Annotated in this window: 44 protein-coding genes, 2 tRNA genes and 2 pseudogenes (1 of these 48 cut by a window edge); 31 read left to right on the plus strand and 17 right to left on the minus strand. The window is 66.9% G+C overall.

From position 1 onward, the window contains the following. From plsX to AC6EUL_RS07980, 8 genes are all read left to right on the plus strand, one after another. A protein-coding gene (gene plsX / locus AC6EUL_RS07945; RefSeq protein WP_056220954.1) for a phosphate acyltransferase PlsX crosses the window boundary here: on the plus strand, positions 1–139 show its final stretch. The gene continues 896 nt to the left of window position 1, outside the view; 139 of the gene's 1,035 nt are visible here — the last part of the coding sequence; its start codon lies beyond the left edge, outside the window; its stop codon occupies positions 137–139. 28 nt (positions 140–167) lie between these two features. Then, entirely contained in the window at positions 168–1,175 is a 1,008-nt protein-coding gene (locus tag AC6EUL_RS07950) for a beta-ketoacyl-ACP synthase III (RefSeq protein WP_499869735.1), read from the plus strand. Positions 1,176–1,291: 116 nt separating this feature from the next. Beyond that, on the plus strand, positions 1,292–1,612 hold the full coding sequence (locus tag AC6EUL_RS07955; RefSeq protein WP_056220962.1) for an integration host factor subunit alpha: 321 nt from the start codon (positions 1,292–1,294) through the stop codon (positions 1,610–1,612). Between the two features lie 7 nt (positions 1,613–1,619). Then, a complete protein-coding gene (locus AC6EUL_RS07960) occupies positions 1,620–2,150 on the plus strand; it encodes a MerR family transcriptional regulator (protein WP_499869738.1) in 531 nt (176 codons plus the stop codon). Positions 2,151–2,283: 133 nt separating this feature from the next. Next, the gene (locus AC6EUL_RS07965) at positions 2,284–2,730 is read left to right on the plus strand and encodes a hypothetical protein (RefSeq protein ID WP_056220968.1); all 447 of its coding nucleotides are present in this window, start codon (positions 2,284–2,286) and stop codon (positions 2,728–2,730) included. A 198-nt stretch (positions 2,731–2,928) separates the two neighbouring features. Then, a complete protein-coding gene (locus tag AC6EUL_RS07970) occupies positions 2,929–4,875 on the plus strand; it encodes a PrkA family serine protein kinase (protein WP_056220971.1) in 1,947 nt (648 codons plus the stop codon). 106 nt (positions 4,876–4,981) lie between these two features. After that, on the plus strand, positions 4,982–6,283 hold the full coding sequence (locus tag AC6EUL_RS07975) for a YeaH/YhbH family protein (RefSeq protein ID WP_499869741.1): 1,302 nt from the start codon (positions 4,982–4,984) through the stop codon (positions 6,281–6,283). 91 nt (positions 6,284–6,374) lie between these two features. After that, positions 6,375–7,946 (plus strand): SpoVR family protein, encoded by a 1,572-nt coding sequence (locus AC6EUL_RS07980; protein WP_499869743.1) that lies wholly within the window; start codon positions 6,375–6,377, stop codon positions 7,944–7,946. A 314-nt stretch (positions 7,947–8,260) separates the two neighbouring features. Here AC6EUL_RS07980 and AC6EUL_RS07985 read toward each other — a convergent pair whose 3' ends face one another. Beyond that, complete coding sequence (locus tag AC6EUL_RS07985) at positions 8,261–8,572, minus strand: ETC complex I subunit (protein ID WP_056350100.1); 312 nt, start codon at positions 8,570–8,572, stop codon at positions 8,261–8,263. Positions 8,573–8,609: 37 nt separating this feature from the next. Next, a tRNA-Pro gene (locus AC6EUL_RS07990) sits at positions 8,610–8,686 on the minus strand. A gap of 225 nt (positions 8,687–8,911) precedes the next feature. Here AC6EUL_RS07990 and AC6EUL_RS07995 point away from each other — a divergent pair. Continuing rightward, complete coding sequence (locus tag AC6EUL_RS07995) at positions 8,912–9,070, plus strand: hypothetical protein (protein WP_499869745.1); 159 nt, start codon at positions 8,912–8,914, stop codon at positions 9,068–9,070. 277 nt (positions 9,071–9,347) lie between these two features. On the opposite strand, the gene AC6EUL_RS08000 is transcribed toward AC6EUL_RS07995, so the two are convergent. Further along, the gene (locus tag AC6EUL_RS08000; RefSeq protein ID WP_499869747.1) at positions 9,348–9,806 is read right to left on the minus strand and encodes an NUDIX domain-containing protein; all 459 of its coding nucleotides are present in this window, start codon (positions 9,804–9,806) and stop codon (positions 9,348–9,350) included. A gap of 250 nt (positions 9,807–10,056) precedes the next feature. On the opposite strand from AC6EUL_RS08000, the gene AC6EUL_RS08005 reads away from it, so the two are divergent. Next, positions 10,057–10,323, plus strand: a complete 267-nt coding sequence (locus tag AC6EUL_RS08005; protein ID WP_499869749.1) for a hypothetical protein — start codon at positions 10,057–10,059, stop codon at positions 10,321–10,323. Positions 10,324–10,553: 230 nt separating this feature from the next. Here AC6EUL_RS08005 and AC6EUL_RS08010 read toward each other — a convergent pair. After that, positions 10,554–11,788 (minus strand): annotated as a pseudogene (locus tag AC6EUL_RS08010) (Y-family DNA polymerase). After that, positions 11,785–12,240 carry a LexA family protein gene (locus AC6EUL_RS08015; protein ID WP_499869751.1) on the minus strand — a complete coding sequence of 152 codons (456 nt, stop codon included), beginning with the start codon at positions 12,238–12,240 and terminating at the stop codon, positions 11,785–11,787. Before AC6EUL_RS08015 ends, AC6EUL_RS08010 begins: the two are co-directional and overlap by 4 nt. A gap of 352 nt (positions 12,241–12,592) precedes the next feature. On the opposite strand from AC6EUL_RS08015, the gene AC6EUL_RS08020 reads away from it, so the two are divergent. Further along, positions 12,593–12,898, plus strand: a complete 306-nt coding sequence (locus AC6EUL_RS08020; protein ID WP_499869753.1) for a DUF6894 family protein — start codon at positions 12,593–12,595, stop codon at positions 12,896–12,898. A 1,607-nt stretch (positions 12,899–14,505) separates the two neighbouring features. On the opposite strand, the gene AC6EUL_RS08025 is transcribed toward AC6EUL_RS08020, so the two are convergent. The 4 genes from AC6EUL_RS08025 to AC6EUL_RS08040 all read right to left on the minus strand — a co-directional run bounded on the left by AC6EUL_RS08025 (position 14,506) and on the right by AC6EUL_RS08040 (position 16,626). Beyond that, entirely contained in the window at positions 14,506–14,880 is a 375-nt protein-coding gene (locus AC6EUL_RS08025; RefSeq protein ID WP_499869755.1) for a hypothetical protein, read from the minus strand. Between the two features lie 281 nt (positions 14,881–15,161). Then, on the minus strand, positions 15,162–15,431 hold the full coding sequence (locus tag AC6EUL_RS08030) for a hypothetical protein (RefSeq protein ID WP_499869757.1): 270 nt from the start codon (positions 15,429–15,431) through the stop codon (positions 15,162–15,164). Between the two features lie 173 nt (positions 15,432–15,604). Beyond that, positions 15,605–15,787 carry a hypothetical protein gene (locus AC6EUL_RS08035; protein ID WP_499869759.1) on the minus strand — a complete coding sequence of 61 codons (183 nt, stop codon included), beginning with the start codon at positions 15,785–15,787 and terminating at the stop codon, positions 15,605–15,607. Positions 15,788–16,173: 386 nt separating this feature from the next. Then, positions 16,174–16,626 carry a cupredoxin domain-containing protein gene (locus tag AC6EUL_RS08040; RefSeq protein ID WP_499869761.1) on the minus strand — a complete coding sequence of 151 codons (453 nt, stop codon included), beginning with the start codon at positions 16,624–16,626 and terminating at the stop codon, positions 16,174–16,176. Between the two features lie 226 nt (positions 16,627–16,852). On the opposite strand from AC6EUL_RS08040, the gene AC6EUL_RS08045 reads away from it, so the two are divergent. The 3 genes from AC6EUL_RS08045 to AC6EUL_RS08055 all read left to right on the plus strand — a co-directional run bounded on the left by AC6EUL_RS08045 (position 16,853) and on the right by AC6EUL_RS08055 (position 18,194). Further along, positions 16,853–17,410 carry a metallophosphoesterase gene (locus tag AC6EUL_RS08045; protein ID WP_499869763.1) on the plus strand — a complete coding sequence of 186 codons (558 nt, stop codon included), beginning with the start codon at positions 16,853–16,855 and terminating at the stop codon, positions 17,408–17,410. 59 nt (positions 17,411–17,469) lie between these two features. Continuing rightward, positions 17,470–17,631: a thermonuclease family protein gene (locus AC6EUL_RS08050; RefSeq protein ID WP_499869765.1), complete on the plus strand. Its 162-nt coding sequence runs from the start codon at positions 17,470–17,472 to the stop codon at positions 17,629–17,631. A 308-nt stretch (positions 17,632–17,939) separates the two neighbouring features. Beyond that, positions 17,940–18,194 carry a sunset domain-containing protein gene (locus tag AC6EUL_RS08055; RefSeq protein ID WP_499869810.1) on the plus strand — a complete coding sequence of 85 codons (255 nt, stop codon included), beginning with the start codon at positions 17,940–17,942 and terminating at the stop codon, positions 18,192–18,194. A gap of 664 nt (positions 18,195–18,858) precedes the next feature. Here AC6EUL_RS08055 and AC6EUL_RS08060 read toward each other — a convergent pair. The 3 genes and pseudogenes from AC6EUL_RS08060 to AC6EUL_RS08070 form a co-directional block, all read right to left on the minus strand. Next, positions 18,859–19,128, minus strand: coding sequence for a DUF6894 family protein (locus tag AC6EUL_RS08060; RefSeq protein WP_499869767.1), 270 nt, complete (start codon positions 19,126–19,128; stop codon positions 18,859–18,861). Positions 19,129–19,742: 614 nt separating this feature from the next. After that, positions 19,743–19,934, minus strand: coding sequence for a hypothetical protein (locus tag AC6EUL_RS08065; protein WP_499869769.1), 192 nt, complete (start codon positions 19,932–19,934; stop codon positions 19,743–19,745). A gap of 74 nt (positions 19,935–20,008) precedes the next feature. After that, positions 20,009–20,380 (minus strand): annotated as a pseudogene (locus tag AC6EUL_RS08070) (integrase core domain-containing protein); the annotation flags it as partial. A 394-nt stretch (positions 20,381–20,774) separates the two neighbouring features. On the opposite strand from AC6EUL_RS08070, the gene AC6EUL_RS08075 reads away from it, so the two are divergent. Both AC6EUL_RS08075 and AC6EUL_RS08080 read left to right on the plus strand, forming a co-directional pair. Then, a complete protein-coding gene (locus AC6EUL_RS08075) occupies positions 20,775–20,924 on the plus strand; it encodes a hypothetical protein (RefSeq protein ID WP_156394287.1) in 150 nt (49 codons plus the stop codon). A gap of 147 nt (positions 20,925–21,071) precedes the next feature. Beyond that, entirely contained in the window at positions 21,072–21,371 is a 300-nt protein-coding gene (locus tag AC6EUL_RS08080) for a hypothetical protein (protein WP_499869771.1), read from the plus strand. Between the two features lie 251 nt (positions 21,372–21,622). On the opposite strand, the gene AC6EUL_RS08085 is transcribed toward AC6EUL_RS08080, so the two are convergent. Together AC6EUL_RS08085 and AC6EUL_RS08090 are read right to left on the minus strand one after the other, a co-directional pair. Next, entirely contained in the window at positions 21,623–21,814 is a 192-nt protein-coding gene (locus AC6EUL_RS08085) for a hypothetical protein (protein WP_499869773.1), read from the minus strand. 40 nt (positions 21,815–21,854) lie between these two features. Next, entirely contained in the window at positions 21,855–22,088 is a 234-nt protein-coding gene (locus tag AC6EUL_RS08090; protein WP_056271609.1) for a hypothetical protein, read from the minus strand. A gap of 184 nt (positions 22,089–22,272) precedes the next feature. Here AC6EUL_RS08090 and AC6EUL_RS08095 point away from each other — a divergent pair, with 184 nt between their 5' ends. Further along, a complete protein-coding gene (locus AC6EUL_RS08095; protein WP_499869775.1) occupies positions 22,273–22,977 on the plus strand; it encodes a glutathione binding-like protein in 705 nt (234 codons plus the stop codon). 77 nt (positions 22,978–23,054) lie between these two features. On the opposite strand, the gene AC6EUL_RS08100 is transcribed toward AC6EUL_RS08095, so the two are convergent. Next, positions 23,055–23,924 carry an MBL fold metallo-hydrolase gene (locus AC6EUL_RS08100; RefSeq protein ID WP_499869777.1) on the minus strand — a complete coding sequence of 290 codons (870 nt, stop codon included), beginning with the start codon at positions 23,922–23,924 and terminating at the stop codon, positions 23,055–23,057. Positions 23,925–24,042: 118 nt separating this feature from the next. Here AC6EUL_RS08100 and AC6EUL_RS08105 point away from each other — a divergent pair, with 118 nt between their 5' ends. The 14 genes from AC6EUL_RS08105 (at position 24,043) to AC6EUL_RS08170 (ending at position 43,457) form a co-directional block, all read left to right on the plus strand. Then, positions 24,043–25,347 carry a glycosyltransferase family 4 protein gene (locus AC6EUL_RS08105; protein ID WP_499869779.1) on the plus strand — a complete coding sequence of 435 codons (1,305 nt, stop codon included), beginning with the start codon at positions 24,043–24,045 and terminating at the stop codon, positions 25,345–25,347. A gap of 61 nt (positions 25,348–25,408) precedes the next feature. Next, entirely contained in the window at positions 25,409–25,732 is a 324-nt protein-coding gene (locus AC6EUL_RS08110; protein ID WP_056221005.1) for a rhodanese-like domain-containing protein, read from the plus strand. Between the two features lie 86 nt (positions 25,733–25,818). Beyond that, the gene (locus AC6EUL_RS08115; protein ID WP_499869782.1) at positions 25,819–26,970 is read left to right on the plus strand and encodes an efflux RND transporter periplasmic adaptor subunit; all 1,152 of its coding nucleotides are present in this window, start codon (positions 25,819–25,821) and stop codon (positions 26,968–26,970) included. A 162-nt stretch (positions 26,971–27,132) separates the two neighbouring features. Beyond that, complete coding sequence (locus AC6EUL_RS08120) at positions 27,133–30,345, plus strand: efflux RND transporter permease subunit (RefSeq protein ID WP_499869784.1); 3,213 nt, start codon at positions 27,133–27,135, stop codon at positions 30,343–30,345. Positions 30,346–30,448: 103 nt separating this feature from the next. Further along, positions 30,449–30,526, plus strand: a tRNA-Pro gene (locus AC6EUL_RS08125). Between the two features lie 601 nt (positions 30,527–31,127). Continuing rightward, the gene (locus tag AC6EUL_RS08130) at positions 31,128–32,411 is read left to right on the plus strand and encodes an efflux RND transporter periplasmic adaptor subunit (protein WP_499869788.1); all 1,284 of its coding nucleotides are present in this window, start codon (positions 31,128–31,130) and stop codon (positions 32,409–32,411) included. Positions 32,412–32,468: 57 nt separating this feature from the next. Continuing rightward, positions 32,469–35,630, plus strand: a complete 3,162-nt coding sequence (locus AC6EUL_RS08135; protein ID WP_499869790.1) for an efflux RND transporter permease subunit — start codon at positions 32,469–32,471, stop codon at positions 35,628–35,630. 101 nt (positions 35,631–35,731) lie between these two features. Further along, on the plus strand, positions 35,732–37,297 hold the full coding sequence (locus tag AC6EUL_RS08140) for an efflux transporter outer membrane subunit (RefSeq protein ID WP_499869792.1): 1,566 nt from the start codon (positions 35,732–35,734) through the stop codon (positions 37,295–37,297). Between the two features lie 225 nt (positions 37,298–37,522). Further along, positions 37,523–40,261, plus strand: coding sequence for a DNA gyrase subunit A (gyrA, locus tag AC6EUL_RS08145; RefSeq protein WP_499869794.1), 2,739 nt, complete (start codon positions 37,523–37,525; stop codon positions 40,259–40,261). A gap of 127 nt (positions 40,262–40,388) precedes the next feature. After that, positions 40,389–40,889 carry a pantetheine-phosphate adenylyltransferase gene (gene coaD / locus AC6EUL_RS08150; protein ID WP_056221017.1) on the plus strand — a complete coding sequence of 167 codons (501 nt, stop codon included), beginning with the start codon at positions 40,389–40,391 and terminating at the stop codon, positions 40,887–40,889. Positions 40,890–40,938: 49 nt separating this feature from the next. Next, positions 40,939–41,484 (plus strand): peptidylprolyl isomerase, encoded by a 546-nt coding sequence (locus AC6EUL_RS08155; protein ID WP_056271802.1) that lies wholly within the window; start codon positions 40,939–40,941, stop codon positions 41,482–41,484. 1 nt (position 41,485) lies between these two features. Further along, complete coding sequence (locus AC6EUL_RS08160; protein WP_499869796.1) at positions 41,486–41,974, plus strand: UCP034077 family protein; 489 nt, start codon at positions 41,486–41,488, stop codon at positions 41,972–41,974. Positions 41,975–41,978: 4 nt separating this feature from the next. After that, the gene (locus AC6EUL_RS08165) at positions 41,979–42,437 is read left to right on the plus strand and encodes a peptidylprolyl isomerase (RefSeq protein ID WP_056221020.1); all 459 of its coding nucleotides are present in this window, start codon (positions 41,979–41,981) and stop codon (positions 42,435–42,437) included. A 117-nt stretch (positions 42,438–42,554) separates the two neighbouring features. Further along, positions 42,555–43,457 (plus strand): EamA family transporter, encoded by a 903-nt coding sequence (locus AC6EUL_RS08170; protein WP_499869798.1) that lies wholly within the window; start codon positions 42,555–42,557, stop codon positions 43,455–43,457. 4 nt (positions 43,458–43,461) lie between these two features. Here AC6EUL_RS08170 and mobA read toward each other — a convergent pair whose 3' ends face one another. Both mobA and AC6EUL_RS08180 read right to left on the minus strand, forming a co-directional pair. Beyond that, positions 43,462–44,082 (minus strand): molybdenum cofactor guanylyltransferase MobA, encoded by a 621-nt coding sequence (gene mobA, locus AC6EUL_RS08175; RefSeq protein WP_499869799.1) that lies wholly within the window; start codon positions 44,080–44,082, stop codon positions 43,462–43,464. A 5-nt stretch (positions 44,083–44,087) separates the two neighbouring features. Continuing rightward, a partial coding sequence (locus tag AC6EUL_RS08180; protein ID WP_499869801.1) for an Mrp/NBP35 family ATP-binding protein occupies positions 44,088–44,934 on the minus strand: 847 nt, incomplete at its 5' end.

A 44,934-nucleotide genomic window follows, 5' to 3' on the forward strand; every position in this document is an offset into this window, starting at 1 on the left:
CGTCATCAAGAGTCACGGCTCCGAGGACGCGCACGGCTTCGCGGCGGCGGTCGACCTCGCCCACGACATGGCCCGGCACGACCTCATGCGTACCATCCGCGACATGCTCGACCTGACGCCGGCCGCGGTCGCGTCATGAGCCGATCCGCGCACAGAAGGACGGCCCCATGACGGTCACGACCGGGACGGCCCATTCCGGAAAGGTCCTGCGCTCCGTCGTGGTCGGCTGCGGCTCCGCCCTGCCGGCCCGATGCGTCACCAACGACGAGCTCAGCCGCACCGTCGACACCTCCGACGACTGGATCGTGCAGCGCACCGGCATCCGCCAGCGCTACCTCGCGGATGCCACCGAGACGACCTCCGTCCTCGGCGCGCGCGCCGCCCGGGCGGCCCTCGACGAGGCGGGCCTCGGCGCCGACGACATCGACCTCATCATCTGCGCCACCTCGACGCCCGACCACACCTTCCCGTCGACCGCCACCGAGATCCAGGCGGCGCTGGGCCTGCGCGGCGGTTTCGCCTTCGACGTCCAGGCCGTCTGCGCCGGCTTCGTCTACGCCGTGACCACCGCGGACAAGTTCCTGAGCACGGGGAGCGCCAAGCGTGCCCTGGTCATCGGGGCCGAGACCTTCTCGCGGATCCTCGACTGGGAGGACCGCACGACCTGCGTGCTCTTCGGCGACGGCGCCGGGGCGGTCGTGCTGGAAGCCCGGGAAGGGGAGGGCAGCAGCGCCGATCGCGGCGTGCTCACCGCGAGCCTGCGCTCGGACGGACGGCACCGCGAAAAACTCTACGTCGATGGCGGCCCGGGCTCCACCGGAACCACCGGCCATCTGCGGATGACGGGCAAGGACGTCTTCCGCTTCGCCGTCGGCTCCGTGACCGACGTCGTCGACGACGCCTTCCGGGCGTCCGGGACCACGGCCGAGGATCTGGCCTGGTTCGTGCCGCACCAGGCCAACCGGCGGATCATCGAGGCGTCGGCCGACAAGCTCGGCATCGCCCGCGAGAAGGTGGTCCTCACCGTCGACCGGCACGGCAACACCTCGGCGGCCTCGATCCCCCTGGCCCTCGACGTCGCCCGCAAGGACGGCCGGATCCAGCCCGGCGACCTCGTGATGATCGAGGCGATCGGCGGCGGATTCACCTGGGGGGCGGCCCTCATCCGCTGGTAGGCGCGACCGGTTTCCGAAACGGGGCCTCACGCACTGTTGACCCCGGCCTGAACGCCGATTAGCGTGCGCAATCATAGAGATACTAAGAAAACTCGAATCGCCTTGGGGAATATCGCATGACGGGAAAGACGGTCACACGCGCCGATTTGAGCGAGGCCGTCTACCAGCAGGTCGGCCTCTCGCGGACCGAGTCCTCCGCCCTGGTCGAAACGGTGCTGTCCGAGATCTGCGCCTGCCTCGCCAGCGGCGAGACGGTGAAGCTGTCCTCGTTCGGGTCCTTCGTGGTGCGCAGCAAGGGCCGTCGGGTCGGGCGCAACCCGAAGACCGGCGTCGAGGTGGCGATCGAGCCCCGCCAGGTCATGGTGTTCAAGCCCTCGAACGTGCTGAAGGCCCGGATCAACGGTCTGAACGGCGCGGCCGAGCACGACGACGCGTAGGCCCGACATGTCCCACGCCGCGCGGATCGAAGACGCAAAATCCGATTCTCGCGACGGGGAGGCGGCCGTGCGTGAGGGTCCCGAGAAGAGCGCGGGCGCCTTCCGCACCATCAAGGAAGCCGCGGACGAGCTCGATGTGCCCCAGCACGTCCTACGTTTCTGGGAAACGCGCTTCACGCAGATCCGCCCGGTCAAGCGGGCCGGCGGCCGGCGCTACTACCGGCCCGACGATCTCGACCTCCTGAAAGGCATCAAACACCTGCTGCACGGGCAGGGCTACACCATCAAGGGCGCCCAGCGGGTTCTGCGGGAACGTGGCCTGCGCTTCGTCCAGTCGGTGGGCCGGGGCGAGGCCGTGGCGGCCGCCCCCTCGCTTCAGGATGCCGAGCACGAGGCGCCCGCGGCCGACCTCGCCCCCGGGGACGGCCTCACCGCCGCGCAGCGGGCTGTCCTGGCGGACGCCCTCGCGGACCTCCGGGCATGCCGTGCCGCCCTGGCGGGCCTGCGCCTGCCTCCCGAACCCATCGGCGACGCCTGAGGGCGGAGCGGTGATCGCGGGGAGGGCGAACGCCCACTCGACGGCCGCGCCTGCGATCCCCACATCCGCTGCAGCCGGGCCGAATCCACCGCGTCCCGCGCGGATCGCCCGGCTTGATCGGAGTTCGTCCCGCATGCTGCTCGCCCGTTCCCTCACCTTCCTGGCCGCCGGCACCCTCCTGGCGGGGCCGGCCCTGGCGCAGACCACGGTCACCCGCAGCGAGACCGCCGCCAGCGGCAAGAGCGTGCGCCTCGCCATCGTGCCGAACCTGAAGAAGGATTGCTCCACCGGCCCGATGCCCGAGATCCGCGTCAGCGGCGCGCCGAAGAACGGCTCGCTGATCACCAAGGTCGGCAAGATCAAGACCCCGGCGAAGTACCGCTGCCCCAGCAAAGAGGCCGCCGTGCAGGCGGTGTTCTACCAGAGCAAGGACGGATTCACCGGCAGCGACGAAGTGACGGTGGACGTCAAGGATTCCGACGGGAACGTCCAGACCCAGAACATCAAAATCACGGTCGGCGCCGCCAAACCCGACGCGACCAAGCCGGATGCGGCGAAGAAGGATTCCACGGACCTTTGAGCCTCCCCCGGGGCCGCGGTGGTCTGCCATCCGCGGCTCCGACACCGAACCCGAATGGCAGGGCCGCCTGGTGCACTGTGGCACGCATCCCACGCCCAAGTTTCGTCGTGAATGCGCTGCGACAAAACTGGGCCTGTCAGTTGCATCCAAGGCGAGACAGGATGAAGCTGTCGCTGTCGTGAGGGGATCGGAAAGCCTATGCCGTCGACGAACGACCTGTTCCAGAGCTTCGCCCGTGGCTACGAGGCGCGTCGCGATACGGAGATGAGCCTCTCCGAGTATCTCGAAGCCTGCCGCGACGAACCGTTGATGTACGCCTCCGCCGCGGAGCGCATCCTCGAGGCGATCGGCAAGCCCGAATTCGTAGACACCGCAAAGGACCCGCGCCTCGGGCGCGTGTTCATGAACCGCACGATCCGGGTCTATCCCGCCTTTGCCGAGTTCTACGGCATGGAGGAGACGATCGAGCGGATCGTCTCGTTCTTCCGCCACGCGGCACAGGGGCTGGAGGAGCGCAAGCAGATCCTCTACCTGCTCGGCCCCGTTGGCGGCGGCAAGTCCTCCCTGGCCGAGCGCCTCAAGGCCCTGATGGAGACGCACCCCATCTACGTGCTGAAGGCCGGCAACGAGGTCTCGCCGGTCTTCGAGAGTCCGCTCGGATTGTTCGACCCCGAAACGATGGGTTCCGAGATCGAGGAGCGTTACGGCATCCCCAAGCGACGACTTACGGGCCTGATGAGCCCCTGGGCCCTCAAGCGACTGGACGAGTTCAACGGCGACGTCTCGAAATTCAAGGTCATCAAGGTCCGCCCCTCGCGCCTGCGCCAGATCGGCATCGCCAAGACCGAGCCCGGCGACGAGAACAACCAGGACATTTCCAGCCTCGTCGGCAAGGTCGACATCCGGCGCCTGGAAACGCTCTCGCAGGCCGATCCCGACGCCTACTCCTACTCCGGCGGCCTCAACCGGGCGAACCAGGGCGTCCTCGAATTCGTCGAGATGTTCAAGGCGCCGATCAAGATGCTGCACCCCCTGCTCACCGCGACGCAGGAGGGCAACTATGTCGGCACGGAAAACATCGGTGCGATCCCGTTCACCGGCGTGATCCTGGCCCACTCGAACGAGTCCGAGTGGCAGACCTTCAAGACCAACAAGAACAACGAAGCCTTCATCGACCGCATCTACGTCATCAAGGTGCCCTACTGCCTCCGGGTGACCGAGGAGCAGCGCATCTACGAGAAGCTGGTCTCGGGCTCCGAACTGTCCGACGCCGCCTGTGCGCCGGGAACCCTGGAGATGCTGGCCCGCTTCTCGGTGCTCTCGCGCCTGCGCGAGCACGCCAATTCCAACGCCTTCTCGAAAATGCGGGTCTACGACGGCGAGTCCCTGCGGGAGGTCGATCCCCGCGCCCGCTCGATGCAGGAGTACAAGGACGCCGCCGGCGTCGACGAGGGCATGGACGGGATCTCGACCCGCTTCGCCTTCAAGGTGATGGCGGCGACCTTCAACCACGACACGACCGAGGTCTCGGCCGATCCGGTCCACCTCATGTACGTGCTGGAGCAGGCCCTGCGGCGCGAGCAGCTGCCTCCCGAAACCGAGAAGCGCTACCTGGAATTCATCAAGACGGAGCTGGCGCCGCGCTACGCGGAATTCATCGGTCACGAGATCCAGAAGGCCTACCTCGAATCCTACCACGATTACGGCCAGAACCTGTTCGACCGTTACATCGACTACGCCGATGCATGGATCGAGGATCAGGACTTCAAGGATTCGGAGACCGGGCAGCTTCTGAACCGCGAACTCCTGAACCAGGAACTGACCAAGATCGAGAAGCCGGCGGGCATCGCCAATCCGAAGGATTTTCGGAACGAGGTGGTGAAGTTCGCGCTTCGCTCGCGGGCCCAGCACGGCGGGCGCAACCCCTCCTGGACCAGCTACGAGAAGCTGCGCGAGGTCATCGAGCGGCGCATGTTCAGCCAGGTCGAGGAGCTCCTGCCGGTCATCTCCTTCGGTTCGAAGAAGGACGGCGAGACGGAGAAGAAGCACGGCGAGTTCGTCGACCGGATGGTGGCCCGCGGCTACACCGAGCGGCAGGTCCGCCGTCTGGTCGAGTGGTACATGCGGGTGAAGCAGGCGGGCTAGGGCATCGACCGAGCCTTGTCCGCACGGTGACGGGGCGGCCGCCACGGGTGGTCGCCCCGCTCCGCCGATCCCACATTGGTCTCGAGGGCGAAGGCACACACATCGGATGCACATCGTCGACCGCCGTCTGAATCCCGGGGGCAAGAGCCTCGCCAATCGCCAACGCTTCCTGCGCCGCGTGAAGGACGTGGCCCAGCGGGCCGTGCGGGAATCCGCGCGGGAAAAGGACATCAAGGATCTCGGCAAGGACGGCCGCGTCTCGGTGCCGGTCGATGGGGTTCGCGAGCCGCGCTTCGCCCGCCAGTCCGGCACCGGCTTGCACGACCACATCCTGCCCGGCAACAAGATCTACGTGGAGGGCGACCGGATCGAGCGCCCGCCGTCGGGCGGCGGCGGCAAGGGCTCGGGGGAGGGCGGCGAGGGCTCGGAGAACAGCGAGGACGCCTTCCGCTTCGTCCTGACCCGCGACGAGTTCCTTGAGCTCTTCCTCGAGGATCTCGAGTTGCCCGATCTGGCCAAGCGCCGGCTCTCGGTGGTGGAGACTGAAGGCCTTCGCCGGGCCGGCTACACGATCTCGGGTTCGCCCGCCAACCTCGCCCTGACGCGCACCCTGCGCAATTCCATGTCGCGGCGCATCGCCCTCAAGCGGCCGAAACCCGACGAGATCGCCGCCCTGGAGGCCCGCATCGCCGCGACGCCGTCGAGCGATCCCGACCTGCCGGACCTGCTCCTGGCGCTCTCGGGCTTGCGCGAGCGCACCAAGCGCATCCCTTACGTGGACCCCCTCGACCTGCGCTACCGCCGGTTCGAGACCTATCCGCGCCCGGTGGCGCAGGCGGTGATGTTCTGCCTCATGGACGTCTCGGGTTCGATGACCGAGCACATGAAGGATCTGGCCAAGCGCTTCTACATCCTGCTGCACATCTTCCTCACCCGGCGCTACCGGCACGTGGAGATCGTCTTCATCCGCCACACCGACAAGGCGACGGAGGTGGACGAGGAGACGTTCTTCGGGTCGCGCGAGACCGGCGGCACCCTGGTCTCCTCGGCGCTGGTGGAGATGAAGCGCGTCATCGCCGAGCGCTACGATCCCAACGACTGGAACATCTACGCCGCCCAGGCCTCGGACGGCGACAACGTGTCGAGCGACGGCCCGACCTCGACGGAGCTGCTGCGCGCCCACATCCTGCCGGCCTGCCAGCACTTCGCCTATCTGGAGGTCGGCGACGAGAACGGCCCGCGGGCCGGCTTCGTCGAGCACCGCACCACCCTGTGGCGGACCTACGAGAGCCTGGCGAAGACGGGCGCGCCCATCGCCATGCGCAAGGTCAACCACCGCCGCGACATCTACCCGGTCTTCCGCGAGCTGTTCGGGCGCAAGGACGCCCGGGCGGAAGCCGAGGCCTGAACCCGGCGAGACGGGGCATGGCCAAGCGGGACTCGGACGCTTCGAGCACGGCCCCGTCGAGAACGGACCCTTCGAGGAAGGCGTAAATCGTATGGTCGGCAGCATCATCCGCCCCACGCCCCAGCGGATCTCCGGTAGCCAGGAGCCGCTCTTCACGGGCAACGACTGGGATTTCGACACGATCCGGCGCATCCATGACGCCTGCGAGGTCGAGGCGCGGGCGCTCGGCCTGTCGTGGTACCCGAACCAAATCGAGATCATCACCGCCGAGCAGATGCTGGACGCCTACGCATCGATCGGCATGCCGCTGTTCTACAAGCACTGGTCCTTCGGCAAGCACTTCGCCCAGCACGAAGCCGGCTACCGGCGCGGCATGATGGGGCTCGCCTACGAGATCGTCATCAACTCGGACCCGTGCATCTCCTACATCATGGAGGAGAACACGGCGACGATGCAGACGCTGGTCATCGCCCACGCCGCCTTCGGCCACAACCACTTCTTCAAGAACAACTATCTGTTCAAGCAGTGGACCGATGCGGAAGGCATCCTCGACTATCTCGACTTCGCCAAGGGCTTCATCTCGCGCTGCGAGGAGCGCCACGGCCATGCCGCGGTGGAGGCCGTGCTTGACGCCGCCCATGCGCTGATGAGCCAGGGCGTCCACCGCTATCCGCGCAAGAAGCGGCCCGACCTCGCCTCGGAGCAGCGCCGCGAGCGCGAGCGCGCCGAGCACGGCGAGCAGATCTACAACGACCTCTGGCGCACCCTGCCGCAGAAGGTCGCTGGCGCCCGCCCCGACCTCGCCGCGGAGCGGCGCAAGGCGCTCCTCGAGCTGCCGCAGGAGAACATCCTCTACTTCCTCGAGAAGGCGGCCCCCCGCCTGCGGCCCTGGCAGCGCGAGATCCTGCGCATCGTCCGCCTCGTGGCGCAGTACTTCTATCCGCAGCGCCAGACCAAGGTGATGAACGAGGGCTGCGCCACCTATTGCCACTACCGGATCATGAACGCCCTGTCCGAGAAAGGCCTGATCGGCGAGGCGGCCTACCTGGAGTTCCTGCAGTCGCACACCAACGTCGTGCGCCAGCCGAACTACAACGAGCGCGGCTACAATGGCCACAACCCCTACGCCATCGGCTTCGCCATGATGCAGGACATCGCCCGCATCGTGGAACAGCCGACGGAGGAGGATCGCGCGTGGTTCCCCGAGATCGCCGGCACCGGCGACGCCATGGCGACCCTGTGCGACATCTGGGCGAACTATCGCGACGAAAGCTTCATCGCGCAGTTCCTGTCGCCCAAGCTCATGCGCGACATGCGCCTGTTCCACGTGGTCGACGACCCCGACGAGCCGGAGCTCTACGTCGAGGCGATCCACGACGAGCGCGGCTATCGCAAGATGCGTCGCTCCTTCGCCCGGCAATACGACGTGGCGTGGCTCGACCCGGATATCGAGGTGGTGGACGTCGATCTCGAAGGCGACCGGCGCCTCATCGTGCATCACCGCGCCCTGAATCGCATCACCCTGCAGAAGGACGATGCCAAGCGGGTGCTTCAGCACCTGGCGGATCTCTGGGGCTACGACGCGGTTCTCAAGGAGATCGATCCGGCCAACGACGCGGTGCTGGCCGAGCACCATGCCAGCGCGCGGCCGATCTTCTTCTGATCCGGGCTCCGTTTCCGCGAAGCGGCGCCCGTATCGGCAAGCCGGCGCGGCGCTCGAGCGAAGCCGAAATCCGCCAGCCCCCGGGGACAGGATTTGGTATGACAGAGCGGGCGCGGCCTAACGGCTCACGCAACAGCGCGGCTCATGAGAGGATTGGCGGCGGCCCCCAGCCGCGCTAGCCTGCGGCGATGATGAACGACGACCTGCGCGAATCGCGCGCCGCCCTGATCCTACTCGCCGCCGCGGTCGGCTCCGTCCTGATCTTCGGTGCCGTCACCATCCTGATCCAGCTCTGACGCGCCGGAGGCAGCGCCTCAGTGGGTCCAGGGAGCGGTGCGATTGAATTTGAAATTGTCCGAATAGGACAGGCCCTTGCGCAGGATCGGCTTCTGCGGCTCCTCGACCCGGTAGGACAGGCCCGCCCGTGTCGCGTAGGCCACGGCGTCCTCGCGCGTCTCGAACTCAAGATGGACCTGCTGCAGCATGTCGGACGAGCCGGTCCACCCCATCAGCGGGTCGGTCTCGCGCGGCGCGGTCTGATCGAATTCCAGCACCCAGGCCTTCGCCCGCGCCGTCCCGGACTGCGTCGGATCCTTCGCGGGCTGGTAGATGCGGGCGCTCGACATCGGGTCGTCCAACTCCAGGGAGCCTCGGCGGAAATGATGGTCGGGGCGATAGGATTCGAACCTACGACCCTCTGGTCCCAAACCAGATGCGCTACCAGACTGCGCTACACCCCGACACGCTTGCGCGTAGAGGGGACGTACGGTTTCGGGGGGCAAATGGCAACCGGGAGCAGGGGGTATAAGGGCAACGAAAGACGCTGAAAAGCACGCTTCGGGACCCACAGCCCCGAAAAAGTCCCGAAGTGGGTTCGCGATGCGTTCTCAGGTGTTGCTCGGCCGGCATAGGCCGCTCGGCGGCCACCCTTCATTCGGTCAGGCCCACATCAACCGCCGGACACCATGCCAGCCTCACCGAAACCCAAGCTCGTTCCCGCAGACCGGAAACTCTGGCGCCAGGGCTTCCTCGACCTCCGGACCAGCGTCGTCCCGTGCCCGGGCTTCACCCTTCAGTCCTGGGGCAGCGCCCACGAGGCCTGCGTCGAGTTCCTTGATCGTTGAGCCGACGAGGCGGCGTCCCTTGGCTGGTCGACGCCGGACGTCCTCGACGTGTACCCCGAGGTCGGGACGATTCGGCCTGACTTCCACGGTGCCATGGTGCTCAGCGCGGAGCGGGTGTCCGCGATCTCTGATACGCACATGCGGTTCGGGAACATGACGTTCTACCGGGACAAGCCAGGGCGCCCCAGTGGCGCGGTGCCGCTGTGGGTGTTCGGGCGTTAACGCGACCTGGCGGCCCCTTCATATCGATCCTGTCCTTCGATAGGAGCGGATAGGATCAGTCGTGTGATGACCGCTGAAGGCCAGCCGCCAGCAGGCACCGACGAACGTATGGGTGGAAATCGCCGGCAATTGCGTCCGTCCAGATGTGGCGAGCATGGTGGTTGTCGAGCTTCACTCGAATGTCCCGCTCTTTTGGGAACAAGAAAAAGCATGTGTTAATACTGTGGACAGCAATACCATCCGGACCGTCATCAAAAATTGTTTCCGCCGTATGAACTATCGGCCCAACGTTGCAATCAATCCCTACCTCTTCGATCGCTTTCCTGCTCGCGGCGTCCTTCATCAGCTCCCCTTTGTGAACCCTTCCGCCGGGCAGCCACATCTGACCTTTTGCAGGAGCATCCATCCGTTCGACGAGCAAAATGCGCCCTTCCGAAACGATGGCGATGTCTACACAAGCGATTGGGACGTTTGAGAGAATTTGACGATATGTCTCAAATGGGATCCATTTCACGGGGTCACCTCGCAATGGCCTTATGCATTCGATACTACAGAATTTACCTCGCAATTTAATCGCCTATTGCTGCTTAAGGTTTTCAGATGATTTGTGTAAACGAAGACGAAATGCGAAAATTCCGGTCTTTACGTTAACGGCGTGCGGGGTCCGTCTCTCGGTCGTTCCCGGAACTCACCTCAGGAGCGGCGCAGTGCCGCTCCATGTCTACGAGCGGTGACGCTGGCCCACTGCGTGCTATCCCCTCCTCATGGCTGATTCCCGCGCGACGATCGGCGATCTTTACAAGGCGAAGACGCTGACGGAGGCGGAGGTCCAGGCCGCGGTTGACGCCTTCATGGCGGATCCGACCACTACGGCATTCCTGTTCGGCACCGGGTATCAAATCGCTCTCGCCGAGGCGTTGGAATTGCATGAATGGCCGAAGGTGACCGTCGCGAACAAGGAAGCCACCGATTACCTGAAACGCGCGGCGGAGCGCACCGCAATCCTGCTGGCGCGGCAGGAGACGCCGTAAGCGACCACCACGTTCGAGTGTGCTATCCGGCAGCATGCCCCGCTGGTTCTTCCTCCTGTTCGCCTTTGCGCTCGGCCTGTCCGTCGTCGGTGGCGTGCTGATCTTCCTGCGGTCGCCGACGCCGGTCGAGCAGCCTCAAAACTGAGCCCTCGGGCGCGCGCTTGCCGCCTGGATCAGGCATGCGCCGTCGGCAGCTCAGTCACCTGCGTGGTGTAGCGCGGGCTGCGCATTTAAAACTTCGTCGACCAGGTCCGCTTCTCGGTGAGCCCCGCCCGGGCCGGCACGACCGCGCCTCGGCCGAATCGGGCATTGCAAGCGTCCATCGCTGCCATCAGCGGCGCGCTGCGCTCGCGGTCGAGCTGGCCGATCAGCGCCCGCGGGGCATCCTCCAGAAGCTTCAGGTCGGTCGTGACCACGCCGGCCTTGCTGTAGCGCCAGGGCCGGTCGCCCGGCGCCTCGCGCCAGGTGCGAGCTACACCAGCCTGCGCGGCCTTGATCAGCGCCAGCGTGTCGTTCGTGGCCTCGGGTAGCGTCACGGTGGTCGAGACCGAGCGCATCGGGTCGCCCCGGTCGTGCTCGCTCGTATGGTAGAAGACGGAGACGTGGGTGGTACCGAGGCCGCCGCGCCGGAGCTTCTCACCAAGCCGCGTCGCGTGGGCGGCCACAGCCTGCTCCAGGGTCTCGCGCTCCATGATGCGCCGGGAGAACGAGCGGGTCACCGCGCAGCCTTTGCGCTGGGCCGGCAGGAGTTCGAGCGGCAGGCAGGCCAGCCCGCGCAACTCGTAGATGATGCGCTCGCCCACCACCGTCATGGCCTTTCGCACCGGGCGCGGGTCGAGGTCGCGTAGGTCTGCGACCGTGTCGACGCCGAGCCCGATCAGCTTGGCGAGCGAGGCCCGGCCGATGCCCCAGACCTCGGCCACCGAGATCCGGCAGAGCCAGTGGTCGTAGGCGACCGGATCAGTCAGGTCGCAGACGCCGTCGAGGTCGGGGATCGTCTTGGCGATGTGGTTGGCGAGCTTCACCAGGGTCTTCGTCGGCCCGATGCCGACGCAGGTCGGAATACCGGTCCAAGCCCGCACTATGCGCGCAGGTCGCGCGCCAGTGTCACCCGGTCCCAATCGCGCACGTCCGAGAGGTCGAGGAAGCTCTCGTCGATGGAGTAGATCTCCACCGCGGGCGAGAAGTCCCGATACACCGCGTTCGTGCGGGCGCTCATGTCGCCGTAGAGGGTGTAGTTCGAGGAGAACACCCGCACGCCCTCGCGCTGGCACTGCTGGCGGATCTTGAACCAGGGATCGCCCATCTTGATCCCGAGCGCCTTGGCCTCGGCCGTGCGGGCGATGGCGCAGCCGTCGTTGTTCGAGAGCACGATGACCGGCACCCGGGCGAGCTTGGGATCGAACACCCGCTCGCAGGAACAATAGAAGCTGTTGCCGTCGATCAGCGCGATGGCCCGGCTCATCGCAGCAGCCCGGCGCGGGCGACGTGCCAGCGGATCGAGAAGCGGACGACGCCCCAGATCTCGCCTTCGATCAGATCCTCGACGGCGAAGGCGGGCAGGTCGGGATTGTTGAAGGCGAGATGCGCGACGTTGCCCTCGATGACGAGGCGCTTCAGGCTCATGGTGCCGTCCACGATCGCCACCACGACGCTGCCGTTGCCGGGCTTGAGGCTGCGGTCGGCTACTGCCAGATCCCGGTCGAAGATACCGGCGCCGCGCATGGAATCGCCCGAGATGTTCCAGGCGAAGGTCGCTGGCGGGTTGGGTGCCAGCCAGCGCGGCAGCTCCAGCGAGCCTTCGAGGAAGTCGTCGGCCGGGGACGGGAAACCGGCGCAGAGCGCGGCCCCCTGGATCGGGATGCGGACCGTGCCAGCACTCTGGGGCGGAAGCTCCGCGATCTGGAGCAGCTTCATCGGCCGGCGCCCGGCGTGATCGCGCCGTTGGGATGTAGCCGCGTGAAATGAGGCGGCGCTGCTGCGCAGTCTGGCGCTCAGCCTCGGCGAGATCATTGAGCCCATCCTCGACAGCCCGCACGAGGGCGGCCCAGGCATCGCCACGCGCGGCGCGGTGATAGGCGAGCGAAATTGTTTCCGCTTCCGTGAAGCGGATGTCCACAGGTGGTTTGTCGGGCTGGGCCTGCATCTCGCGTCCGGCTGCTATTGGAACACAACGAAAACAAATTGCATCGCCGGACGTGGTTCAATCGAAACAGGCAAGCCGGGAAGCAGGGCGGTGGACGCCTGTGGAGTGCGGGGTAGAAGACCAATGCCGACGCGGCTTTACCGCTTCCACTGCACGGATGGGCACAATCCTGTTGTCGATCTGCGCGGCCGGCGGGTGCCGACACTCGCCCTGGTGCGCCTTCACGCCGAGCGCGTTGCCCTAAACCTCATGCCGCGCGGCGGGCACCTCGACTGGTCCGACTGGTGGGTTGAAGTCTACGATCAGAACGGGCGGGCAGTGATGTCCAGGACTTTTATCGGCGTCCGGATTGATCGTCCGAGTGCACGGGACAGAGAGAATGTAGCGCAGTCGAACCTGGATCCTGACGAAGGATGGGCGACAGCGTAGGGTGGGCGAGAACAGGTTTGCGCGATGATCGGCCTAAACACAAAACAGCTAGTCTACAAAATATACTTGAAGTAGGCGCCCTCAATATGGCGCTAGTACAGACAGTGAATGGGCTTCGGGCAAGAGTCACTCGTTTGATTTCGGACAATTTCCATCCTGAAGATTTGACTTACTTATTTCTGTTTGCACGAGAACACTGTGACGGCAGGGAGACCGTAGCTGATATTGGCCATTTCGTTGCGCATCGCGTCGAGCGGAACAAGGGCATCGTCACTTAGGCCACGCAAGACTGGGCTACTGTAGCCCAGTTTCACTTATCTCGGTGCAGTCCTGATGGTGAAATCCCGCGCGATGGCACGCGACTGCCACCTGCGGCAAGGGACTACTTTGGTCTTACAGCAAAATTAAATTGATCGACTGATATCAAAAAAGATATTGGGATTAATGTTGCGGATGTCGATAGAATATCAAATATATTTGCAAATAGAATGATTGAAAATAATGACGGCACGTGGTCTGCCCCTGATTTGGCAGACAAAAAACTTGCAGACTGATACCCTATTTATCATCACACCTTGTAGTAAAGCCCGCATTTGAGGGGCATCGCCTCGTTAAAGAATTCCTGCACATTCTGAAAATCAACCAACTATTAGCAACGTAGAAATACGTGAATATGAACAGCATATCTCAGATAGCGTTTTGTTATATGCCACCTCAATTATACACAATAGCGCCATAAGACTTCGCAACGGATCGAAATTCCTATTCGAAACCGGCATAAACGGTAATACAATTGCAGTAGATGCGCCTCTGAAAGGCGCAGCATGCAATTACCCGATGACATGATTTGTTGCAATATTTTTGATACCAACTTAGATCCTAAATCGCATTGCGATCCCAGGCTGCTAGCGCCTGGGCGATGGATATATGATGTAGAACTTTCGCCGAACAGGCTTCTTGTGCCACCTTTGTAATATAATCTAAAAATATTATGCGTTAATATACTATTCAATAAACAATTATACATCTGATAATGCCGCAGTCCAGCCCGACTATCGAGTAGAAGCTGCAGTAGCATTAGCTTGAGTTCGTGAAAACCCGCCGCGGCCAAGCGGGACGGGTCAAAGACGAGCCGCTTCACGAGCGTGGGGCGCTGGTTGATCCGCGGCCGATGAAAGAGTGCGGTAGGTGCCTTGCGCAGGGCGGCCGAAGCGTAAATCAGCGTACAAAGGACCCGCCATGGCATAAGTCGCGCGGGGGAAGATGGCGGATCGAGGCATTAATGCGCCGTTCGGTATGATGAGCTATGGTTGGGATATGCGCTACGCTCTGGCCCTCACCACGATCCTGTGCGCCTCGGGTGCGCATGCGGGGCCGCTTGAGTTCATCCTCGGCACGCCAAGCGTTCCGGGCGTTGTTTCAGGAGGGTCCTTCGGAAACACCGGGAATGACTACTATGGCGACATGCGCCGCAGCAGTTCGGATCCCTGGGTTCGGTCAGCCCGAACCGTGAGAATCCCAGAGCGGCAGATACCGAAGCTGCGTAAGTAGAAAGCTTGCACCGAAACGAAAAGTCCGCCTCAGCTGGAGCTGGGCGGCTCACAGACCTACTGCTCGCGCGGAGGCATCAACAGCTTCTGCGCTTGGCCATCGGGGAGATACCTTGGGCCAGGAGCAGGAGCATGCAGGCTTTTCTCCCAGCCCTTGCGGGCTTCGGATAAGCCGTGCGCCAGAAAGTGGGACAGGGGATCGAACCCATTGGCACTGACATCCGGGTTAGCAGCGAGATACCCATCGGTGCTGAAGCCGGCGCTCAGATCTCGCCCCTCCTTCCAGCCGTGCTGAAGGTAATGCTGTAGCGGCGGGCCCGGGAACTGCGCAGTATCGCGATACCAGTAGCGGTAATAGACCTCGTCGAAGCCGGGCATACGGGCCTGGGTGGTATCGGGCAGCAGCTTCTGAATCAGGCGCAGAATTTTCATGGCTGGGGTCTTAGCAAGAGCGAGTTAAAAACGACAGGCGGCCCAAACGAAAAACCCGCCGCGGCCGGAGCCGGGCGGGTGAAGGTGATGCCCTCGGGAAGGACAGGCCGCACAGAACCATTCTGGCGGTTCGCCGCGTCACTTGCAGGATCCATGCAACAACGAGGGGACCCTGCAGAGGAAAACCCGCCTCGGATTCCTCCGGGCGGGCTCGATTCGACTACGTCAGGCAAACAGCAACAACAGCGCCGTAGTTAGTTTACCGCGCCACGAAGCGCTGGCTAGTTGCTGCCGCCGCTGCCGCCGCCGGCGCTCCCATTCGGAACAGCCTGTTCCGGCTTGTTCGCATTGCCGCCCGCGGCCGAGTCGGAGGTCGACGTGTCGGCACCCGTTGCGCCGCGCGAGACGACGATGTCCGGATCGTTGCCAGTGCTATTCGGCTCCTGGGTGACGATGGCGCCAGTGGTTCCGGGCTGACGCGGGGCGTTGACCTGAGCGACGGCAGGGGCCGCGGCGAACAAGGCGACGCCGACGAAGAAGAGGTATTTCACAGGGTGCTTCTCAATCCGGCCGCCATGAAAGGACCGCCGGCCATGCAGGCTACGACAAGCGCGCTGAGTGCGCGAAGTTGCGAATGGCCTGCGTCGCACCCCTGGGGCAATGCGAGAGAAACCCGCCTCGGATTGCTCCAGGCGAGTGGGGCGTTTCAAGGGCGGTCGAACGCTCAGGCCAACTCAGAAAGCCGCGCGTTCGCCTCAGCGAGAGCGTCTTCCACGGAAGCGTGCTCAGTCTGTGAGGCTTCGTAGAACATCGTCTGCGTGCCGTAGATCGTCCAGAGGTAGCGCGAGCGGTTGCCGGGCGCGGGACGAACACCGATGCGGTACGGCTTCTCGGGCTGGGATGACATGGTGGCTCCTCGGCAAGTCTGAAAACGAAGGTTCCCCATACATCGCTGTTAATGCCCCTCCGGTTCCGCTTTAGAGTCCAAGATACAAAAAACCGCCGCGGCAGGAGCCGAGCGGATGACGGTGGAGTTAGGGGCTCTTCGGGGGGAGGAGCCCGATCCGTGGCAGGTCCGGCGATAGTCGCCTCCCTCATTTCAGGGATCAGGTTCGCTAAGCTTAGCCCGTCTGGCCGAACCTTGCTCTCGGCTTGTCGCCGCCACACGACCAAGGACCAAGCGGAGGCATGGAGTTCGAGATTAATTCGGAGAAGTTGCTTGGGCATCCGCCGGCCCGGCGCGAAGGGATACGGCCCTCCAGCCGCACCATCCGATCCTGGCTGCAGAGGCGTCTACCCTGCGGGTGCCGTCAGAACCAGCTTGCCCTCGAAAGGTGCCTTCCGGTTGCGGTTGCTCGTACAGGCATAGGTCTCCTGGCCCTCCTTCATGGTGCGAATGCGCAGGACGCCCTTACCGTTCTGCTTGACGAGATAGCCTTTCTCGCTGGCGACGTGGACAAGGTCGCCGTCCGCATGCAGCACATTCGCATTCTCGAACTGACCCGGCGCGGTGAGGGTGACGGGCTCGGCGGCTTGGCTCACGATGTGCAGTTCCACATTCGTGTTGGCCGGCAGCCTCAACTCAGCTGGTGCGCAGACGGGCTTGTCACCGTCAATTGTGATCGTGAGTTCGACGGGCGGCATTACGGCACTGGAGGCCGGTGGCAGCGGCTTGCTCTGGGCCAGGGCGGCACACGCGATCGACGTAGCGGTAAGTGCACTGAGTCCGAGCAAAGCGTAACGCATGGAAGTGACCTCGACACATCTGGATGGGGCGTCAGGGAAAGGGCTTCGTAGAGCCGGAGTTCCGGCACGCGGCGGGTCGCCGCAAGGCCGGAGCCCACGACAAGAGCGTGTATGGGGCAAGCGACATCGCGCCCGATTGAGGGGGGTGTGGACTGTGCCATGTAAAAAGACAGGCGACGCTCGGACGGCGATCGTTTTCCAAAGCCGCTTCAATGCGGAAGGATGTATGGCAACGTTCTTCATCGCCGACACGCATTTCGGGGATGCGCCCCTCGTCGAACGGCGGCGGCGGCACTTCGGATCGGTGGAGGGCCACGATGAAGCCCTGATCGCCCGATGGAACGCGGTCGTTGGCCCGGATGACGAGGTCTGGCACCTCGGTGACTTCGCGGCCGGCGCCAGCCGAGCTCATTGCGCCGCGGTGTTTGCGTGCCTCAACGGCATCAAACGCTTGGTGCGCGGCAACCACGACTCCAACCGCGTGCTCGACCTATCCTGGACGGACCCGCCCGTTGAGAGCGCCCGAATCACCGTACGAGACTCGGAAGGACGAAACTGGCGCCTTTTCCTCTCGCACTACCCGCATCGGTCCTGGCCAGGCTTCTGGCGGGAGACCCGGCATCTCTACGGGCATACACATGCCTGCCTACCGGACACGAGCCGATCCTGTGATGTGGGGGCGGACGCCTGTGATTACCGCCCGGTCGACCTGACGACGCTCATCGCCCGCCAGGATGCTGCCGAGCAGGCCCCTGAGGAGATGGCGGTGCGCGGCCTCCGCTGAACCGATGGATCACGCCGGCACCACCCGGATCCCGAATTGGATTGGGACAGGAGCCCCCGATGCGTTCCAGGTCTTTCCTCCTCATCCTGCTCCTCGCAACGCCTGCTCTGACTGATTCGATCGTCGGCCGCGCCTCGGTGATCGACGGCGATACCGTTGAGGTCCGTGGAACGCGGATCCGCCTGCATGGCATCGACGCGCCCGAGAACGCGCAGCTCTGAAAGGACGCCGCCGGCAAGGACTACCGCTGCGGCCAGACAGCGGCGCTCGCCCTATCCGACCTCATCGGCAAACGCCTCGTCTTTTGCGACCCTCGCGACACCGACCGCTACGGCTGCGTCGTTGGGGTATGCCGAGCTGACGCCCAGGATCCGAACGCCTGAATGGTCATCCACGGCCATGCAATCGCTTACCGCCGATACTCCACGAACTACGTCATGGCCGAGAATGAGGAGATGCCAAGGTCTGGATCTGGACCGGATCATTCACGACACCGTCTGATTGGCGGAAGGGCGAGCGTGCGATGCAGATGGAATTCGCCGCCGCTGGCGGTCCCGATGGGCCGATCCCAGCACCGGTTGGGCCTACCGAACGGAATGCGGCGCTTGCCGTAGCGGGCAGCTGCAACATCAAAGGCAACATCTCCCGCTCGGGCGAAAAGGTCTGCCACATCCCTGGCTCACGCGATTACGATCGAACTCGCATCAGCGAGGGGGCTGGCGAGCGCATGTTCTGTTCGGAAAACGAGGCAAAGGCGACTGGCTGGCGGGCGCCACGAGGATAAAGCTAACGCTTCCACACTGGCTGGCGGATCGGCTGATACCTTGGCAGCTACGGAGCCAGGCGCGGTACGACGCCTCACAGCAGTTGCAGCCCAGATAGGTCGCGACGACAAAGCTCTGCCGGCATATGCCGTGCGGGCCTCGACGCTTGTTTGCGATCTAGACTGAGCGTGGCATCCTTTATCGATGGAAGACATCGCCATCGGCATCCACCTTGTCAAAGTCAGCAGCCCGGTTGCCTCGGGTGGTCGGACGGAGAGCCAACTCTGCGTCGCCGCTGTCCCACGGGATCAAGCCGCGGATGCGGTAGCGAAGGTTGTATCGCCGGATTGGGCAGTGAAGCTCACCTCCGACCCCGTGAGTCGCGAAACTGCAGCGAGGCTCAATCTGCGACCGGGCGACGTGAAAGAGTACAGCATCGCCTCAGAACAAGCTTTAGAATGAGAACCCGCCGCGGCGCGAGCCGGGCGGGTGAAGGTGATGCCCTCGGGAAGGACATGTCGCACAGAACCATTCTGGCGGCTCGCCGCGCCTCTTGCAGGATCCCTGCAACATCGAGGCGACCGGACACGAAAAGTCCGCCCAGGATTGCTCCGGGCGGGTGAAGGTTCGAGTCTCGCTGGTTATGGGCTGAACCGCGTGGAGGAAAGATTGCTCCGCTACCTCCTAACGGCCTTCATCCTCCCATCGGCCACTCAGGGTGAGCTTCGCTCGATACAGGGTGTTCCCCTGGTCATCGCGGACCGACGCAAACCAGCTTTGCTGGTCATTCCCTTGGATGGAACGGGTCGCGATCTGCGCCAAGGTGTCGAGCGCTAAGCAGCGTCCAGCCGCCTCGTTTGGCAGAACGGTGCCCGCGTCGTCTGAGGTCGAGCCCTGGGTTTGGCCGACGTCCAAAAAATATCGCGGCATCCGTTTTCCCGCTGGTTTTGACATATGATAAGGCGGCAAAACCGTGCAGGTTCACTGGTTCGCCTGCAAAATAAACCAATTACGGTCATCATACAGAACGATGCCGCTGCGTGCCCCCCAATGCGCTAATGGTGGAATCTTCGATATCGTGCCTGCATACCAAACTGCCGGACGAGACCACTGTCGCTCCAGAGATCAGTTCGGATGTCACTGCCTCTGGCGGTGACGATCAGGATCGCTTCAGCATCGCTGTCAGCAGAAAAGTCTCGGACATGAATGATTCGGCCGTCGGTATGGCGTGTGATCGCACGGTACGCCCGGGTCGGCTTGTCTTCGGCCCGCGATGCGGGCGGCTTGGCATATCCCATCCATACTCCAAGCTGATGCTCGCTGTGGTACCTTGAATACCAATCGAAGCGTGCGGGAGTTCAGGGGCGTCTGGACCTATATGCTCAAGTTTCCGTGATTAGATGGCGTTCCTTTAAGGGCGAGCGGGATTACGGGTGCGTCGCCTGAATGTAGCCGGAAGAAGTCCGCTATAGCTTTCGCCGGGCGAGTGAGGCAGAGATGGGCGCCCTCAAGGGAAGGGCTATGTTTAGTAGCAGGTCAAGCTGCGAGCGGATCTCACATTTGAGGGATCAACCCGCGCAGCGGATGTCCCGCGTGCCCCGCGTAAGCCCCTGGATCGCCTCGACCATCTCGCGGTGCTCTTGATGGCGATCCTCGGCAAGACGCTTCTCGTGCTGCCCGCGATCCTCCAACAGTCGCCGTTCGTGCTCGCGGTGCTCCTCCGCCTCTTTCTTCCGGAAGGTCATCTCGGTCTCGCGCACCAGCGTGCATCGGTCATGCGATGCCGAGCCCCCTCGTGACCTGACCGGTATTTTGGACCGAGCCAACTGGAAGGCTACTGCATGGTGGTGGCCATGGGTAGCCGGAAGGCCAGATCCGGGAGGGTGACAAGCGCAGGTAGCCGGTAGCCCAACGACGAATGCGGCCGAACGCGGTTGTAGGTATTCTGCCAGATCCCAATCACGGTCTGTGCCTCCTTGAGCGAGGAGAAGATCTCTTGGCGTAGGCACTCGTCCTTCAGCTTGCCATTGAAGCTCTTGCAGTAGCCATTCTCCTACGGCGATCTTGGTGCAATGTACTGGATCTGCGGGCCAGTTCTGGCGAACGATTTCCGCAAAGCCTTCGGGATCATCTCTGGACCATTGTCGCAGCGGATGTTCTCTGGGATGCCGTGCAGACACATCGCATCGGCCAGCGCCTCGATCACGCTCCAGATCTTTCATCCGGCGCGCCTGGTCGATCTGCAAGCCGCACTCCTTGCGCCAGCGTGAGTCGCTTTGCTCGGAGATCTCGGCCTCCTTGCAGGCCAGGGCCAAACTCTTGCCCTGCGCGGTCTGCACCTCGATCTGGCGCAGCTTCAGCACCACCTGCTCCGCACCCGTCTTCTAACCTCGCCGCATGTCCAGCTCCTCCGGTCCAGGCTGATCCTCTCAATAAGCCCGGTCCAAAACCAGCCAGTGACGTCACGGGGGACCTGCCCGTCCGCCCTCGGCGGCGCACGGCGGACGCGGTTCCGCCCTCGCCGGCTCCCCCCCATTGCTGGACAGCGACGGTCGCGCGCTTCCACATCGCCCATGCGAACCGAATCGACGGAGCCGGGCATGAGCGACGCGAGATACCGCGCCCTGGAGGCGCGCATCGATGCCTTGGAGGGCGAGGTGAAACGCGCGCGGAACGATATCCAGTGGGCGATCGCCCTGATGTTCGTCGTCCCGGTCGGGTTGCTGATCATCCTGCGCGTCTGGTCCTGAGAGGCCTCATCGGCAGGACCGCCGACGAGACGTCGGGAACACAGTTCGCATTCGACGCTGATCGTTAACGTGGCGGTCATGATGACGGCAACCGACGCGATCCTCGCAGTGGAACCATGGTAATGAAGGTCGAACGAGGGTCGATCGATGGTCTTGATTCTACTGGCCGCCATGGGCGGAGGCATGTTCTCGACGGCGCTGCTGCTGCCGTACGGCATCCTGACCGCTTTGTTGGGTGCGCCGCTGACCGCGAGCCTCTGCGCCGCCGCCGCCGGTGCCGTGATCCTGCTGCGCCGGGGCGACGATGGGCGCACGGATGTGGCCTTCGACGAAGCCATGGACGACCGGACGGACGCCATGGTCAAGATGCTGCGAGACATCGCCGCCAAGGGTCGTGAGACCGGCGCGGATGCCGAGCGGCCGGCGCGCAACGCCAAGGCCGCCTGAGGCAAGCCGCACCCGGGGCGCAGCCCTCGCCCCTGGGGAAGCGTCGAACGACGATCCGCGTCACTCCCAGCAACGACGGTCGCGCTGACCACGCGCTCCCCCAAAAGCGGGACGGAATCCGGAGCACACGGCCCGTCCGGATCGCGCCACTTACGGAAATCGAGCGGTCCGTCACGTTGCGCAGAACGGCGTACGCCCCGCGGGCGAAGGTGTGCCTGCGAGCCCTGGCGTCTCTCGTGGATGGGGTCGATCTACACCCGCACGTCGACGATGCGGCGTTGGCGGCCCACCACGTCCCCCTCGGCATCCCGTGCCCGATCCACCTCGACGAAAACGGTGCGCGGCTCGGCCTCGTGGCGTCGCGCCGCATCGTTCCGGGCGCCATGCACGATCTCGGTGGCGCGGATGATCCCGACCTGCATGAGGGGAACGGTGATCGTCATGGGCGTCGATCCTCCGAAAACGTGCGAGGGGGGCCGCGGCTCAGGCGAGGATGTCGAGGACCCGGCGCTCGGAATCGAGCGTGGATTTCAGGATGGCGGTGTTCATCCCGATATTGGCCTTCTCCTGCATGAGCTGGACGGCGGTGGTCGAGAGATCGACCTGGGTCGCGCTCGGCAGGCTGGTGCCGAGCGTCGCGATCCCCTCGGCGGCCGTGGCGTAGCGCTGAGTCGCCGCCAGAAGCCCGCCGCTGCTCGCCGAAATTGCGCTGACCATGCCGTCGCTCCCTCATTTCCCGCGAGGCAACCACGGTCCCCTGAATTCCCCGTTGTGAAACTACGGCGCATTTGAACGACCGACCGCGGCCCTCCTCCGTCCCGGCTTGACCCCCGTTCCTCCGAGGCCCACCTCGGGCCCGACGCGACCGGACCGAGCCCCGGCGCGCAGCACGGAGACCGCGATGATCGATCTGCACTATTGGCCGACCCCGAACGGCCACAAGGTCACGATGTTCCTCGAAGAGGCGGGGCTCGACTACACCCTCAAGCCGGTGAACATCGGCAAGGGTGACCAGTTCAAGCCGGATTTCCTGGCCATCGCCCCGAACAACCGCATGCCGGCGCTCGTCGACCACGCGCCGGCAGGCGGAGGCGCCCCCGTCTCACTGTTCGAATCCGGCGCGATCCTGCTCTACCTCGCCGAGAAGACCGGGCGCTTCATCGCCGGGGACGTGCCCGGCCGCGCCGAGGTGCTGCAATGGCTGTTCTGGCAGATGGGCGGCCTCGGGCCCATGCTCGGCCAGAATCATCACTTCACCCAGTACGCGCCGGAAAAGGTGCCCTACGCCATCGACCGCTACGTCAAGGAGACCAACCGCCTCTACGGCGTCCTCGACCGTCGCCTCGCCGACCGCCCCTTCGTCGCCGGCGCGGACTACTCGATCGCCGACATGGCCTGCTATCCCTGGATCGTGCCCTACGAGAAGCAGGGCCAGCGCCTGGAAGATTTCCCGAACCTCCAGCGCTGGTTCCGGGCGATCGCCGAGCGCCCGGGGACGAAGGCCGCCTATGCCCGCGCTCCGGAGATCAACCCGGATTTCGGGAAGACCCTGAGCGAGGAGGCCAAGAAGGTGATGTTCGGCCAGACCGCCGCGACGCGCGGCTGACCCGGACCGGGGGGCGCCCTGGCGCGCTCCGATCCGCTCTCCCGGCGGGATCGATCGGATCGGGCCTGCCCGTGTCCTCAGCGCCTCAGGGTGTCGAGCGGCACCGGGGCGGCGTGCGGGCGGGTCGCCAGCATGCCGTCGATCAGCGCCAGCACTTCGGCCCGGCCGCAATTGGCGGCTGGCTCGAAGGGCGTCCAGGTCTGGGTGAAGTCGAGCTGGGCGAAGACGTCGCGGTAGCGCCGCAATTCGTTCGTGGTCAGGGGCACCCCGCGCACGAAGGCCTTGTGGGCCGAGATGGTCAGCGCCCGCCGGAAGTCCTGCGGGTCGAGCTCGAACTTCAGGGCGTCGCCGCAGAACAGGATCTTTCGCCTGCGATCGAACAACACCGCGTGGCCGTCGAAGTGGCCGGCCGTGCGATGGAGTTCGAGGCCGGGGAGGGGCTCGAGGAAATCGTCGTAGGGCCAGGACACCTGCAGCGCCGCGCTCCAGACGAAGTCCGCCGCAGCTAAGCAGAGTTCCGGATCGAAGCGGTCCTGAAGCTGCACCAGCGCGCCGTAGGCATGCGGGTGCGAGGAGGACAGCACCTGCATCCCTCCGAGGCGCGCGATGTGCTGGAGAGCGGCCTCGCTGAAGACCGGGCAGGCCTCGAATCCCATGTTTCCGGCCGGAGTCTGGACGAGATAGGCGCTGGGCCCGATGCCCGAGACGGGATCGTTCCAGAACCGCCACACGCCGGGCTCCAATTCCTCCCAATGGCAGGGAAACCGGTCCTGCGCTTCCCGCTCGGTCCAGAACTGCCAACCCTTCTGCGGTACCACGTGGCGGGCGTCGAGGCACATCGGACAGGCCGGCGGGCGATCGAAATGGCGCTGCCAGAACCCGCAATTGTCACAGGTGTAGGCGGGAAGGTCGAGGGCGCCGGCGAAGGGCAGGTATCCGGGAGACACGAAGCGTTGCTCTCGTTGGCGGCGTCGGCCGCGGGTAGCCTCGGGCTGAGGCGTGCGCATATAGGCGCGAGGCGGAGACCGGCCATACGGCACCGCACCTGAACGCCACCGGAGGATCATGCCCGTCCCGAGCCTCGCCTTCGACCTGACCCGTCTCATCACCCGCCTGCGGCATCCGAGCCCGAGCGGGATCGACCGGGTCGACCTCGCCTATGCCCGGCACGTCCTGGCCCAGGCCGGAGACCGCTTCGGCCTGGTGTCGACGGCGTTCGGCCCGCGCGTGCTGGCCCGGGCGGAGGCGCTCGGCATCGTCGAGGCCGTGGCGGCGGCCTGGGTCGAGGACCGCGACGCGACGCAGGATCCGGTCTACCGCCGGCTGGTCTCGACCCTCGGATCGCCGGGCGAGGCCGGTCCGCCGACCCCCGCGCCCGCGCGCGGCGGCACCGGGGACAGGCGGCGGATCCAGGCCCGGACGGCGGCCACGACCCTTCGCGCGCGTGGCCCCGAGATCCTGCCGGCCGGGACCGTCTACCTGCATAGCTCGCACCTGCGCCTCGACAAGCCCGGCCGATTCGACTGGCTCTACGACCGGCGCGACGTCCGGCCCATCTTCTTCGTCCACGACCTCATCCCCATCGACTATCCGGAATACGGGCGGCCCGGGGAGGCGGAGCGGCACCGGGTCCGGATGGAGACCGTCGCCCGCCACGCCGCGCACGTGCTGGTCAATTCCCGCGACGTCGGCGAGCGCTTCGCCGTATACTGCGCGGCGCTGGGGCGGCCGACGCCGCCCGTGACGGCGGCACTCCTCGGGGTCGAGCCGGTGTTCCGGCCGGCGGGGGAGGGACCGTCCTTCACGCCCGCGCGGCCGACCTTCGTCGCCTGCGGCACCATCGAGCCGCGCAAGAACCACCTGGCGCTGCTGCATCTCTGGCGCGACCTCGCCGAGCGGCACGGGCCCGAAACGCCCCGCCTCGTCCTGGTCGGCCGACGGGGCTGGGAGGCGGAGAACATCATCGACATGCTGGAGCGGTGCCCCGCCATCCGCACGCACGTGACCGAAGTCAGCGGCCTGTCGAGCCACGGCCTCGCGGCGCTGCTGCGATCAGCTACCGCCCTGCTGATGCCCTCGTTCGCGGAAGGGTACGGCCTGCCCGTGGTCGAGGCCGCGGCCTCGGGCCTGCCGGTCGTCGCCTCGGACCTTGCCGTCCACAGGGAGATCGGTGCCGGATTCGCGTGGTTCCTCGATCCCCTCGACGGGCTCGGCTGGCGCCAGGCGGTGGAAGACCTCTCGGTGCCGGGCTCCACGCTTCGCGAAGCGCTCGCATGCCGGACGGCCGACACCGACCTGCCGAGCTGGACCGCGCATTTCGAGACCGTCGAGGCGGTTCTGGCACGCACCATTTGCCGTCCTGACGACTGACGCCTAAGAACATCCGTCAGTGACCGACCGTGCACGGGACGGTGCGAGAGAGGACAAACGGATGAAGGTTGTCGACCTGGACCGGGATGCGATCAAGGCCGGCCTCGCCGACCAGTCCATGCTGGTGATCGATGTGCGCGAGCCGCATGAATTCGAACAAGGACACATCCCCGGCGCAGTTACCCATCCGCTCTCGACCTTCGACCCGGGGACCCTCGCGGCGCTGATTGCCGAGGACGCCCGGACACCGGTCTTCTCGTGCATGTCGGGCGTACGCTCGGTTCACGCGCTGGCAGCCGCCCAGAACGCCGGCTTGCCGATCGAGGCGCATTACCGGGGTGGATTCAAGGATTGGGCAGGCTCCGGCGAACCGGTCGAGGTCTGAGGCATGCGCGGAGCATGTGTGGCAGCGCACGACATAGGTCGCGGCGGACCTCTAGCTGGCGCATCGTAGGGAATAACCATATGCGCATGCGCTCGATCTTCAGTTTGCTTCCGATCGTCGGACTGGTCGCTTCGGCGCTCGTCGCGCCGGTCCTCGTATCCCCCGCCCAGGCCCAGGCCCCGGGCGGACCGCCGCCGAAGGTCACCACGGCCAAGCCGGTGGTCCGCGAGATCGTCGAGACCGACACCTATACGGGCCGCTTCGACCCCGTCGACATCGTCGACGTCCGGGCCCGCGTCACCGGCTACCTCGAGAAGCTGAACTTCACCGACGGCGCCACGGTGAAGAAGGGCGACCTGCTCTTCGTCATCGACCGGCGACCCTACAAGGCGGCCCTCGACCAGGCCCAGGCGGCGCTGGTCTCGGCCAAGGCCCGGCTGAACTTCTCGCAGACCGACCTCGACCGCGCCCAGACGCTGAGCAAGTCCGGCAACATCTCCGAGCAGGTCACCGACCAGCGCCGGCAGGCCTCCCAGACCGCGCAGGCCGATGTCGACAGCGCTGACGCGCAGCTGCGCCAGGCGCAGCTGAACTACGACTTCACCGAGGTGAGGGCCCCGATCTCGGGCCGCATCAGCCGGCGCCTGGTCACCGAGGGCAACATCGTCATCACCGACCAGACCCTGTTGACGACGATCGTCTCCCTCGACCCGATCTATTTCGGCTTCACCGTCGATGAGCGCTCGTTCCTGAAGTACCAGGGCAGCCTCGGAATCGGCATGGGCGAGACCCAGAAGGGCAAGGGCGTCCCGATCCTGATCGCGCTTACCGGCGAGGCGAAGCCGACCCGCAAGGGCACCCTCGACTTCGTGGACAACCGGGTCGACAACGCCACCGGCACGGTGCTGCTGCGCGCCACCGTGGAGAACCCCGACGGGTTCATCAAGCCCGGCCTGTTCGGCGTCGTCTCGCTGCCCGCCACCAAGCCCTATCAGGGCATCCTGCTGCCCGACGAGGCGGTCTCGGCCAACCAGGACAAGCGCATCGTCTACATCGTCGCCGACGACGGCACGGTGTCCCTGCGCGAGGTCAAGCTCGGTCCCAAGGTCGACGGCTACCGGGTGATCCGCGAGGGGCTGAAGGGCGACGAGAACGTCGTCGTCAACGGCGTCACGCGCGTCCGTCCGGGCGCCAAGGTGGCGGCCGAATCCTCTACCCTGCCGCCCAGCAAGACCTGACGCCCATTATGACCTGACGGGTGAGCCCCGAGGCAGGCGCAGCCCCTACGAGGATCATCCCCGACCGGTCACGGCCGGGGAGCGGCCACCAGACCGCGGACGAAGAAACGGTGCCGACTCGAACCCGCGCGTGCGGGCCGCATGCGGCGAGAGGTTCAAGCGATGCGTTTTGCCCACTTCTTCGTCGATCGGCCGATCTTCGCGTCGGTCACGTCGATCGTCTTCCTGATCCTCGGCTACGTCGCCTACCTGTCGCTGCCGGTGGCGCAGTACCCCGAGATCGTGCCGCCGACCGTGACCGTGCGTGCGAGCTTCCCCGGCGCCAACGCCGAGACGGTGGCGGCGACGATCGCGACCCCGATCGAGCAGGAGGTCAACGGCGTCGACAACATGCTCTACATGACGTCGTTGTCGACCAACGACGGCAACATGCTGCTGACGGTGACCTTCAAGGTCGGCACCAACCTCGATATCGCGAACGTTCTCGTCCAGAACCGCCTCTCGGTCGCCCAGCCGCGCCTGCCGCCGGACGTGCGCAACCTCGGCGTCACCGTCCGCAAGGCCTCGCCGGACCTGATGCTGGTGGTGCACCTGCTGTCGCCGAAGAAAACCTACGACCAGAACTACCTCGCCAACTACATCTACCTGAACATCCGCGACGAGCTGCTGCGCCTCGACGGCGTTGGCGACATCACCATCTTCGGCGGCAACGAGTACGCCGAGCGCGTCTGGCTCGATCCGAACAAGCTCGCGGCCTACGGCCTCACCACCTCCGACGTCATCACGGCCCTGTCCGAGCAGAACGTGCAGGTGGCCGCCGGCGCCCTGAACTCGCCGCCGGCCGCGACGGGCCAGGCCTTCCAGCTCATCGTGCAGTCTCAGGGGCGCTTCCAGAGCCCCGAGGAATTTGCCGACGTCATCGTCAAGGCCTCCGACGGCCGCCTCGTCCGGGTGAAGGACATCGCCCGCGTCGAGATGGGCCAGAAGGACTACACCACCAACTCGTTCCTGAATGACACGCCCGCCATCGGCATCGGCGCCTTCCAGCGCCCGGGCACCAACGCCCTCGACGCCGCCGCGTCGGTGCGCAAGGTGATGGACAACCTCAAGAAGAACTTCCCGCCGGACATCGAGTACCGCATCGCCTACAACCCGACGGAGTTCATCGAGGAGTCGATCCACGAGGTCTACAAGACGCTCTTCGAAGCCGTCGGCCTCGTCGTCATCGTGGTGCTGGTCTTCCTGCAGAGCTGGCGCACCGCGCTCATCCCTGTGATCGCCATCCCGGTCTCGCTGGTCGGCACCTTCGCGGCCATGTCGGCCTTCGGGTTCTCCCTGAACAACCTCACCCTGTTCGGGCTCGTGCTCGCCATCGGCATCGTGGTCGACGACGCCATCGTGGTGGTGGAGAACGTCGAGCGCAATATGGCCGAGGGCCTGTCGCCGGGCGACGCCGCGCACAAGACCATGGACGAGGTCGGCGGCGCCGTCATCGCCATCGCCCTGGTGCTCTCGGCGGTGTTCATTCCGACCGCCTTCATTCCCGGCATCACCGGCCAGTTCTACAAGCAGTTCGCGCTGACTATCGCGGCCTCGACCATCATCTCGATGTTCAACTCGCTGACGCTGTCGCCGGCGCTCTGCAAGCTTCTCCTGAAGCCCCACCACGCGCACGCCAAGCCGAAGTTCTTTCTCTTCCGCTTCGTCGCCTGGCTGGCGGACATGTTCAACAAGGGCTTCGACTGGCTCTCGAACACCTATGGGCGGATCATCTACGGCCTGACGAACTACGCGGTCGGGCTGATCGCGATGCTGCTCGTCTACGCGGCCGTCATCGCCGCGACCCTCCACCTGGTCCAGACGACCCCCACCGGCTTCATCCCGGACCAGGACCAGGGCTACCTCATCGGCGTGGTGCAGCTGCCCTCGGGCGCCTCCCTCGACCGCACCACCGAGGTGGTGAACCGGGCAGCGGCGGCGGCCCGCAAGATCGAGGGCGTGACCAACACCGTCATCATCGCGGGCTTCGACGGCGCGACCTTCACCAACACCACCAATTCGGGCGTGATGTTCATCACCCTGGCGGGCGCCAAGGAGCGGGCGGGCCAGGGGCGGAGCGCGGCGGTGATCACCAACGAGGTGATCAAAGCGACCGCCGACATCCAGGAAGCCCGCGTCATCGTCATCCCACCGCCGCCGGTGCGCGGCCTCGGCCAGGGCGGCGGCTTCAAGATGCAGATCGAGAGCCGGCAGAGCTCCGCCATCGGCCCGCTCCTCGGCGCGGTCGGCGAGGTGCTGGGCAAGGCGAACCAGAGCAACGACGTGCAGCGGGTGTTCACCACCTTCGGCAACGACACGCCGCAGCTCTATCTGGACATCGACCGCACGGTGGCGCGCATGCTCAACGTGCCGCTCGGCAACGTGTTCTCGACGGTGCAGACGGCGCTCGGTGGCGCCTACGTCAACGACTTCAACACCCTGGGCCGCATCTATCAGGTCCGCGTGCAGGGCGACGCCCCGTTCCGCGTCTCGAAGCAGGACATCGAGCAGTTGAAGGTCCGCTCCTCCACCGGCGCCCTGGTGCCGATGGGGACGCTGGCCACGATCCGCGAGATCACCGGCCCGCAGATCGTCCAGCGCTTCAACCTCTACTACTCGGTGCCGGTCCAGGGCACGGCCAAGCCCGGCATCTCCACCGGCCAGGCCCTCGACGCCATGGAGGCCATTGCCAAGGACAACCTGCCGGACGGATACGCCTACGACTGGACCGAGATCGCCTACCAGCAGAAGGCCGCGGGCAACACGGCGATCTACGTGTTCGCGCTGGGCGTGCTCCTCGTCTTCCTCGTGCTCGCCGCGCAGTACGAATCCTGGGCCTTGCCGCTGGCGATCCTGCTCGTGGTGCCCACCGGCGTGCTCGCGGCCCTGTTCGGGGTGCAGCTGCGGGGCCAGGACAACAACATCCTGACTCAGATCGGCCTGATCGTGCTGATCGGTCTGGCGGCCAAGAACGCCATCCTGATCGTGGAGTTCGCGCACCAGTTGGAGGAGACCGAGCGGAAGGGCCCCGTGGCCGCCGCCGTCGAGGCCTGCCGCTTGCGCCTGCGCCCGATCCTGATGACGGCCTTCGCCTTCATCCTCGGCACGGTGCCGCTGGTGATCGCCACCGGCCCCGGTGCCGAGATGCGCCAGGCGCTCGGCACCGCCGTCTGCTTCGGCATGATCGGCGCCACGGTGTTCGGCCTCTTCCTGACCCCGGTCTTCTACGTGGTGATCCGGAACTTCCTGATCTGGCTCGCCAAGAAGCGCGGCAAGGACCCGCACAATACCACGCCGGACAAGCACGATCCGCTCCCGGCGCCCTCCCACGCCTGAGACCGACCCGAGCCCGGATGCGAACCTCGCATCCGGGCTTCGTGTTTTGGGGTTGCGCCTCGCAAACCGGAAAGCTAAAGACCCCTCACCCCGCGAGGGGCGTCGGAGCGTAGCGCAGCCCGGTTAGCGCACTAGTCTGGGGGACTAGGGGTCGGAGGTTCGAATCCTCTCGCTCCGACCATTCGAGCTCATTGCCCCCACAATGAGATGTCCAGAATCCTGACCATCGATGACCGGCCCCGTGAGCGCCCGGATACCGGCCTCGGCGCGCGGCCCGCGCGGTGATCGCGCGACGTGCCCTGCGCACTCCCGGTCTCGGCAGCCCCCCCGCAAACACGAAATCGTCAGCCGCCCCGCGCCTCGCGAGAGGACGGCCGCCGCCGCTCGTCGCGAGGCGCGACCGGCGGATTGACTCGTGCGCAAGCTTGGCTTTCTCACTCCTCCCGGCGCACCGCCCGCGGGCGTCACCGCCCGTCCGTGGCCGTCCCCGGCCCCGGGGAGAACGACGGGCCGGTCGTCGGTGCGCAGGCGGGACTCCAATCGGAAATTTGCCACGAATGGCGTCACACAAACACGACGCGACTTGGCTAAGACAGTCGCAGCGGTCGCCCTCGACCTGTCCGACCTTCGGATGGGGAGGTCGTTGCTTTGGTGAGATACGTATTCCCCGCCACACTTGACCCCGATCTCCAGCATCCGGATCGCCCGATCAGGTCGTCCGAGCCACGCACACGCCTCCGACCTGACCACCGGCCACCAACCTGAAAGCACTTTTGCGGCACATGACTGGGACAAAGCGCACGATCGCGACCCTTCTCGCGCCCCTCGGGTTGCTGATCTGCGTGGTGGTGGCCGTTACCCTCTGGCCGGCCCCGGTCATGAGCGTCTTTACGGGGCTGAGCACGGCGATTCGCGAGCGCTTCGGAACGAGTGAGGCCGAGACCGCCGCGGGCGGCGAGCCCCGCGAGGGCGGGCCGGCCCGGCTCTTCCGGCCGAGCCCGGCCCAGCGCGCCGCCCTGAACATCGCCCCCATCGCGACGGTCGGCTTCCGGCCGGAAGGGACGGCCGAGGGCCGCATCGCCCTGAACGAAGACGACAACGTGCCGGTGACCTCGCCCTATGCCGGCCGGGTGACCAAGGTGCTGGTCCGCGCCGGCGATGCAGTGAAGGCCGGCGACGTGCTCCTCACCCTCGAGGCCACGGACATGGTCCAGGCCCAGAACGACTACCAGGCCGCTCTCAACACCCTCGCCAAGGCGACCGCGCTGCTGAAGCTCGACCAGACCATCGCGGCGCGCCAGCAGGAGCTGTTCCAGGCCAAGGCGGTGGCGCTGAAGGATTATCAGTCGGCCCAGAACGACGTCATCGGGGCGCAGAGCGACCTGAAGACCGCCGAGGCCGGGCTCGAAGCGGTGAAGAACCGCCTGCGCCTCCTCGGAAAGACCGACGCGGAAATCGCGGCCTTCGAGAAGAAGGGCACCCTCAGCCCTGAGACACAGATCCGGGCGCCCATCGCCGGGACCATCGTCCAGCGCAAGGTCGGCCTCGGCCAGTACCTCTCCACCGCCAGCGACCCGGTCTTCGTCATCGGCGACCTCTCCACCGTCTGGCTGGTGGCCAACGTGCGCGAGAGCGAGATCCCGCGCATCCGGATCGGCCAGGAGGTGGAGGCGACGGTGGCGGGCTTCGGCGACCGCGTCTTCAAGGCGCGGGTCGACTACATGTCCGCCAGCCTCGACCCGGCGACGCGGCGCCTGGCGGTGCGCAGCGAGGTGGAGAACCCGGACCAGGTCCTGAAGCCCGAGATGTTCGCCACCTTCACGATCTTCACCGGGCCGGGGCAGACGGCGCCCGCCGTGCCCGCCGCCGCCATCGTGTACGAGGGCGCGCGGGCGCATGTCTGGATCGCGCGGCCCGACGGGGCCATCGAGGCCCGCGACGTCACCCTGGGCCTGACCGCCCGCGGGATGGTGCAGGTCACCGCCGGGGTCGCGGCGGGAGAGGCGATCGTCACGCGCGGCGCCGTGTTCATGGATCGGGCGACGAGCGGTGACAAGGCCTCCTGACCCGTCGGGCCTGGGGCCCCTTCCTCGTCCTCGGGCCTCGGCCGGAAGAACTTTGCCATGAACAGCCTGATCGTCTTCGCCCTGCGCCAGCGCGTGCTGGTCTGCCTGCTGTTCCTGGTGATGCTGGCGCTCGGCTATGCCAGCTACACGCAGCTCAACATCGAGGCCTATCCCGATCCGGTGCCGCCGCTCGTCGACGTCATCACGCAGAATCCCGGGCAATCGGCCGACGAGATCGAGCGCTACATCACGATTCCCCTGGAGGTGCAGCTCGCCGGCATCCCCAACGCCACGGTGGTGCGCACCATCTCGCTGTTCGGCCTCTCGGACGTGAAGGTGCAGTTCAGCTACGCCTTCACCTACCAGGAGGCCCTGCAGCGGGTGCTCAACCGCCTGTCGCAGCTGCCCCCCCTGCCCAACGGCGCCCAGCCGCAGATCTCGCCGACCAGCCCCGTGGGCGAGATCATGCGCTACAAGGTGACGGGACCGCCGGGCTATTCCTCCACCGACCTGAAGACCCTGCAGGATTGGGTGCTGCAGCGCCGCTTCAAGGCGATTCCCGGCGTGGTCGACGTCACGGCCTTCGGCGGCCGGACCAAGGAATACGAGATCGCCGTCGACCTGAACCGGCTCCAGGCCCAGGGCATGACCCTGGTGCAGCTCGTCACCGCGCTCAACAATTCGAGCATCAACGTCGGCGGCCAGACCCTGAACGTGGGCGAGCAGTCGGCGGTGGTGCGCGGCATCGGCCTCATCCGCGACATGGACGACATCCGCGACACGATGCTGACCCAGGTCAACGGCGTGCCGGTGCTGGTGCGCGATGTGGCCGAGGTGCGGGTCTCGCACGCGCCGCGCCTCGGCATCGTCGGCCATGACGGCGACGACGACATCGTCGAGGGCATCGTGCTGATGAGCCGGGACGGCGAGAGCCTGCCGACCCTGCGCCTCGTCAATGCCGAGATCGACAAGATCAACGCCAGCGGCATCCTGCCCCCGGACGTGCGGGTGGAGCGCATCTACGACCGCAGCGGGCTCATCCACACCACCACCCACACGGTGATGCACAACCTCGTCTTCGGGGTGACGCTGGTCTTCGTGGTGCAGTGGCTGTTCCTGGGGAGCCTGCGCAGCGCGATCATCGTGGCGGCGACGATTCCCTTCGCGCTCGGATTCGCCATCCTGATCCTGGTCCTGCGCGGCGATTCGGCGAATCTCCTCTCCCTCGGCGCCATCGATTTCGGCCTCATCGTCGACGCCACCGTCATCATGGTCGAGAACGTGTTCCGGCACCTCGCCGAACCGGAACACGGCGAGGGCCAGACGCCGCCCGGGAGCCTGACCGGGCGCCTCGGCACGATCGCCCTCGCGGGTGCCGAGGTGAACCGGGCGATCTTCTTCTCGGCCACGATCATCATCGTGGGCTTCCTGCCGCTCTTCACCCTGACGGGCGTCGAGGGACACATCTTCGGCCCGATGGCCAAGACCTACGCCTATGCGCTGCTCGGCGGCCTCATCGCCACCTTCACGGTCTCGCCCGCCCTCTCGGCCCTGATCCTCCCCAAACATGTGGAGGAGCGCGACACCCTGGTGGTGCGGCTCCTGCGCTTCGGCCACGTGCTGATCCTGCGCTTCGGCCTGCGCAACAAGGTACTGTCGCTCCTCGTGGTCGCCGCGGTGCTCGGCGTCTCGGGCATCGCCGCCCGTACGCTCGGCCTCGAATTCCTGCCCAAGCTGGAGGAGGGCAACCTCTACATCCGCGGCACCATGCCGGCCTCGATCTCCCTGGAGGCCGGCAACGCCTACGTGGAGCGCCTGCGCAAGATCATCGCCGAGGTACCGGAGGTGGTCACCGTGCTCTCGCACCAGGGCCGCCCGGACGACGGGACCGACGCCACCGGCTTCTTCAACGTGGAGATCCTCGCCCCCCTCAAGCCCTTCGACACCTGGCGCAAGGGGCTCGACAAGGAGGGGCTGGTCCGCGACCTCTCGGCCAAGCTCGACGAGGCTTTCCCGGGAATCGAGTTCAACTTTTCCCAGTACATCGAGGACAACGTCCAGGAGGCCGCCTCCGGCGTGAAGGGCGAGAACTCGGTCAAGATCTACGGCAACGACCTCAACGACCTGACCAGGACCGCGGAAGCGATCAAGGCCACCCTGGCGAAGGTGCCGGGCATCGCCGACCTCGCGGTCTTCGCCTCCCTCGGCCAGCCTACGGTGCGGATCGACATCGACCGGCGCAAGGCCGCCCGCTACGGCCTGTCGCCGGGCGACGTGAACACCACCGTCCAGGCGGCGATCGGCGGCCAGACCGCGGGCGATCTCTACGAGTACGGCTCCGACCGGCACTTCCCCATGCGGGTGCGCCTCGCGCCGCAGTACCGCCGCAGCCTGGAGACCATCCGCAACATCACCGTCGGGGCGGCCAACCCCGCCGGCGGCGTGATCCAGGTCCCGCTCTCGGAGATCGCCACCGTGGAGCTGGTCTCCGGCGCGGCCTTCATCTACCGCGAGAATCAGGAGCGCTACATTCCGGTGAAGTTCTCGGTGCGCGGGCGGGACCTCGGCGGCGCGGTACTGGAGGCGCAGGGCCGCATCGCCGAGGAGGTGACCCTGCCGCCCGGGTTCCACCTCGAATGGGTCGGCCAGTTCACCAACCTGCAGGATGCCGTGCAGCGCCTGACCGTCGTGGTCCCGGTGACGATCGCGCTGATCGCCCTGCTGCTCTACGTCAACTTCAGCTCCGTCACCGACATGGTGCTGACGCTGAGCGTGATCCCGATGGCGATGATCGGCGGCATCTTCGCGCTGTTCCTGACGATGACGCCGTTCTCGATCTCGGCGGCGATCGGCTTCATCGCCCTGTTCGGCATCTCGACCATGGAGGGCGTGATCCTGCTCTCCTACTACAACCAGCTCATCGACGAGGGCTGGGCCCGGACCGAGGCGGTGTGGCACGCCGCCAACGTGCGCATGCGCCCGGTGATGATGACCTGCGTCGCCGCCTGCGTCGGGCTGCTGCCGGCGGCGATCTCCACCGGCATCGGCTCGCAGGTGCAGAAGCCGCTCGCCCTGGTGGTGGTCGGCGGCATCCTGCTCGCACCGAACCTCATCCTCGTGGTGGTTCCGATCCTGATCGCGCTGTTCTCCCGGCGGGTGCCGGCCGCGATCCCGTCGGAGGGGGCCGCCCGGGCGGCGGCCCGCGCGGAGCACGCGTGATGGGCCGGTCACAGCCTCGCGCGCGCGCCGCCGGCCGCGTTGACTTCGATCCCGGCCCGGCGCCTCTACGGCCCAGGACGGCGACAGGATTCCTTGGCACCATGGTGGCATCCCCCCAGAACGCGGCGCCCGCCGGCCGGGGCCGGAGGTCGCGCCGTCTCCGGGACGGCCTGCTCGTCCTGGCGTTCACGGGCCTCGGGGGGTGCGTCGTCGGCCCGGACTACGTGCCGCCGGCCGATCCGCCGGTCACCCGCTACACCCGCGAGCCCCTGCGCAACCCCACCGCCGCCGACACCATCCGCACCGCCCATTGCGGCTCCGCCGACCAGACCTTCGTCTCCGGGGCCGACGTGCCGGGCCAGTGGTGGACCCTCTTCCGCTCCCCCGCCCTCGACCGCCTCGTGGCCGAGGCGCTCGCCAACAACCCGAACCTCGACGCCGCGCAGGCTTCGCTCCGGATCGCGCAGGAGAACGTCGAGGCGCAGCGCGGCACCCTGTTCCCGGTGGTCGGCGCCAACGGCCTCGGCTCGCGCCAGAAGGCCCCCGGCGGTGCCCTGCAGGGGCCGCTCAACGACACCCGGCAGCTGTTCTACAGCCTCTACACGCCGCAGGTGACGGTCTCGTTCACCCCCGACGTGTTCGGCGGCAACCAGCGCCAGATCGAATCCCTGGAGGCGCAGGCCGAGAACCAGCGCTTCCAGCTCGAGGCGACCTACCTCACCCTGACCACGAACGTCGTGCTGGCGGCGATCCAGGAGGCGTCGCTGCGCGCCCAGATCGACGCCACCCGCAAGGTGATCCAGGCCCAGACCGAGGTCCTCAACCTCTACAACAAGCAGCTTTCGCTCGGGCAGATCGCCGGGGCCGACGTGGTGGTGCAGCAGGCCGCCCTCTCGGTCTCGATGCAGCTGCTGCCGCCCCTGGAGAAGCAGCTCGCCCAGCAGCGCAACCTGCTCACGGCCCTGGTCGGGCGCCTGCCGAGCGAGGAGATCGCGCCGACCTTCACCCTGGCTTCCCTGCGCCTGCCCACCAACCTGCCGGTGAGCCTGCCGTCGCGCCTCGTGCAGCAACGCCCGGACGTGAAGGCGGCGGAGGCCAACGTCCAGCAGGCCAGCGCGGCGGTGGGGGTCGCGGTGGCCAATCGCCTGCCGCAGTTCACCATCACCGCCAATGGCGGCGCCAGCGCGGTGCGGATCGCGCAGCTCGCGACCTCGGCCGCCTCGTTCTACGGCATCGTCGGCACCGTGGCGCAGCCGGTCTTCGATGCCGGGACCCTGTTCCGGCGCCAGCGCGCCGCGGAGGAGACGCTGAACGAGGCCCAGGCCCAGTACCGGGCGGTGGTGATCGGCGCCTTCCAGAACGTCGCCGACACCCTGCGGGCGCTCCAGTCCGACGCCAGGGCGGTGGCGGCGGCCTCGGCCGCCGAGCGGGCCACCAACGAGAGCCTCGGCCTCATCCGCAAGCAATACGCGGCCGGTGCCCTGAACAGCGCGCAGGTGCTGATCGCCCAGCAATCCTACCTCTCGGCCCTCGTCACCTCGGCGGGCGCGCGCGCAAACCAGTATGCCGACACCGCCGCCCTGTTCCAGGCGCTCGGCGGCGGTTGGTGGAACCGGGCCGACGTGAAGCCGGCCCCGCCGAGCGCGGACCCGGCGAAGTTCCTCTAGGAAGCCGGGCGCGCACGGAGTTCCGGCCGCGCGGGCAAACCGTTCGTTACCAGGGGGTTAAGCCGCGATTTGTTGGCCTGGGCCGGCGAGATGCGCTATAGGTTTGGGCAGGACATCGCACGGTCCGGCTGAGCGGCCGGAGACGCGCGCGACAACGCCGTGAGCGAGCGGAGCCGACACGGGCCGCCCTTGCTCCGGACCCCGGACAGGTAGAGACCGAAGACCTTGGCAGAGAACGACATTCCGGGCGCCGGCACGCCGCCGCCCGCCTCCGACATCAAGCCCGTCTCCATCACCGACGAGATGAAGCGCTCCTACCTCGATTACGCCATGAGCGTGATCGTGAGCCGGGCGCTGCCGGACGCGCGCGACGGCCTCAAGCCCGTGCACCGGCGCATCCTCTACGCGGCCTACGAGAGCGGGCACCTGCCCGAGCGCAAATACGTCAAGTCCGCTCGCATCGTCGGCGACGTGATCGGTCTCTACCACCCGCACGGCGACCAATCGATCTACGACGCCTTGGTCCGTATGGCGCAGGACTTCTCGATGCGCCTGATGCTCATCGACGGGCAGGGCAATTTCGGCTCCGTGGACGGCGATCCGGCGGCGGCCATGCGCTACACCGAATCGCGCCTGGCCAAGCCGGCCAACGCGCTCCTGGCCGACATCGACAAGAACACCGTCGACTTCCAGCCGAACTACGACGAGTCGCGCGAGGAGCCGACCGTCCTGCCGGCGCGCTTCCCCAACCTCCTCGTCAACGGCGCCGGCGGCATCGCGGTGGGCATGGCCACCAACATCCCGCCGCACAATCTCGGCGAGCTGATCGACGCCTGCGTCGCGCTCATCGACGATCCCGGCCTGTCGATCGAGCAGCTCACCGAGTACGTGCCCGGTCCCGACTTCCCCACCGGCGGCTCGATCCTCGGCCGGGCCGGCACCCGCCAGGCCTACGCCACGGGTCGCGGCTCGATCATCATGCGGGCGAAGTCCCACGTCGAGGAGCTGCGCAAGGAGCGCGAGGCGCTGATCTTCACCGAGATCCCGTATCAGGTGAACAAGGCGACGCTGATGGAGAAGATCGCCGAGCTGGTGAAGGAGAAGCGCGTCGAGGGCATCTCCGACCTGCGCGACGAGTCCGACCGCGACGGCATGCGCATCGTCGTCGAGATCAAGCGCGACGCCATGGCGGACGTGGTGCTGAACCAGCTCTACCGCTTCACGCCCCTGCAGTCGTCCTTCGGCTGCAACATGGTGGCGCTGAACGGCGGCCGCCCCGAGTTGATGAACCTCAAGGACCTGCTCCAGGCCTTCGTGGATTTCCGCGAAGAGGTGGTGTCCCGGCGGACCAAGTTCCTCCTCAACAAGGCTCGCGAGCGCGCCCACGTCCTGTGCGGCCTCGCCATCGCGGTGGCCAACATCGACGAGGTGATCCGCCTGATCCGGACCTCGCCCGATCCCAACACCGCCCGCGACGCGCTGATGGCGCGCGACTGGCCGGCCCACGACATCGCGCCGCTGATCGCCCTCGTGGACGATCCGCGCCACCGGGTCTCGGACGACGGCACCTACCGCCTCTCCGAGGTGCAGGCCCGCGCCATCCTGGATCTCCGCCTGCAGCGCCTCACCGCTCTCGGCCGCGACGAGATCGGCGACGAACTGAAGAAGCTCGCCGACGAGATCGCCGACTACCTCGACATCCTGCGTTCGCGCCTGCGCATCATGGGCATCGTCAAGGAGGAGTTCGCGGAGGTCCGCGAGGCCTACGCCACCCCGCGCCGCACCGTCATCCTCGACTGGGATTCGAACGTCGAGGACGAGGACCTGATCCAGCGCGAGGACATGGTCGTCACCGTGTCCCATGCGGGCTACGTCAAGCGCGTGCCGCTCTCGACCTACCGGGCCCAGCGCCGCGGCGGCAAGGGCCGCTCCGGCATGGCGACCCGCGACGAGGATTTCGTCACCCGCCTGTTCGTGGCCAACACCCATACGCCGGTGCTGTTCTTCTCGAACCAGGGCCAGGTCTACAAGGAGAAGGTCTGGCGCCTGCCGATGGCGGCGCCGAACGCCCGCGGCAAGGCGCTGGTCAACATCCTGTCGATGGATGCCGGCACCGAGCGCATCACCACCATCATGCCGTTGCCCGAGGACGAGGCCTCCTGGGAGACCCTCGACGTCATGTTCGCCACGGCGAGCGGCAGCGTGCGCCGGAACAAGCTCTCGGATTTCGTCCAGGTGAACCGCGCCGGCAAGATCGCCATGAAGCTCGATGCGGGCGACCACATCGTCCACGTGGAGATCTGCCGTGCCGACCAGAACGTGCTGCTCACCACGCAGGCCGGCCAGTGCATCCGCTTCCCCGTCGAGGACGTCCGAGTCTTCAAGGGCCGCGATTCCACCGGCGTGCGCGGCATCAGCCTGGGCAAGGACGACCGCGTCATCTCGATGACGATCCTCAACGCCTTCGACGCCTCGCCCGAGGAGCGGGCGGGCTACCTCAAGATGCGCCGCGCCGTGATCGGCGACGGGGTCGAGGGCGAGGAGACGGCGAGTCCGGAGGCGGAGGAGGGGGTGGCCGAGGCCACCGCCATCTCCCTCGAGCGCTACAACGAGATGGGCGCCAACGAGCAGTTCGTCCTCACCCTCTCCGAGCGCGGCTTCGGCAAGCGGACCTCGTCCTTCGAGTACCGGACCTCGGGCCGCGGCGGCAAAGGCATCACGGCGATGCGGGTCAATGCCCGCAACGGCCACCTCGTGGCCTCCTTCCCGGTCCAACCCTCCGACCAGATCATGCTGGTGACCGATGGCGGCCAGCTCATCCGCGTGCCGGTGGACGACATCCGCATCGTCGGCCGCGCCTCGCAGGGCGTGACGGTGTTCAACACGGAGAAGACCGAGAAGGTCGTGTCCGTCGAGCATATCGAGGGCGAGGACGAGAGCGAGGGCGGCGACGAGGCCGCGTAAGGCCGATCGCACCCCGTCAAGCGGACGGCCCCGCGGCCGTCCGCATCCCAGGGCGCGGGGGTTAGCCCGTTTTCGTGCCGGGGCCGGAGGTTCCGTTTCGGGTCGAAATGCTCTACCCCGGGCCGCGATGATCCGCACCGCCCTCTATGCCGGCTCGTTCGACCCGGTCACGAACGGACACCTCGACGTCATCCGTCAGGCGTGCCGGCTCGTGCAGACTCTCGTCATCGCGATCGGCGTGCATCCCGGCAAGGCGCCGATGTTCTCGCCCGAGGAGCGGGCGGAGCTCCTGCGCGCCACCTGCGAGCCCCTGGCCGAGGCCGAGGGCACGGCGCTGACGATCGTGACCTTCGACGACCTCGCAGTGACCGCGGCCCGGCGGGTCGGCGCCAGCGTCTTCATCCGCGGCCTGCGCGACGGCACCGACCTCGACTACGAGATGCAGCTCGCCGGTATGAACGGTGCCATGGCGCCGGAGGTGCAGACCGTGTTCCTGCCCGCCTCCACCGGCGTCCGGCCGATCACCGCCACCCTCGTCCGCCAGATCGCCGCCATGGGCGGCGACGTCTCCCCCTTCGTGCCGCCGCTGGTGGCGACGCGCCTCGCGCAGCGCTTCCGGGCGGCCTGATCTCTCCATCCACGACCAACGAAAGCATGCTGACCCCATGGCCTTTGGACTGAATCGCCGTATCGCCCTCCTCAGCCTCGCCGGTCTCCTCGCGACGGCGCCTGCAGCCTGGGCGGCGGACGACAACACGGTGTACCTCGACACCAAGGACGGCCGCGTCACCATCGAGCTGCGCCCGGAGATCGCGCCGAAGCACGTCGCCCAGCTCAAGACCCTGATCAAGCAGGGCTTCTACAACGGCCTCAAGTTCCACCGGGTGATGGACGGCTTCATGGCCCAGACCGGAGACCCGAAGGGCAACGGCACCGGCGGCTCCAGCCTGCCGAACATCCCGGCCGAGTTCTCGCCGGCGCCGTTCAAGCGCGGCACCGTCGGCATGGCCCGCTCGTCCGACCCGAACTCCGCCAACTCGCAGTTCTTCATCTGCCTCGGCGACGCCCCCTTCCTCAACGGGCAGTACACCGTGGTCGGCCTCGTCTCCTCGGGCATGGAAGCCGTCGACGCGATCAAGAAGGCGTCCCCCGGCGCGCCGGGCGGGGCGGTGCAGAACCCCGACAAGATCGTGAAGATGCAGATGGCGCAGGGAGCCAAGTAGTTTGCGGGGCGGCGTCCAGCTCGGAGCTCTCGCGGCGCTCGTCGCCGTAGGGCTCCCCGCGTGGGCGGCGCCCTCCACGGGCCCGCTGACCCTTCCGGAAACCCTGCGCGGCACGGTCCGGGTTCCCCTGAAGCAAGGCCCGCTGGGCGGCCTGGCCGAGAGCGCGAAACCGGCCGACACCCTGCGAGACCTCTATCCCACCCTCGCGGCCTGCTGGGAGGCCCCCCGGGGATTGTCCCGCTCGGCCCAGGCCGAGATCACCACCCGCTTCGCACTTCGGCGGGACGGCAGCGTCCTCGGGACGCCGCGCGTGACCTTCTCGGCCCCGAATTCAGACCCCCGCGCCCATCGCATCCTCGCGGATGCGACCCTGGCGGCGATCCGGCGCTGCACGCCAGCCCGGATCACCCCCGACCTCGGCGCGGCCATCGCAGGGCGCCCCATCGCGCTCCGCTTCATCTACCAAGGACCTAAGGGAAAAGGAGTCTAAACCCATGGCAGAGACCGAGACCATCATCCTGGAGACCACCAAGGGCCGCGTCGTGATCGGACTTCGCGCCGACCTTGCCCCCAACCATGTCGAGCGCCTGAAGACGCTCGCCGCCCAAGGCTTCTACGACGGCGTGCCGTTCCACCGCGTGATCGACGGCTTCATGGCCCAGACCGGCGACCCGACCGGCACGGGATCGGGCGGCTCCGATCTCCCCGACCTCAATGCCGAGTTCAACGCCGAGCCGCACGTGCGCGGCACCTGCTCGATGGCGCGCACCAACTTCCCGCACTCGGCCAATTCGCAGTTCTTCATCTGCTTCGGCGATGCCCGCTTCCTCGACAAGCAATACACCGTCTGGGGCAAGGTCGTGGAGGGCATGGACGTGGTCGACACCCTGAACAAGGGCGAGCCGCCGCGCTCGCCCGACAAGATCGTCAAGGCGACCGTCGGCGCCGCCTGATCCGACTCGCTCGATCCGCGTTCGAGGGAAGTGTCCGCGCGAAGGTGCGGACACTTCTTTCGTTTCGAGGCCCGCCACGCCTAGGCAGGGCCCTCGCCAATTGGGACATGGCGGCCCATGACCGGCACGCTTCCGCTTCGCGACATCCTCCTCGCCCTGGCGGTGGTGGCGGTCTGGGGCACGAACTTCGTGGTGATCCGGATCGGGCTCGACCACCTGCCGCCGCTGCTGTTCGCCGCCCTGCGCTTCGTGCTCGCCGCCCTGCCGGGTGTGTTCCTGCTGCCTCGCCCGACAGTCCCCTGGCGCAACCTTGCCGCCTACGGCCTGCTGATCGGGGCCGGACAGTTCGGCCTGCTCTTCATCGCCCTGCGCGGCCACATCGCCCCCGGCCTCGCCTCCCTGGTGATCCAGATCCAGGTCTTCGTCACCATCGGCCTGTCGATGCAACTGACCGGGGAGCGGGTGTCCGGCCCGCAATGGGCGGCCCTCGGCCTCGCCGCGGCCGGGCTCGCCGTCATCGCCGCCCATACCGACGCCGCGACGACGCCCTTCGGCCTCGGGCTCGTGGTCTGCGCCGCCCTGAGCTGGGCGGGCGGAAACATGGCGGCCAAGCGCAGCGGGGCGCGGGCGATGCTGCCCTATGTCGTCTGGGCGAGCCTGTTCTCGGCGCCCCCGCTTCTCGCTGCCTCGGTCCTCCTCGAAGGCTGGGACGCCATCCGCAACGGCCTCCTGCGGGCCGACCTGACGACCTGGGCCGCGGTGGTGTGGCAGTCCGTCGGCAATACGATGTTCGGCTACGCGATCTGGGGCTGGCTGCTCGCGCGCCACCCCGCCGCCCAGATCACCCCGATGGCCCTGCTGGTGCCGGTCTTCGGCATGGGGGCCTCGGCCGTCTGGCTCGGGGAGCCGCTGCCGGCCTGGAAGCTCGCCGCCGCCGGCCTCGTCCTCGGCGGCCTCGCCCTCGGGCTGCTCTCTCCGCGCTGGCGGGCGCGCGCCGCGGTCGAGAGCGCCCCGCCCTGAGGCGTCAGGCGTCGTCGTTCCCGGCAAGCCGGGCCTCGGCCGCCGCCAGATCCTCCGGCGCGTTGATGTTGGCGAAGGGGTCCGCGGGCTCCGATGGCCAGGACACCGCCACCGCGCCGTGGCGCCTCAGGAAGCCGCCGACCCGGCGCTCGCCGCGGGCCACCAGGGCCTCGCGCAGGTCCGCCCGCAGGGCCACCGGCCAGAGCGCCACGGTGAAGTGCTCGCGCCCGCCCGACGCCGCCATGGCGATGACGCCCTCCCGCCCGGCCGATTCGGCGAGGCGGACGACGAGGTCGCGGGGCAGGAACGGCGCGTCGCCGGAGACGCTGGCCACGTGGCGCGTGGTCGGATGATGGATGGCCGCGTGGTCCAGCCCCGCGAGGATGCCGGCGAGCGGCCCCGGATTGTCCGGCACACCGTCGGGCACGATCGCACCCGGGAAATCCGGGAAGCGGCCCGGATCGCCGTTGGCGTTGAGGATCACGCCGGCGGCGCACTGGGGGGCGAAGCGGGCGACCACCCGGTCGAGCAGGGTGCGGCCGCCGAGGGTGCGCAGGGGCTTGTCGCCCCCGCCCATGCGGCGCGCCAGCCCGCCGGCGAGGATCACGCCCAGCACCGGCGCCATCGCGGCTACTCGATGACGATGCGGGGAGCCGCCCGCGGCGCGGGACCGCCGGTCAGGTTGCCCCAGAGCTTGGCGGCGATGCCGCGATAAATCTGCGCGTGCGGCCCGTCCGGGTCCACCGCCACCACGGGGCGGCCGGCATCGGAGGTCTCACGGATCGTCATGTTCAGCGGCACCTCGCCGAGGAACGGCACCTCCAGCCGCTCGGCCTCGGCGCGGGCGCCGCCATGCCCGAAGATGTGCGAGGCCGTGCCGCAATGGGGGCAGATGAAGGTCGCCATGTTCTCGATGACGCCGAGGATCGGCACCGCGACCTTGCGGAACATCGTCACGCCGCGGCGCGCGTCGATGAGGGCGAGATCCTGCGGGGTCGAGACGATGACCGCCCCGGAGAGCGGCGTCGCCTGCGCCATGGTGAGCTGGGCGTCGCCGGTGCCGGGGGGCATGTCGACCACGAGCACGTCGAGTTCGCCCCAGGCGACCTCGCGCAGCATCTGGGTGATGGCCGACTGGACCATGGGCCCGCGCCAGATCATCGCCGTCTCGGGCTCGATCAGGAAGCCGATCGACATGACCTTGATGCCGAACCCTTCCATCGGGGCCAGCAGCCGCTCCTCGATGACGCGGGGCTTCCCCGACAGGCCGAACAGCTTGGGCACCGAGGGGCCGTAGATGTCGGCATCGAGCAGGCCGACCTTGAGGCCCTGGGCCGAGAGGGCGAGCGCGAGGTTGCAGGCCGTGGTGGACTTGCCGACGCCGCCCTTGCCGGAGGCGACGGCCACGATGTGGCGCACGCCCGGAAGGGCCGGGCCGGTCCGCGGCGGCGGCGGCGCGCCCCTTCCGGGCGTGCGC

Source organism: Methylobacterium sp. 001424705 (assembly GCF_059816145.1).

Excerpts from the sequence above, each read along its gene's own strand:
- AC6EUL_RS08035 (WP_499869759.1), bottom strand. The coding sequence starts at position 15,787 with ATGTCATCCCAGCCCGAGAAGCCGTACCGCATCGGTGTTCGTCCCGCG.
- AC6EUL_RS08060 (WP_499869767.1), bottom strand. The coding sequence starts at position 19,128 with ATGTCAAAACCAGCGGGAAAACGGATGCCGCGATATTTTTTGGACGTC.
- AC6EUL_RS07980 (WP_499869743.1), top strand. The coding sequence starts at position 6,375 with ATGGTCGGCAGCATCATCCGCCCCACGCCCCAGCGGATCTCCGGTAGC.
- AC6EUL_RS08045 (WP_499869763.1), top strand. The coding sequence starts at position 16,853 with ATGGCAACGTTCTTCATCGCCGACACGCATTTCGGGGATGCGCCCCTC.
- AC6EUL_RS07995 (WP_499869745.1), top strand. The coding sequence starts at position 8,912 with ATGCCAGCCTCACCGAAACCCAAGCTCGTTCCCGCAGACCGGAAACTC.
- AC6EUL_RS08130 (WP_499869788.1), top strand. The coding sequence starts at position 31,128 with ATGACTGGGACAAAGCGCACGATCGCGACCCTTCTCGCGCCCCTCGGG.
- AC6EUL_RS07985 (WP_056350100.1), bottom strand. The coding sequence starts at position 8,572 with ATGTCGAGCGCCCGCATCTACCAGCCCGCGAAGGATCCGACGCAGTCC.
- AC6EUL_RS08015 (WP_499869751.1), bottom strand. The coding sequence starts at position 12,240 with ATGAAGCTGCTCCAGATCGCGGAGCTTCCGCCCCAGAGTGCTGGCACG.
- AC6EUL_RS07955 (WP_056220962.1), top strand. The coding sequence starts at position 1,292 with ATGACGGGAAAGACGGTCACACGCGCCGATTTGAGCGAGGCCGTCTAC.
- AC6EUL_RS08050 (WP_499869765.1), top strand. The coding sequence starts at position 17,470 with ATGCGTTCCAGGTCTTTCCTCCTCATCCTGCTCCTCGCAACGCCTGCT.
- AC6EUL_RS08170 (WP_499869798.1), top strand. The coding sequence starts at position 42,555 with ATGACCGGCACGCTTCCGCTTCGCGACATCCTCCTCGCCCTGGCGGTG.
- mobA (WP_499869799.1), bottom strand. The coding sequence starts at position 44,082 with ATGGCGCCGGTGCTGGGCGTGATCCTCGCCGGCGGGCTGGCGCGCCGC.
- AC6EUL_RS08165 (WP_056221020.1), top strand. The coding sequence starts at position 41,979 with ATGGCAGAGACCGAGACCATCATCCTGGAGACCACCAAGGGCCGCGTC.
- AC6EUL_RS07960 (WP_499869738.1), top strand. The coding sequence starts at position 1,620 with ATGTCCCACGCCGCGCGGATCGAAGACGCAAAATCCGATTCTCGCGAC.
- AC6EUL_RS08090 (WP_056271609.1), bottom strand. The coding sequence starts at position 22,088 with ATGGTCAGCGCAATTTCGGCGAGCAGCGGCGGGCTTCTGGCGGCGACT.
- AC6EUL_RS07950 (WP_499869735.1), top strand. The coding sequence starts at position 168 with ATGACGGTCACGACCGGGACGGCCCATTCCGGAAAGGTCCTGCGCTCC.
- coaD (WP_056221017.1), top strand. The coding sequence starts at position 40,389 with ATGATCCGCACCGCCCTCTATGCCGGCTCGTTCGACCCGGTCACGAAC.
- AC6EUL_RS08120 (WP_499869784.1), top strand. The coding sequence starts at position 27,133 with ATGCGTTTTGCCCACTTCTTCGTCGATCGGCCGATCTTCGCGTCGGTC.
- AC6EUL_RS08110 (WP_056221005.1), top strand. The coding sequence starts at position 25,409 with ATGAAGGTTGTCGACCTGGACCGGGATGCGATCAAGGCCGGCCTCGCC.
- AC6EUL_RS07975 (WP_499869741.1), top strand. The coding sequence starts at position 4,982 with ATGCACATCGTCGACCGCCGTCTGAATCCCGGGGGCAAGAGCCTCGCC.
- AC6EUL_RS08075 (WP_156394287.1), top strand. The coding sequence starts at position 20,775 with ATGAGCGACGCGAGATACCGCGCCCTGGAGGCGCGCATCGATGCCTTG.
- AC6EUL_RS08040 (WP_499869761.1), bottom strand. The coding sequence starts at position 16,626 with ATGCGTTACGCTTTGCTCGGACTCAGTGCACTTACCGCTACGTCGATC.
- AC6EUL_RS08025 (WP_499869755.1), bottom strand. The coding sequence starts at position 14,880 with ATGAAAATTCTGCGCCTGATTCAGAAGCTGCTGCCCGATACCACCCAG.
- AC6EUL_RS08140 (WP_499869792.1), top strand. The coding sequence starts at position 35,732 with ATGGTGGCATCCCCCCAGAACGCGGCGCCCGCCGGCCGGGGCCGGAGG.
- AC6EUL_RS08020 (WP_499869753.1), top strand. The coding sequence starts at position 12,593 with ATGCCGACGCGGCTTTACCGCTTCCACTGCACGGATGGGCACAATCCT.
- AC6EUL_RS08005 (WP_499869749.1), top strand. The coding sequence starts at position 10,057 with ATGGCTGATTCCCGCGCGACGATCGGCGATCTTTACAAGGCGAAGACG.
- AC6EUL_RS08105 (WP_499869779.1), top strand. The coding sequence starts at position 24,043 with ATGCCCGTCCCGAGCCTCGCCTTCGACCTGACCCGTCTCATCACCCGC.
- AC6EUL_RS08080 (WP_499869771.1), top strand. The coding sequence starts at position 21,072 with ATGGTCTTGATTCTACTGGCCGCCATGGGCGGAGGCATGTTCTCGACG.
- AC6EUL_RS07965 (WP_056220968.1), top strand. The coding sequence starts at position 2,284 with ATGCTGCTCGCCCGTTCCCTCACCTTCCTGGCCGCCGGCACCCTCCTG.
- AC6EUL_RS07970 (WP_056220971.1), top strand. The coding sequence starts at position 2,929 with ATGCCGTCGACGAACGACCTGTTCCAGAGCTTCGCCCGTGGCTACGAG.
- AC6EUL_RS08115 (WP_499869782.1), top strand. The coding sequence starts at position 25,819 with ATGCGCTCGATCTTCAGTTTGCTTCCGATCGTCGGACTGGTCGCTTCG.
- AC6EUL_RS08085 (WP_499869773.1), bottom strand. The coding sequence starts at position 21,814 with ATGACGATCACCGTTCCCCTCATGCAGGTCGGGATCATCCGCGCCACC.
- AC6EUL_RS08135 (WP_499869790.1), top strand. The coding sequence starts at position 32,469 with ATGAACAGCCTGATCGTCTTCGCCCTGCGCCAGCGCGTGCTGGTCTGC.
- AC6EUL_RS08055 (WP_499869810.1), top strand. The coding sequence starts at position 17,940 with ATGGAATTCGCCGCCGCTGGCGGTCCCGATGGGCCGATCCCAGCACCG.
- AC6EUL_RS08095 (WP_499869775.1), top strand. The coding sequence starts at position 22,273 with ATGATCGATCTGCACTATTGGCCGACCCCGAACGGCCACAAGGTCACG.